This window comes from Pseudomonas inefficax, assembly GCF_032164165.1.
GTDB lineage: Bacteria > Pseudomonadota > Gammaproteobacteria > Pseudomonadales > Pseudomonadaceae > Aquipseudomonas > Aquipseudomonas inefficax.
In genome coordinates this window covers 285,629-338,650 of record NZ_CP134401.1, presented here as the reverse complement: position 1 = coordinate 338,650, position 53,022 = coordinate 285,629, and the positions used below count along the sequence as shown (strand labels likewise).

The following is a 53,022-nucleotide window of genomic DNA, read 5'->3' as shown; positions in this document are numbered from 1 at the left end:
CGGTGCTGAACACGCTGCCGTTGGCCGGCACCATCTGCTCCAGGCCCAGGCGTTGGCAGTGTTCGTCGGTCAGGGTCAGGCAGATCAGCCCGCGCGCTTCACGGGCCATGAAGTTGATGGCCTGGGCGTCGCAACGCTCGGCGGCGATCAGCAGGTCGCCTTCGTTTTCCCGGTCCTCGTCATCCACCAGCAGGACCATCTTGCCTTGCCGGTAGTCCTCGAGAAGTTCTTCGATGGTGTTGAAAGCCATGTTGCACGCTCACTGTGGCGGGGTGATTATTATGGTATACCATCATACACAATTATCGTCGTAACAGGAGAGGAGCGCATGAAGGCCTATTGGATCGCCCATGTGGACGTGACCGACCCCGAGCAATACCAGCAGTACACCCAGCGCGCCCCGGCTGCCTTCAAGGCATTCGGCGGCCGTTTCCTGGCCCGTGGCGGGCGTAGCGAGGCAGTGGAAGGGCGGCCTACCCCTCAGCGTAGCGTGGTGATCGAGTTCGATTCGTACGAGCAGGCGCTGGCGTGTTACCGGTCCGCGTTGTACCAGGAGGCTTGCAGCCATCGTCAGGGGGTGGCGAAGGCTGAGGTGATCATCGTCGAAGGGTTCGAGCCCTGAGTTGGATTTGCCGGCCTCTTCGCGGGTAAACCCGCTCCCACAGGGACGCCACAGATTCCAAAGACTGCGGTGTCCCTGTGGGAGCTGGTTTACCCGCGAAAGGGCCGGACCTGCCTTATGGCATGCCAGGTAGTTCATGCGGCCGCAGGTCAAACACCAGCACCTCGGCATCCACCCCATTGCCCAGCTCCAGCACTTGTTCCTGCCTCACCCGCACCCCATCCCCTTCATTCAACACTTGCCCATTGAGCTCGATGCTGCCCCGGGCCACATGCACATAAGCATGGCGGTTTTCCGGCAAGGTCAGGGTGGCACGCTCGTCACCGTCGAACAGACCGGCATGCACTCGCGCGTTCTGCCGCACCTGCAATGACCCCTCGGCGCCATCCGGCGAAATGATAAGGCGCAGCTTGCCGCGCTTTTCCTCGGCACTGAAATGCTGTTGCTGGTAACGCGGCGTGGCGCCTTGTACGTTCGGCACGATCCAGATCTGCAGGAAGTGCACCGGCTGCACCTGGCTGTGGTTGAACTCGCTGTGGGCCACGCCGTGGCCAGCGCTCATCAGCTGCACATCGCCCGGGCGGATCACCGAGCCGGTGCCCAGCGTGTCCTTGTGCTCCAGCGCGCCTTCCAGCACGTAGGAGAAAATTTCCATGTCGCGGTGCGGGTGTTGACCAAAGCCTTTGCCGGGGATGACGCGGTCGTCGTTGATCACCAGCAGGTCGGAAAAACCTTGCTCGTCCGGGTTGCGGTAGTGGCCGAAGGAGAAGGTGTGGAACGATTTCAGCCAGCCATGGAAGGCCAGGCCGCGGTCTTTGGCGCTACGGACGGTAAGCATGGTGATTCTCCTTGAATGCCGGGGCCGTTAGGGCTGCCGTGCTGTCTATGGAGATAACTTTATTGTCATCAGAAACCTTAAAAAACAGTGTCTTGTTGGAAATACTGTCTCTATATAGGTGACAGTAGATCGGGTATTTGTAGGGCAATTCTGAATTCTCCGCCGCTCGGTCTCTGTCCGTTTTACCGGTGATAGCGTCGAGGCTTTCATACAGGGAGTTGCTCATGACACGTATATCGATAAATGGCAAAGGACAGGCATTCGATGGAGACCTCACCACCACGGGGGCGGTTTGCATAGCTGGCAGTACGAGTTATCGGGGGAACAGTCAGCGTGCGCTGCGCCAAGGGGATGGGACGACTGAGTGCCCGGCATGCAAAAAGCCCGGCGTAATTGTTGAAGGACAGCCTTTCTTCAAAATCGAAGGCAAACCAGCCGTGGTAGATGGGGCGCTGGTCAAGTGTGGCTGTCCAGAGGGCAATAACCGGGTCGTGGCCACGGGAGGACCTGGCTTAGCGGCAAGCCCCTCGGCGACACAGCAGGCAAGCCAAGCGGCAACATCAGGTCAAGCCGGCTCGATTTCACCCATCAAAACTTCGCTAGCAGGAAATAAGCCGCAGCCTGTGATCTGCAAAGATCCTGACATGATGGAGCAGGTGGCCAGATACATCGCCGAGGAAATGAACCGCAACATCACACACCCATCCGTGCTGAAAATGCAGAAGCTGACTAGCTTTGACGCGGTAGAGGAACATGCAAAATTTAAAAAGCTCCCTTGGTATGCCCGTCTTAGGACGGGCAGGTGGCCTTTCAGAAAGTGTTCTTCTGGATGGCGCTGGGCTTGAGCAGATTGCATCAGACTCTATTCGGAAAGTTCAAAAGTGGGCTGAACGCAAGGGCCCCCATCGTTCTGCTGATATAGAAGGGCTACGGGCCTGGGATGACATAGGTGATCGTGTTGCTATCAGCATTGGCGTCAAACTGCATGAGCTGCACCCAAATGGTGGGATTACAGCCAAGATACTCATGGCCGAAGTGTTAGCATTGCCACGCTCAAGCTGGGGAGGTGCCGTAGTTGATCACGCCTGCAAATAAACCGAAACGGTATATCTGGCGCTGGGTAGTGGTGATAATGCTTACGCCTATCATCTTTTGGTATGTTGCCACACCGCAGGTGAGTTTTCATTTTTCTGACAAAGGCCAGGGGCGTCTCGGCTACATCTTGAATGTCCAGCACGATATATCAAAAGGTGAGATCTACCCGGGTGAAGCCACAGGAGGTGCAGGGCATATCTTCCCGAACGACCAGTTTTTCATGGAGTTGTATTGGAACAACCGTGGGAGATCGCACTGCATCCGGGCCAAACCCAGATGGCCAAGTATTGATATCTACATTGGGGCGGACGGTGCCATAGATAGCCGCACTGATAGCAGATTCATCGAAGCCTGCGGGCCATTTCCGCAATAGCAGCCAAAGACCCGCCTAGGCGGGTCTTGTGCTTATCGACTCACTGCAGATGCACTTTAAGTTCGGCGCTCGCCTGACGCATTGCCGCCTTGACCGCCGGCACCTGGCTCAGCGGGTTGAGCAAACCATAGTCATGAATCATCCCGTTGTACCGTACCGAGGTCACAGTCACACCGGCGGCATCAAGCTTGCGGGCATACGCCTCACCCTCATCCCGCAGCACATCGAATTCAGCGGTTTGCACCAGCGCCGGCGGCAGGCCCTTCAACTGTTCACTGCTGGCCCGCAGCGGCGAAGCGTAGATCTGCGCCCGGGCATTGGCGTCAGTGGTGTAGCTGTCCCAGAACCATTTCATCATCCCGGTGGTCAGGAAGTGCCCCTCGGCAAACTGCTTGTACGACGCGGTCTCGAAGCTGGCATCGGTCACTGGCCACAGCAGCAGCTGGAAGCGCAGGGCAGGGGTGCCGGCCTCTTTGGCCTTCAGCGCCACGACTGCCGCCATGTTGCCGCCGACGCTGTTGCCGGCCACGGCCAGGCGCTTGCCGTCCACGCCGATTTCCTTGCCGTGCTCGGCCACCCAGCGTGTGGCGGCGTAGGCCTGGTTGATCGCCGTCGGGTAGTGCGCTTCCGGCGATGGGGTGTAGTCGACGTAGACCGCCACTGCGCCAGAGCCAACCACCAGGTCGCGGATCAGCCGCTGGTGGGTCGGGAAGTCGCCGAGCACCCAGCCGCCGCCGTGGAAGAACATGAACACGGGCAACTCACCCTTCACATTGGCTGGGCGCACCACTTGCAGCTTGATTGACTCGCCGTTGGCCTTGATGGTGTGTTCCTTCACCTCGATACCGGAGAGGTCGACCTTGACCGATGCCTGGGCGCCGGTCAGCACGGCGCGGGCATCTTTCGGGCTGAGCTGTTCCAGTGGTTTGCCACCGCCTTGTTCCAGGGCTTCGAGGAAGGCCTGGGTGTGCTGTTCAATGCCCGGACTGCCAGCGGCGAAGGCGCTGGAAACGGACAGGGCCAGCAGGGAGGCGGTGAGGGCTTTGTGGACAATGTTCATGAGCGAATCCTTTTCCATGCAAGTGTTGGTAGTGGGCGTCTTGCCTGGCCTTCAGGGCCATCGCTGCGACCTGTGCGTAGATTAGGGAGATGCATCGATGGGAAAAAGCCGCTATAAAGCGTTTGACTGTCACCAAGAGCGAGACAATGAACCCGTACGAAGACATGCGCATCTTTGCCCAGGTGATGGAGGCCGGCAGTTTCACTGCTGCTGCCGACCGTCTGGGCATGTCCAAGCAATCGGTCAGCCGGCGCCTGATGCAGCTCGAAGAGCGCCTGGGTGTGCGCCTGCTCAACCGCTCCACCCGGCGCCTGGACGCCACGCCGCTGGGCCAGCACTACTACCAGTCGGCGCTGCGCCTGCTCGGCGAAGTGCAGCAGGTGGAGCACGAAATCAGCGGCCAGGCTCAGGCCTTGCGTGGCACCTTGCGCCTGAGTGCGCCGCTGTCGTTCGCCATGGCGCACCTGGGCTGCCTGCTGACCGAGTTTCTGCAGGTGCACCCGCAGGTGGATGTGGAAGTGGATTTGAGCGACCGCGCCGTGGACTTGATCGGCGAGGGCTATGACCTGGCGCTACGGATTGGCGCGCTGGAGGACTCCAGCCTGATTGCGCGGCGTATCGCCAGTGTCGAGCGCGTGTACTGCGCGAGCCCGGCGTACCTGGAAGCGCGGGGCGTGCCGGCCAGGCCGGAGCAGTTGGCCGGGCATGACTGCCTGCCGTATGGGCATTCGCGGCAGGTGCAGTGGCAGTTCAGCCAGGGAGGCAAGGCTCAGGCGATCCAGGTGGTCGGGCGGATGCGGGCGAACAATGGCGAGCTGCTCAGGGATGCCGCAATTGCCGGGATGGGGGTGACCTATCTGCCAACCTTCATCGTGGGGCAGGCGCTGGCGGATGGGCGGCTGGTGACAGTGCTGGATGAGTGGCGGCCGCCGGCGCTGCAGCTGTCGGCGGTGTACCCGCAGCACCGGCAGGTGGCTCGGCCGGTGCAGGGGTTTGTGAACTTCCTGCGTGAGCGGTTGGTGCAGCTCTGACCTTCGGTACCGAGTGGGCTTCTTCGCGGGTGAACCCGCTCCCACAGGTATTCCACAATACCCAAGCCCTGTGGTGACCCGCGAAGGGGCCGGTACAGGCTATGCTTGCACCATGAGCACACCACTCCCTTTGCGCCAACCTTGCCCTCCTGGCGCCTGCAACTGTGGCCGCGAACACCTGGCCGACCACCCGCAGGCAGCCCAACGCATCCTCCTGCTGACCCGTCAGGAAGAAAAGCGCCTGCTCGAACGCCTGGAAAACCTCAAGGACCTGGAAGACCTGCAACGCCTGCAGCAGCGGATGTACGAAAATCTCGGCATCCGCCTGCACATCGCCCCCGGTTTCAACGAGGTACGCACCATGCGCGGCATCGTCATCGAACTGGATGATCAGCCCGGGCTGTGCCGCAAGACCCGGCAGTCGATCCCGGCGGCGATCCGCCGTGGGCTGGAGCGCAACCCGCAGGTAGCCTTCCGCTTGCTCGATACCCACGACCTGCTGCGTGACACCTGAATACCTGCCCGCGTCAGGCCCACTAATTTTTTCGCCCCATGCTACGTCTACTTTGAATCCATCACTCAAGGAGACAGGCAATGACTTCCGTTTTCGACCGCGACGATATCCAGTTTCAGGTAGTGGTCAACCACGAAGAGCAATACTCGATCTGGCCCGATTACAAAGCCATCCCCAACGGCTGGCGTGCCGTAGGCAAGAGCGGCCTGAAGAAGGACTGCCTGGCCTACATCGATGAGGTCTGGACCGACATGCGCCCGCTGAGCCTGCGCCAGAAAATGGCCGAAGCCGCCGCCCAGTGACTGCATTGAACCTGCTGTGCCTGCCGTATTCCGGGGCCAGCGCCATGGTCTACAGCCGCTGGCGGCGCAAGCTGCCGACATGGCTGCAGGTACGCCCGGTGGAGCTGCCCGGGCGTGGTGCGCGCATGGCCGAACCACTGCACACCGACATGCAGGCCCTGGCCCGTCAACTGGCTGCCGAACAGCGCCTGGCGGCCAGCACCCCCTACGCGCTGCTCGGCCATAGCCTGGGCGCCTTGCTGGCGTTTGAACTTGCCCATGAGCTGCAAGCGCTGGGTTGCCCGGCGCCACTGGCCCTGTTCGCCTGCGGCACCGCAGCGCCAACCCGCCGCGAGGACTACGACGGCAAGAACTGGCGCGAGCCAAAGAGCGACGCCGAGTTGATCGGCGAGTTGCGCGAGCTTCAGGGCACGCCCGAGGAAGTGCTGGCCAACGCCGAACTGATGAGCCTGACCTTGCCCACCCTGCGTGCCGACTTCCTGCTGTGCGGTACTTACGCCTACCGCCAGCGGCAGGCCTTGCAGTGCCCGCTGCACGTGTTGGGCGGCATGCAGGACCGCGCCAGTGACGAGCAGTTGCAGGCCTGGCGCAAGGAAACCCACGGGGCGTTCTCGCTGCAGATGTTCCCCGGCGGCCACTTCTTCATCCACGAGCAGGAGGACCGGGTGCTCGCTGCGCTGACCGCGTCGCTGCAACCGCTTCGGCTGTCCGCCTGATTGACGTCACCGCTTGCCTGGGGGAGGCTAGGCCTTTTCCCAGGCAAGAGGCAGACAATGCTGATCGATCCCCACAAGGCCACGCTGCTGGTCGTCGACATCCAGGAAAAACTCATCGGCGCCATGAGCGACCCTGAAGGCACCCGCGCGCGGGCCCGCTGGTTGCTGGCGGCGACGAACGAGCTGGAACTGCCGACGGTGATTTCCGAGCAGTACCCCAAGGGCCTGGGCCATACCTTGGCCGAACTGCTGGCCGCGGCGCCGACCGCCGAGGTGGTGGAGAAAAGCCATTTTTCCTGCGTGGCCGCCGAGTGCCTGCCAGCAAGTTTGATGGCGCGTGAGCAAGTGATTGTCTGTGGCATGGAAACCCATGTCTGTGTGCTGCAGACCGTGCTCGGCCTGCTGGTACTGGGCAAGCAGGTGTTCGTGGTCGAGGATGCCTGCGACAGCCGTACACCGGCGAGCAAGGCCGCAGGGCTGGCGCGCATGCGGGCCGCGGGGGCGCAGGTGGTGACCCGCGAAATGGTCTTGTTCGAACTCATGGGCAGTGCCAGCCACCCGCTGTTCCGGCACATCAGCAAGACTTACCTGGTCGGTGAACAGCCCTGAACGGCCGGTTACTGGCTGCCGGGTTGATGGCCCTGGCGCTGCTGCAAGGCTGCGCCGGGCGCCGCGAGGAAGCACCCGAGGCGGACCCGGCCAAGGTCCGCGCCCAACTGCTGCGGCTGTTGCCCGCCCAGGCCAAGGACCGCGAGGGCTGGGCGCGGGACATTCAGGTGGCGTTCGAGGCCCAGCGTATTGCCCCCAGCAAGAGCAACCTGTGTGCGGTGCTGGCGGTGACCGAGCAGGAATCGACCTTCAATGCCGACCCGCAGGTGCCCAACCTGGGGCGTATCGCCCGGGAGGAAATCGACCGCCGCGCCGCGCGCCTGCACATCCCCAAGCTGCTGGTTGATGGTGCACTGAAGACGCCGTCGGGTAATGGCAAGAGCTACCAGCAACGTCTGCAGGCGGTGCGCAGCGAGAAGCAGTTGAGCGAACTGTATGATGAAGTCATCGCTCGCGTGCCGCTGGGCAAGACCTTGCTGGGCGGGCTGAACCCGGTGCATACCGGCGGGCCGATGCAGGTCAGTATCGACTTTGCCGAAAAGCATGCGCGGGATTACCCCTACAGCCACGACGGCAGCATTCGCCAGGAAGTGTTCACCCGGCGCGGCGGCATGTATTTCGGGATCGCCCACTTGCTAGGCTATTCGGCCAACTACGATCGCCAACTGTACCGCTTTGCCGATTTCAACGCGGGCTGGTACGCCAGCCGCAATGCGGCATTCCAGGCGGCGCTGAGCAAGGTGACGGGGGTGACGCTGGCGCTGGATGGCGACTTGGTGGCGCCGGGTTCGATCATGCCCGGGACCACTGAAAAGGCGGCACGCAAACTGGGAACGAAGCTGGGCCTGCGCAACCCGCAGATCCGCAGCCAGCTGGAGGAGGGTGACAGCCTGGCCTTCGAGGACAGCAAGCTGTACAGCGGGGTGTTCGCCCTGGCCGATGCCGCGGCCGGCAAGCCGGTGCCACGGGCGGTGCTGCCAGGGATCGAGCTGAAAAGCCCGAAAATTACCCGCAAGCTGACCACGGCGTGGTTTGCCGGGCGGGTGGACGAGCGTTATCAGCGGTGCATGAAGCGTTAATGGTGGCCTGGCCGGCAAGCACGCTCCTACACAGGGACCGTGCAGGCCTGTGGGACTGCGAGGAGAACATCAGCTTTCGCCCAGAGCGGCAACTACCTGATCCACACTGGCCTTCAATCCCGCAAACGCATCCTCAGGGTCACTCTCCAGCACCACCAGCTTTGCCCCTGCTGCCTTTATCACCTCAACAACTGCCGGCTCTGGCTGCCGATGGTCCAGCACCAGCGCCACATCCTGCGCCTTCAGGTTATCCCCCAGCGCCTTCAGCGCAGCCGCATCCCACTCGGCCGGCAGCGGTTGCTCGACCACATCCAGGTTCAACCCGCTGGCCAGGTAACCCAGCCGCTCCGACAGGCTCACCACCGTCAGGTTGTCGACCTTCGCCAATCGTGTCTGGCTGCTGGCCGAAAGCTCCAGCAGCTGGCGTTTGAGCCCGGCCAGGTTACCCTGGATCTTCGCCTTGTCGTCCGGTGCCAAGCGCTCCAGGTCATTGGCTACCACGTCGGCCATGCGCCCCAGGTTGGTCGGGTTGAGCCAGGGGTAGGCGCCATAGGCCTCGTCGCCGTTCACCGCAATACCCGGCAGCGCGCCATCCACCGGCCGTGCAGCGTCGATCTCGACGATGCGGATATTGCTGCGCCGGGCCATCGGGTACAGCGGGTCGTCACGCCAGATCGAGCGCACGCCGATTACCGCGTCGGCCCGCTGTGCCGCCTTGTGCAGGCTGGCGCCACCGCGCCCGCTGAAATAGGACGGTTGGCGGCTGGCAGGCAGGTTGGCGGGCGCTGCACGTTCGAGCTGTACCGTGGTGCCCTCGAGCAGGGCACTGGCCAGGCTGTGGGTGACGGGCAGGGTGGTCAGCACTTGCGTAGCGAAAGACAGCGACGGCAGGCCGGCCAGGGCCAGCGCCAGGGTCAGGCGTTTCAGGTTCATGCCGGGTTTCCTTGCAGGCGGGGGACGAGGGCGCGGGCCAGCGCCGCCAGGGCGAAGCAGATGCCGGCGACCAGGATGATCGCGGCGCCGGAGGGCACCGGCAGGTCGAAAACGATTGGCAGCAGGATTCCGAGCAGCGTGCTCAGCGTGGCGATCAGCACCGACAGGAAGAAAAAGCCCTTCAGCGACTGGCTGACCAAGCGTGCGGCAGCAGCGGGAATCACCAGCAACGCCCCGACCAGGATCGCCCCGATCACCTTCACCGAGGCCACCGTGACCAGGGTCACCAGCACCACGAACAGGTAGTCCAGGGTTTTCACCGCTACCCCGCGCACGGCCGCCAGTTGTGGGTTGAAACTGGCCAGCATGATGCGGTTGTACAGCGGCACGGCCAATGCCAGCACCAGCACCGCGACGATGCCCAACACCACCAGGTCCTGGCCGCTGACGGTCAGCACCGAGCCGAACAGCACGTTCTCTAGGATGTGCACGTTGATCTTGCCCGCCAGCATCAGCAGCAGGCTCGCGCCCAGCGCCAGCGACACCGACAGGAACACGCCGATCAGTGTGTCCGGCGACAGCCCGGTGCGGTTGCGCAGGAAGTTGAGCAAGATGCCGAACAGCAGGCAGTAGCCGAACAGGCTGCCGTAGGGGCCGGTGTAGGGCTCGCCCAGCAGGATGCCGATGGCCACGCCGGTCAGCGCGGCATGGCCGACCGCCTCGGAGAAGAAGGCAAAACGCTTGACCACCACCAGGGTGCCCAGGCCGCCCAGCACCGGGCCGATCATCAAACCGGCCAGTAAAGCGTTGACCACGAAGCCGTAGGCCAGCGCCTCGGGCAGGTAGCCGGCAGTGGCCCAGTCCTGGACCGTTTGCCGAAAGATTTCAAAACTCATCAGGCAAGGCTCTCGCTACGCGGGTGAACGGAGAACAGGCCGAGCAGGCGCTCCGGGGTCAGGGCCTGGGCGGGTGGGGCGTCGAACAGTACCTGGCGGCTCAGGCCGGTAACCCGGTCGGCCAGGCGCATCACGGCCTCCAGGTCGTGTTCGATCCACAGCACGGTGGTGCCGGCCTGGCGCCAGCCTCGCAGCAGTTGTTCGAACACCTGGATGCCGGCTTCGTCCAGGGCCGACATCGGTTCGTCCAGCACCAGCAGTTGCGGCTCGGGGATCAGGCCTTGGGCCAGCAGCACGCGTTGGCGTTCGCCACCGGAAAGCGCGCCCATGCGCCGTTTGCGCTTGTCGAGCATGCCGACCCGCGCCAGGGCCGCGTCGATGGCCGGCTGCACCCGGCGCGACAGGCCGAGGAAGGCGGGGCGGCGCTGGCACATGGCAGCCATGAAGTCGTCGACGGTCATCGGCAGGCCACGGTCGAACTCCAGCGCCTGCGGCACATAGCCGATCACTTCGCGTTCGCCGGGCCAGTGCAGGGTCAGCTGGCCCTGGTGCGGCATCTGCCCAAGCAGGGTCTTGATCAGCGAGCTCTTGCCGCCGCCGTTGGGGCCGACGATGGCGTGCACGCTGCCGGCGGCGACGTTGAAGCTGACCTGTTCGAGGATGCGGGTGCGGCCCAGGGTCAGGTCGATGCCGGCGAACTCGATGCGCGGCCCGCAGGCCGTCACCAGGTTGGCGGCGGCGGTCATGCGCGGTTCTCCTGGATGGCGCGGACCACGGTATCGAGGTTGCGCTTCATCTCCACTTCGTACTTGTCCTTGGTGTATTCACCGTAGGAAATGTGCGTCAGCGGGTACAGGCGCACGCCGGATTCACGCTGGATGGTTTCGACATAGGCCGACGGGAAGTCCATTTCCGAGAAGATCACCCGCACGTCCAGCGCCTTGAGCTGGTCGATGGTCTTCTTCAACTGGGCAGGGCTGGGTTCGATGCCATGGGCTGGCTCGACCACCGCAGTCACCTCCAGGCCGAAGTCACGCACCAGGTAGTCGTAGGCGGCATGGATGGTGGCGACCCGGAAGGTGGCGCTGGGCGCCTCGGTGACCTTGGCCAGCGCGTCGGCACGCAGTGTGCGCAGGCGCTTGGCATAGGCGCGAGCGTTTTGCGTGTACAGCTTGGCGTTGTCCGGGTCGAGCTTGCCCAGTTCGCGGGCGATGTTGTTGACCTGGGCGATGGTGGTGCTGATCGACAGGAAGGTGTGCGGGTTGACCACCTTGCCGGCGCCGCGGGCGGCAATGCCGGTGGCCGCCAGCAACGGCACGTTCTGGTTGGCCTCGATAGTGTTGATGCCGGGCTTTTCGCTGGCGGCGATCATGCGGTCGGCGAAATCGTCATGGCCGACGCCGTTGAGTACCACCACATCCAGCGTGCCGATGCGCTTGATGTCCTCGGCCCGTGGCTCGTAGGCATGGGGGTTGAACCCCGCCGGAATCAGCGGCACCACTTCGGCCTTGTCGCCGACGATGTTGCTCACATAGCTGTAGTAGGGGTGCAGGGTAATGCCGATACGCAGGGGCTTGCCGTTATCGGCCAGGGCCTGTGCCGGCAGGGCTAGGGCCAGGAGCAGGGCGAGGGCGGAGCGGAGCATGGGGGAGTCCTTGGGTTCAGTGACGGTGTTCGCGGGTGACCCCGGCGTCGTAATGGCTGACCACCTGCTGCCAGCCGGCGGCGATCAGGGCGGCCTGGCCGAGGTCGTCCGGGGGCACGGCGGCGCTGTCGCGGCGCAGCCAGACATCGGCCTGAGCGGTGCTGTCGGCCGGCAGGATCAGCAGCAGGCTGCCGGCCACTGCCGGGGCCTGGCTGCGGCCAAGGTAGGCGCCGGGCTCCAGCCACGACCATTGGTGGCTGCCGCGGCTCTGGCTGCCGGCATCGACCACGAACGGCGGCAGGCCTTCCTCGGCCAGAGCCTGCACGCTGGGCGCGGCGGCGGTTTCCTCACGCAGCAGCTGGATTTCGTCGAAGGCCACCCGCAGGTCGGTATACAGGCCTTGCTCGGCGGCGGTGAGGTCGCGACGGGCGTCGATCTGGTGGCTGGCGATGGCCTGTTCATCCTCGCGTTCGCCGCGCAGCAGCACCACGCTGGTGGCGAGTACCACGATCAGCAGGCTGACCAGCAGCACGTAGAGGGTTTCGTGCCCGGCACCGGCCGGGCGAATCACTTGGGCGCGGCTCATGGCTGGGCGATATCAGCGTAGTCGACTTCCACCACGTGCCCGGGGCCGGCATCGAACAGCACATAGAACTCACCATCCGGTCGCTTGAAGGTCAGGGTCGAGTCATCACCGAGCTTGCCGCCGACCAGCACCTGTTCGTCGTAGCCGATCACATCCAGGGTTACCCCGGGGGCACCGCTGCCGTCCGAGAAGCCGCCGGTGCATTTGACCTGGCCGCCAGGCAGCTCTTCGCATTCGCACATCGGGTTGTGCGCCAGGGCCGGGCCGGCGGCCAGCACCAGCAAGGGCAGGGCGAGGGTGCGCAACAGATGTTTCATTTCTTGCCTCCTTGTTTCTCGAGCCAGGCCACGGTGGCTGGCGATGCCTTGGCCAGGGGGACCGACGCCTGGTACATGCTGCCGTCCCAGCCTTCCAGCGTGATCCAGACCTGCGCGTCGGGCTTGGTGCGTGGCGGGATCGGCAACGAGGTGCCCATGTTGTACGGCGCACCGAAGAAAATCGTGCCGGCGGCGCGCAGGCTGCGCGGTTTGCCGATGCGCAGGTAGGCCGCCTTGACGCCGTTGACGCAGGCCTTGCACAGCGAAGCATTGAAGACCTTGAAGTGGCCGGCCGGGCCGTCGGCGCGGGGGTGCTCGTCACGCATCTCGGCCAGGTCCAGGGTATAGGGGCCGACCTGGATGTCATTGACCACATTGGCGCCGAGCCCCGCTTCGCCGCGGAACAGCTTGGCGTCGGCGAAGTACTTGGGCATGAAGCCCAGCGGGATGAGGATCAGCAGGATGTTCAGGTGAAAGCGCCATTTCAGCCACAGTTGCTTGCGCGGGCTGACGGGCACGGCTTGGGCCTGGCTCATGGGCGGATCTCCACGATGGGTTCATTACGCGCCAGGCGCGGCGTGCGCTCGCTGCGCTTGAGGGCGGCGGCGGTGGCCTGGGCGGTGCGTTTGGTCCAGATCAGCAAGCCGCTGAACACCATCAGGGTGAGGACCAGGCCGAAGAAGAACCACACCAGCTTGATCGGCAGGCCGCCGAAATCGCCGGTATGCAGCGGGCGCATGGACTCGGTGACGAACTCCAGGGCGGAGCGGTCGCTGATCAGGAACTGGCTGTCGACATTACGCGTGTACGGGTTTACCGAGGCGCTCTGGAACATCAGCGGATACCAGCCTGGCCCCGCCAGGGTGATGTGGCTGTAGGCGGTGGCTGGCAGCGAGATGAAGTTGATCTCCAGCCCTGGCACCGCCAGGCCGGCGATGCGTGCTGCTTCATCCAGGTCGATGCGCGCTGCCGGGCTGCCATTCGGGGTTTGCGGCACATCCTCACGGGCGATCACCGGCACGATGGGCCGGCTGGATATGGTGATGTGGTTGTCGGCCAGGATCGCCTGGATCAGGAACCAGGTGCCGGTGATGGATATGACGGCAATGAACCAGATCGACCAGACCCCGGCCAGGCGGTGCAGGTCGCCCCAGAAAATCCGCGAACCATGGCCGGTGCGCACCGGCTTGAAAAAGCCCTTCCAGAACTTCTTGTACACCACCAGGCCGGTGACCAGCGAAGCCAGCATGGGCAGGCCGAGCAGCGACACCAGGTACCAGCCCCAACTGAAACCGTTGGTGAACGGCACCAGCCACCAGCCGTGCAGGGCGCGGGTGAAGGCTTCGAAGTTGAAGTCTGGAGTCTTGCCCTGAATGGCCCCGGTGTAGGGGTTTACATACAACGTCGGGCTGGTGCCGTCAGGCAGGGTGACATTGGCTTTGACTGCGAAGTGCGAACCGTCGGGCTGGTTGAGCCGCTCCACCACCATGTCCGGCTCGGCCTTGTGCAGGGCATCCAGTACCTGCTGGAAGCTCAGGCGTTCGGCGTCGGCGTCGGGCTTGTTGGCCCGCACGGCCGGGTCGGCCAGCCAGACGATTTCCTGGCTGACCACGGCGAGCATGCCGGTGAAGCAGACGATCAGGACAAAGAACCAGATCGGCAAGGCGAGCCAGCTGTGGACCAGGAACCACAGCCTGGATTTGGATTTTTTCGGTGATTTGGCCATCTGACGGTCTTCTGCAATGGGGAGTCGAGCGTGTGCCCAGCCAAAGAGGGGCTGTATTGATAAGGACGAATGAGAATCGAAAACCTGCCGTTTTAAATGCAAGTAAATGTTTCAGGATGCAAAGGAACCTGAAATCTGGCGCGATCCTGTAGGAGCGGCCTTGTGTCGCGAAAGGGCTGCGCAGCAGCCCCAGGGTTTCAGCGCAGGTGCACAAATTGCCGGGGCTGCTTTGCAGCCCTTTCGCGACACAAGGCGGCTCCTACAGGCCCTGTACATGCCTTGAGGGCAGTGCTGGTCTTGCAGGGGATCAGGCGCGGGTCAGGGCCACTGCCGGTTGCGGCTTGCCGTGCAGATGGGCGAGGTCCTGGTACAGCGCGCGGCCAATTTCAGCAGCGCGCGCCGGTAGCACCGAAAGCAGGGTGTCACTCAGGCCGTGGCTGTTTTCGCAGAAGCCCTGCAGGTACACCGAGGCCTGCAGGTCGGGGCTGGCCAGCACGCGGTAGTTGCGGTCGACGCTGAAGTCCTCCAGGTAGCCGGCCAGGGGCGCCAGCAGGTCACGGTGCGAGCGGCGCTCGTAGCCAGTGGCGAGTATCACCGCGTCGTAGCGGTGGGTCTGCTGCTGGCCGGTGGCGAGGTCGCGCAGGGTCAGCTCCAGGCCTTCGCGAGTGGCCACCACGGCTTCGACCTGGCGCCGGCACAGCACGTTGTGGCGGTACTGGTGGGCGACCTTCTGCCGGTAGAGGATGCCGTAGATGCGTTCGATCAGGTTGAGGTCCACCACCGAATAGTTGGTGTTGTGGTATTCGCCCAGCAGCTTGCTGCGCTGGTCGGCCGGTTCGTTATAGACCAGGTCGGTGTAGTCCGGCGAGAAGATCTCGTTGACGAACGGGCTGTCATCGGCAGGCTTGAGGGCCGAACCGCGCAGGATCATGTCGACCTTGACCGATGGGTAGCTGTCATTGAGGTCGATGAACGCCTCGGCTGCGCTCTGGCCCGAACCGATCACGGCAATGCGCATCGGCTTGCCGGCGGTGCAGGGCAGCTTGTTCAGGCTGCTCAGGTACTGGGAGTGATGGAAAACCCGCGGGTCGTCCTTGAAGGCGCCGAACTTTTCCGGAATTTTCGGCGTACCGCCGCTACCGACCACCACCGAACGGGTTCGGCGGCTGTATTCGCGGCCTTGGGCGTCACGCGATACCAGGCGCAGGTGCTCGACCCGGCCTGCCTGCACATCCGGCTCGATGCGCAGCACTTCCTCGCCATATACCGCCTGGGTGGCGAAGTGTTCGGCGGCCCAGCGCAGGTAGTCGTTGTACTCGAGGCGGCAGGGGTAGAAGGTGCCGAGGTTGATGAAGTCTGCCAGGCGCTGCTTCTGGTGCAGGTAGTTGACGAAGCTGTAGGGGCTGGTGGGGTTGCGCAGCGACACCAGGTCCTTGAGGAACGAGATCTGCAGCTCGCTCTGGGTGGCCAGGGTTTCGCCGTGCCAGCGATAGTCCTGCTGTTTGTCGATGAACAGCGCGTCGAGGGCATGGCCCTGGGACTCGGCGAGTTCTTCCAGGGCGATGGCCAGGGCCAGGTTGGAAGGGCCGAAGCCCACGCCGATCAGGTCCTTGATGGTTTCCGGGTTTGCAGACTGGCTCATGGCTGCGGTTCCATAATGGTCGAATGTTGACGCTCGCCGGGAGAGGCCGGCGCCTGCGCTTGTACATTGGGTGGAACGAGCCAAACGGTGGGGAATTTACTGGCGGGTAACCGGGCAATTGCAACAGGGGGGCTAAAGGCTTGCGCCTGTCTGCCGATAGGCAGAACAACCCAAGGACCTATTTGCAACGCAGGGAGAAAGACATGACAGGTATTGCAGCAGTCAGCATCCGCACCACGCCCCAGGCGGCGAACACAATCCAGGCCACCGACAGCCAGGATGCGCAAAAGATTGAAGAGAGTGCGGCCGGCGCTCAGGCCGAAACCTCGAAAGTGACCGCTGGTGGCCAGGCTCAAGGTGCCCAGGGCAGCAGTGAGAGTTCAGAGCCTGCGCACATCAGGCAATTGCGCGAGATGATCAAGAAGTTGCAGAAGCAATTGGCAGAGGAACAGAAGCAGCTGGCCCAGTTGATGGCTCAGAAGATGGACGAGACGACCAAGCTGGCAGCCGTGACCGGCAAGCAGGCGAGCATCGCGACCATCAATGGTGAAATCATGCAGGCCACCGCGCAACTGCTCGAAGCACTGCAGAAAACGGGCGGCAGCAGTGCAGGCGGGATGGTCAGCACCACGGCCTGACAGCTGACACGGTCCCCTGTAGATACCGTCTTGACCCTCACCCCGCAAGAGCGATTTGAGGGTCAAACGGTTTGCCGGATTTCACTACGCCATACACCAGGTGCAAAAGCTTACGCATAGCAGCGCAGACTATCTGCTTGTAGGCTTTACGCCGATTGCTCAAACGCTCTGCCAGTGCCTTCACGACCGGGTTGTATCTGATCGAGACAGTGCCTGGCATCCACAAGCCGGCGCGCAATCTTGGGGCTCCTGTACGGGAAATGGTCGATTGGCCAATCTTCTCTCCCGATTGATGGATCATCGGGTTGAGGCCTGCAAACGCAACCATGGCTGACGGGCTTTCGTACTTCAGCGGATCACCCAGTTCTGCAAGGATCAGCGCGGCCGTGGTGTCTCCCAGGCCATCAATCGACGTAATCAGTTCTCGTCGCTGGCGCAGGTCTGGATCGTCATCGATCGTCTGCTCAATAGCCTTACGGGTTTTCGCTATTTCTTCGCTGATGTGCCCAATTACAGCTCTGATCGATTCCTGGACAGCGATCTGCGACACATCCAGACGGTTCTGCTCCATCTGCTGCATCTCTTTCAGGTCGTCCAGACGCCGCACCAAGGCCCGCAAGCGCCGCTGAGCTGGCGGCTCAGGCTTCCACTGACGAAGCAAATCTTTTTTCTGCTGACCGTAAGCAGCAATAACCTTGGCATCAGCCTTATCAGTTTTGACGCGTCGAAGGTCCGCTCCGGCAAACTTGGCAATCACGGCGGGATTCAGAATACACACCCGGTAACCCTTGGCATGAAAGCACTCAGCAAGCGCTTCGTGATAAGTGCCAGTGGCCTCCATGATAACCCAGGCACGTGGTTCGGCATGTTGCTCAAGCCAGGTTGCGAATTGCTCAAAACCACTCGGATTATTGGCCAGCTTGGCTTTGGTACGGACTTTCCCATTGGGAAGTGGAGTTGCAATATCGAAAGATCGCTTGGCTACATCGACGCCAACAACAACAGACATGATCTTCTCCCTCAGACAACGAAGTTTCGATCACCCAGCACTCGGTTCAACCTTGCGAATGCGTGCTCACGCCGGGGGGCGGCACTAGATACCGTTCGAACTGTTCGAGTGGGGTTGGAGGGCCAGAGCGTTATCTACAATACGGGCTCGATGCCCTTGGAGCGGCTCCGCTTCATGACCCTCCCTCGATGATCAGTCGAGAACTTTCGCCTCTTGTGAGGCGAAAGTCGAGATACAAGGAGCGGCCTTGTGTCGCGATGGGCCGCGAAGCGGCCCCGGGATGTTGGCATAAATGCAAAAATCGTCAGGGCTGCGTTGCAGCCCATCGCGACACAAGGCCGCTCCTACAGGGGCCTGGTAGCATCAGGCTGCGGTCATTCGGCCGCCAGGCGCCCCTTGTTCTGCCGCTCTGCCTTGTACTGCATGGCCACCGCCGGCGCCGGCTTGGCGGCACCGGTTTCCAGCCACTGACGCATGCGGCTGGCATCGGCGAAGTGGGTGTACTTGCCAAAGGCATCGAGGATCACCATGGCCACCGGGCGGTTGTCCATGCGGGTCAGCAGCACCAGGCAGTGCCCGGCTTCATTGGTGAAGCCGGTCTTGGTCAGCTTGATGTCCCAGTTGCTCTTGTTCACCAGGTGGTCGGTGTTGCGAAAGCCCAGGGTGTAGTTGGGCTTGCGGAAGGCCACGGTCTTCTCGCGGGTGGTCGACAGCTCGCTCAGCATCGGGTACTTGCGCGATGCCATCAGCAGCTTGGCCAGGTCACGGGCCGTGGACACGTTCTGCGTCGACAGGCCGGTCGGCTCGACGTAGCGGGTGTGCGCCATGCCCAGGCTGCGGGCCTTGGCGTTCATCGCCTTGATGAACGCCGGGTAGCCGCCGGGGTAATGGTTGGCCAGGCTGTTGGCTGCACGGTTTTCCGATGACATCAGGGTAATCAGCAAGGTTTCGCGGCGGTCGAGCTGGCTGCCCAGCCGCACGCGCGAATACACGCCTTTCATTTCCGGGTTGTTGGCAATGGTCATGGTGAGCATCTCATCCATGGACTGCTTGGCATCCAGCACTACCATCGCCGTCATCAATTTGGTCACCGAGGCGATCGGTACCACGCGGTCGGGGTGGCTCGAATACAGCTCCTGGTTGGTGTTCAGGTCGATCAGCAGGGCGCTGCCCGAGGCGAGATGCAGCTTGGACGGGTCCCGTTGAACCTGGGCCGGGGGTTGTGCAGCAGCGGTCGACGGAAGGGTCGCAGTACCTGTGAGCAACAGCAGCAGGCCGAGGATGGACAGGGATGTTTTCACGTTGAGGCTCACTAAAAATTGGTATGTCGTTGGCTGTGCAAGGGTTTTCCCCCAAAAACCGCTGCATTCTGGAGTATGGCTGAATTGCTGTCGAATGCCTTATGACTAAAGGGCGCAACGTGAACGAAATTTAATCCTGTACCTGTCCTGTACCAATCGTCACTCTACCGAAGACAGCAGAACAACCTCGAAGGTCGTCCCTTGCTCTTCGGTCGATTCCACCTCAATTCTGCCGCCGTGGTTCGCAACGATCTCCGATGCGATGAACAGGCCAAGGCCGAGCCCCGCTGCAGAGCCCCGCTCTCCGGCTGAGTAGCTCGAGTATCTTCCTTCCGGCTTGAAGATGTAGGGCATCACCTCGGGTGGGATAGGTGCTCCGGAATTCTGAACGCTGACCCGTGGAACACCCTCCACCCTGGCCACCGTGACTTTGATCGGGGCCGTTGCATCGCCATGGCGCAGAGCATTGCTTATCAGGTTGGAGAACACCTGAGCAATGCGGTCAGGGTCGAATTGGCCCGTGATGTGCGCCTGCTCATCCAGGATGATCCGCGCGTGCGGGAACGCCGTGCGCAGCTCGTCGATGACAGCCTGGCAGATTGCATTCAAATCCATTTTCCGCAAATCCACTGGAATACCAGTCCCCAGGTTGCAGCGGGCCAGGTCCAGCAGGTCGTTGATCATGACATTTGCTCGATGTGCACTGGTACAAACCTGGGTAGCAAGTCGCTTTCCCTTTTCATCCAGCCCCGGCTGCCGCTGGATCAGCCCGCCAGCCATGAGTATCGCGCCCAAGGGTGAACGCAAATCATGACCGAGCACGGCGAGCACCATCTTGCGGGTCGCCTCGACTGCTGTTCCGTACGCAGCGATCGACTCTACGAGCGCCTGGTCAATCGCTTCATTGAACCGGATCATGTCCTGGACATGGTGCGCCTCTGCGAACGACTCCTGGGTAAGCCACAGTGACAGAACGCTTGCGCGCAATGCCCGGTATTCACACCATCTGGTCCATCGAGAACCCGGCTATCAGTCGAGCTACCGCGTGGGTCTGCGCTGCGGTTTCGCTGGAACTCCTGGGGCCTTTCCCTTGTGCCTTCTCGGCCTGTTGTTGCCTGCTCTGGGGCAGTCTCATGTCTGCGGCCACGGTGCGCAGCATCTTCTCGGCATGATTGCGCAGGCCGACCGAGTCCTGCTTCGGCAGGTCTGTTTCAACCGAGCGGGCGTAGTTTTCCCAAGCCTGAAGAATCGCTTCCATACCGTTTTCAATAAAATCGAACAGTCTCATGGGGGCCTGACCCTGCTCTGAAAAAAGACATCCGAATAGCTTAGTTCATCCGAAAAGCAGGAAGTTTGAGCGCCAGTTCAAGCTTAACGGTCGATCCAGGGCGATCCCGATGCAACCTGCGCTGAGTTGCAGGGCATCGGGATGCGTGCCGGGTGCCTGGGTTCAGGCATGAATCAGCGCGAGGTCGCTGATGATGCAGATCGAGCCGTCATTGGCGGGCGTTGTATCGGTGTAGTCCACCTGGTTGTAGACCCCGCCGTGGAACTCGAATAGCCGCGCGGCCCAGGTGCTGTCGAACTGCAGGTCGCCGGACGAACCGGTCACTCCATTGCACGTGGCCGTAACGTTGATAACGCCTGCCGAGGTGGCGTGGATGCTCACCTGGAACTTCGCCCCCAGCGGTACCCCCTTGAGCACCGTCGAATTCACAGGATCTGCCTGGTTGTAGGTCTGCCGAAACCCCAGGGTGATGTCGCCCTTCTTCCAGAACACCTTCACGGGCGGGCTGTCGTCAGCGTAAACGTGCATCTGCGCGATGACCACCTTCTGCGCCCAGTTGACCTTGGTCAGCGTCATTTCCTGGCGATTCCAGTGATCCTGAGCGCTGGCCAGCGTCCAGTATTTCGGCTCCGACCACTCGCAGCGGGTCCTGCGGGTGCTTTTGCTCGAAGCGCCTTTGGTGGGGGCGAACAACTGGACCGAACCGTCGCTGAGCACTGTCACGTAGTCCGGGTATTGGGCAATCGCTTCGCTGCCGGTGAGTTCTGTCGCTACGGTGGTGATCGACGATTCGGCTACCGGAACGGCGATGGTGAGGTTGCGAATATCTACGCTCATGGGACAACTCCTGAATGGAAATGGTGGTTGGTACCGCAGCAGCAGGGTGGCGGCTGCTGGATTGAAATTTAGCGACAGGCTAAATACAAGTCAATAGCTCAAAGCTAAAAATATTTCGCCGGGCGGCAAATTACCTGTCGGCGAAAATTTTCCTCAGGTGGGCTTTACGCTTGATTTGGCAGTGAGATAAGCTTTCCATGAACACTGTACGAATATACAGCTTCAAGGATAAGAATATGTCTGATCACATGAAATCTCCGCCCAATCAGCGCCAGGAAATGACTGGAATAGAGCGCCTGAGCTTGCGCGTGTCGGCGATGATCAACCACCCGCTGGCGCAGACGCAGCGGTGGGTGACGGTGCATCGCCTGGATACCGACGGCGATGCCGAGTGGGAGGAGGTGATGGGCGTGCTGGCCGAGACGCCCGAGTTGGAACTGACCTTCAACGACGACGAGAGCGTGACGGTGCGCTGGGAGCGTGGCAGCGTGGAGGAGCGTGACGACTTTGTCGTCGAGCGGGACAGCGAGCAGCAGGTCGAGGAGGCGGCACCTTTCTGAAAGTCAGAAAAAGCCCGCCGGGGTGGCGGGCTTCGCTTCACACAAGGTGCGCATTCCACACCAGCAGCACCCTGGCCTGGATGTAGGTCTCGTCCCGGCGAATCATGCGGTCCTTGTGCCGCGAGTTGTCGGAAATCATCTCGAAATGGTCTTCGTCGGCAATCTGCAGGCGCTTGATGTAGATGTGGTCACCCCAAGAGAAGAAGTAGATTCCATCGCCGACGAACTCGCGGATGCTGACGTCCACGATCAGCGGGTCGCGGTGCTTGATGGTCGGTTCCATCGACTGGCCCCAACCGGTCACCATCTTCAGGTGGTGGTGCTCGCTGAACTCCACGCCCAGCTCGCGCAGGTGGCTTGGGCTGACGCGAACATCCTTGAACATCTCGGGGTAGTCGTGGGGGATCTGCCCGCCGCCCATGGCCGCGCGGACGTCGTAGTGGGCAATCCACACTTCGTCACCCACCAGGCCTGGCCGAACAAGCTCAGAAGCCACCAGCGTCGAGTCTGCCGGCTCCTCGGCAGCGGCCAGTAGCCTTTGCCGGGTTTCTTCAGGGATGCCTCTGCCGCTTCTGGCAAGCATCTGCTTGACCAGGTCGGCTGCGGACAGCTTGCTGTCGCCGGCCTCGGCTGGCGACAGCGCCTGGTCGCCCACTGCCATTGCGTCGAACCACCCCCGCGGCAAGCCCTCGATACCTTCGATTCTGCGCGCCACATCATCGCCCAGGTTCTTCGCTGTCTTGTCCGAAAGGATCTGGCTCAGGTGCGCAGGTGCCATCCCCCAGCGTTCTGCGCAGGATCCCTTTCTCTGGGTGCCGATCAGCTTGACCAGGTTGTGCTTGCGAATTTCGTAGATGTCCATGGGGCGAAGCATGCCAGTGTTTAGCTTGCTGCTAAATATGCTCAAAGCTAAATTTCTCTTGTCATGATATTAGCTGTAGGCTAAATTAAATCTGCAAGCAAGGAAAGCCACCGAGACACCGTTCTCCCGGCTTACGACATCACCATTCGAAATGAGGTTTTCATGGACCCGACTGACCTCGGCCCAGGCACCATCACCTGGCTGGGCGGAACTGGCACCGTGTTGCTGGGCGCCTTCCTCTGGCTGCGCAAGTGGCTGTCCAGGGATGCGGCTGACCGTGCCATGGACACCGCTGACATTGGCGTGGTCCGGCGCCTGAACGAGCTGCTCGATATCGAGCGTGACGCCCGAAGAGAAGCGCAGGCCAGGGCCGATCAGTTTGCCAAGGAGCGCAATGAACTGGTGGTAACCGTAGGGCGCCTTGAAGGCAAGATCGAAGCGCTCACCAGTCGCGGCGGCCATCCCCCCCGGCAGGTCATCGTCCAGGGCGAGGGGGTAGCCCGCCTGCGCGGGAAGCAGGGTGAGTGAGGCGTCCCGCAAGTCAATTCTGTTCACGCCCATGCGTATGGGCTTTTCTGTATGGAGACAACATGGCTCGATTGCATTCTGCCGCTGCCGGCGGCGCGAACGTGCTCGCATTCCTGGACACGCTGGCCTGGTCCGAAGGTACCTCGACCATCGCTGCCAGTGACGACGGTTACAACGTCCTGGTCGGCGGCCAACTGTTCAACGACTACAGCAGGCACCCGAAGCAGAAAGTGTGGTTGCCGAGGTACGGCATTCACAGTTCTGCGGCGGGGCGGTACCAGATTCTGGCCGGTACCTGGGAGGCCATCGTCAGCGCTTATGGCTTCAATGGCCGGTTTACCCCTGAGGCCCAGGACCTGGCGGCAATCAAGTTGTTGAGCGAATGCGGCGCGCTGGCACTGATAAAGGCCGGCCGCATTGCCCAGGCGATCGCCAAGGCCGCGCCGATCTGGGCCAGCCTGCCTGGCGCGGGCTATGGCCAGCGCGAACATGAGTTGGCCGCGTTGTTGGCATTGTTCACTACCTGCGGCGGGGAGGTGCAGGCGTAACGCCCAGGCAAAAAAAGACCCGCCAGGTAGGCGGGCCAGAAGGGCGTAGGGAGCAACGCACAACAAATACGGGTCAGGCGACAAAGGTGCCTGGTTGCAACTGTTCGACCAGGGCCTGGGCCGAGGCGAGGGTCGGCATCGGGCCGCTTACGGCTTCGCCGTTGCGCACCAGGTACCAGCATGCCAGCAGGCCCTGCTCACGCAGCGAAGCGGGGACGGCACTGCCGACGACGGACATGATGTGGATAGTGGCCATGTGGACCTCCTGTAAAACATGGCTCTACCTTACGCAGCTGGCTGGGCGGTTTGAAATCAACTTCCTCAATAGTGGTCATTGGTTCCATCAACATTTGCTAGCGCGGCGGGCCGTAATACCTCCACTCTTCGTCAGCTGAGCACGGGGAACGGTAATGGTTGTGCAAGGGACGACCAGCGGTTACCTCTGTTACGCTGAACAAACGTTTCAGTTATGACAAAGGAGCAGGTTATGTCGGCAACTCCGAGCAGAGACACCGTGCTGTGCATCTCCCTGGCCGGTCGCCCTGGCACCTTCGGTGTACGGTTTCACAACCACCTGTACCAGCAGCTGGGCCTGGATTTCTATTACAAGGCCATGCGCACCGATGACCTGCCGGCGGCAGTCGCGGGCATCCGCGCTCTGGGTATCCGCGGTTGCGGGGTATCGATGCCGTACAAGGAGGCTTGCATGGCCCTGGTCGACGAGATCGACCCGTCGGCGGCGGCCATCGAGTCGGTCAATACCCTGGTCAATACCGATGGCCACCTCAAAGCCTACAACACCGATTACCTGGCCGTGCGCCAGTTGCTGGCACAACACCAGGTGGACCCGAGCACTGCCTTTGCCTTGCGCGGCAGTGGCGGCATGGCCAAGGCCGTGGCCAGTGCCTTGCGCGATGCCGGGTTCGCCGAAGGCATCATCGTTGCGCGCAACGAGCAGGCCGGGCGGCAGCTGGCGGATGTGTGTGGTTATCGCTGGGTGCCGGAGCTGGGCGACCTGTGCCCACCCATGCTGGTGAACGTGACGCCGATCGGCATGGCGGGAGGCCCCGAGGCCGAGGAGCTGGCGTTTTCCGAGAATGCCATCGCCGCGGCGGCGCGGGTGTTCGATGTGGTTGCGATGCCCGAGAGCACACCGTTGATCAGGCGAGCGCGGGCCTTGGGCAAGCCGGTGATCACCGGGCTGGAGGTGATTGCACTGCAGGCGCTGGAGCAGTTCGTGCTGTACACCGGGGTGCGACCGACTCGGGCGCAGGTAGAGGCGGCGGTGGCGTACGCCCGGGATATCTGATTATTCCTGTGCCGGCCCTTTCGCGGGCTTGCCCGCTCCCACAGGTACTGCACAGATTTCAGAGTCTGTGAGGTCCCTGTGGGAGCGGGCAAGCCCGCGAAGAGGCCGGCACAGGCATCGACAAGGTCAGAACACCTTGTGCCCTTCATCCAGCTGCTGATCCACCAGCGCCCGGCCATGAGCCAGCGACACGTGCTGTGCATTCTCCAGGTCGGAGAAGAACTTCATCGGCATCGACATGCGTCTGCTGGTGTGCCCGTCGGGGTCGGTGATCAGGCACCCGGCGGCATAGGGGAGGGGGGAATCGGGGTGGGGCATCACGCTGGCGGTGATGGTGTGCTTGCGATATTCACAGTGAAGAGATTGCATCGTCCTTACCTCGCTGTGGCATGTGAAGCAGTTACCTTCATATACCACAGCAAGGGGCCGGGAGTTCCCGGCCCGACGAGCGAGCCGCGATGACGCTCAGCCTTTGAGCTCGGTCGGCTGGATGACTTCGACCCAGTAGCCGTCCGGGTCCTTGACGAAGGCCAGGTGGTTCATGCGCCCGTCCTGCAGGCGCTTCTGGAACGGCACATCCAGGGCCTCGAAGCGCGCGCAGGCGGCGCGTACGTCCGGTACCGAGATGCAGATGTGGCCAAAGCCGCGCGGGTTGGTGTTGCCGTTGTGGTAGGTGAAGTCGGCATCGTTCTCGGTGCCGTGGTTGTGGGTCAGCTCCAGCACACCGGGGATCGACTTCATCCACTGGTGGCGTTCGCTGTCATCGGCCGGGATCTGCGCCGGGTCGACCAGGGCCAGGAAGTACAGGCTGAAGGCAGCTTCGGGGAAGTCGCGCTTGTCCACCAGGCGGAAGCCCAGCACGCGGGTGTAGAAGTCCAGGGACTTCTCGATGTTCTTGACCCGCAGCATGGTGTGGTTGAAAACGAACTGGGCGGTGGCGGTGTCCGGTTGGGCGGTGACGCCAGGCAGGGTTTGCAGATCGTGCAGGCTCATGGGAACTCCTGAGACGGGGCCGGGCGCAGGGCACCGGCAAAACAGACAGGCTGGCCATGATACGGCAGTGTGCCGATTGCGCAAATGAAAGCGCCCTGCACGAGGCAGGGCGCTGGAATTAGAGGCCCGCATGTGCGGGCGCGTGATGGGGTCGCTAGTCCTTTAGCTGTCTCGATACTGAGCCAGCCCTTGTGAAAAAAGTGTGAAGTACGTGTGGACGTTTCATCAGCGTACCCAGCTTTCTACCGTGGCGGCTCCGTATTGTTCTTTCCAGGCCTTGAGCCCACGGTGGTTGCCGCCTTTGGTCTCGATCCGCTCGCCGGTGTGCGGGTTGGTGTAAACCTTCACCACGCGCGCGCGGCGCTGTTGCTTGGGTGCTGCGCTGGAAACCCGGGTCACTGCCTTCGGGTCGAGGATGGCGATGATATCGCGCAGGCTCTTGTCGTAGCTTTTCATCAGGCCGACTAGTTTCTGCTCGAATTCGATTTCGCGTTTGAGGCCGGCATCCTTTTTCAACGCTTCCAGTTGCGCCATCTGTTCCTGGAGCGCTTTTTCGGCAGCACGAAACTCTGCAAGTCTGGACACTGTAATCACTCCTGTACGTCGGTCGTGGCAGGGCGTGACGAACATTGAAGAAGAATAAAAACGCCGGCCACGCGGGTGGGTTCCGCTGTTCGCTGATATCGAGTGTAGTCATTCGCGGGTATTGGGTAAACTGCAAACTTTTTGTAAGTAAGCCGGGAACTTTCCTAGTTTTGCGTGCGGTATTGTCCGGTTTTTCCGAGGTTGCCTTGCGGCGCGCTTAGACCATGGTCCAATGGCCCGTGCCAGAGCCATCGCGCGATAATTTCAGATGATGGCCGGCTATTGTTCGGCCCCCTCGCAGTACCGTGGCCAACCCGTGCCACAGGTTGTTTACTCGCCTTATTCTGGATGTTTTCTCCCATGTTTGCCCCTTTCCCCCTCGCCCCCGGGCGTCGTGTTGCCGGCCTGTTCCTGTTGTGTGCCGGCGTCAATGCCCAGGCCGCCGGTTTTCTTGAAGACAGCAGTGCAAAGGTCGAAGCACGCAATGTCTATTTCAACCGGGATTTTCGTGACGGCCACAGCAGTTCCAGCCAGGGTGCGTCCAAGCGCGAAGAATGGGCACAAGGTTTCATCCTCAATGTGCAGTCGGGTTATACCCAGGGACCGGTAGGTTTTGGCGTGGATGCGCTGGGCATGTTCGGTTTCAAACTTGACTCCAGCCCGGCGGACAGTAACAGCGGCCTGTTGCCGTCTTCCGGCCACGACCCGCGCCACTCGGCGGACCAGTACGCGAAGATGGGCCTGGCGGCCAAGGCCAAGGTTTCCAATACCGTGCTCAAGTACGGTTCGATGATGCCGGATGTGCCGCTGCTCAAGTACAACGATGGCCGCCTGCTGCCGACCATGTTCCATGGCGCCATGCTCACTTCCGAAGAAGTGCGCGACCTGAAGTTCACCCTGGCCCGCCTGGACAAGTACACCGCACGGGATTCCACTGACCGCCAGGACATTCGCGTGCATTGCAAGAACAAGCGCTATGCCTGCGATATCGAGGCTGACCACTTTGACCTGGCCGGTGTCGATTACCGTTTCAACGAGCGCTTCAGCGCCCAGTACCAGGTGGCCAAGCTGGAGAACATCTACCGCCAGCACTTCCTCGGCATGGTGGCCAGCCAGCCATTGGCGTTGGGCACCCTGTCGGCAGACCTGCGCTTGATCAAGAGTGATGACATCGGCAATGCCCGAGCTGGCGAAATCGACCATCGCGCCTTCAGCGGCATGCTCGGCTACAGCCTGGGTGGCCACAAGCTCAGTGCCGGCTGGCAGCGCATGTATGGCGACAGTGCCATGCCGTACCTGGATGGCAGCAACCCGTACCTGGTCAACTATGCCCAGGTCAACGACTTTGCCGCTGCCCAGGAGCGCTCCTGGCAGGTGCGTTATGACTACGACTTCAAGGCCCTGGGTGTGCCCGGGCTGACCTTCTTCACCCGATACATCAACGGTGACAATATCAAGGTGCCGGGCAGCACGGCCGAAGGTAAGGAGTGGGAACGCGACACCGAGTTCAAGTACCAGGTGCAAAGTGGCACGTTCAAGGACGTCAGCGTGCGCCTGCGTAATTCCACTTACCGCAGCAACTATGAAAAGTGGGCGCGTGACATGGATGAGACGCGGGTCATTGTCAGCTACAACTTCTCCATCTTCTGACGGGTTGCTTTACCAAATATCGGCAGCCACCTGACAATGGCTGCTGGTTCCCGCACAGGGCAGGGCAATGAAAGACCTGTTGTTGATCGGCATCGGCCCGGGTGACCCGCGCCAGGTCACCTACGAGGCGGTCGATGCGCTGCGCCAGGCCAGCGTGTTCTTCGTGCTCGACAAAGGCGGCGACAAGGACGAACTGGTGCGCCTGCGCAAGGCCATTGTGCAACGCTACCGGCCCGAGGGCGGCTACCGCCTGGTGCAGGTGGCCGACCCTGCTCGCGATGGCCAGGCGGATGATTACCTGGGCGCGTTGCAGGACTGGCACCGGCAGCGTGCTGCGCTGTATGCCCAACTGATCGAGCAGGAGGTCGGCGACGGTGAAACCGGCGCCTTTCTGCTGTGGGGCGAGCCGACGCTGTACGACAGCACGCTGCGCATCCTTGGCCTGGTCCGTGAGCGTGGTGTAGCGCTGCGCCTGCAGGTAATTCCGGGCATCAGCAGCGTGCAGGCGTTGGCAGCGCGTCATCAGGTGCCGCTCAATCGTGTCGGTGAGCCGCTGACCGTCTTGCCAGGGCGGCGCCTGGCCGGGCAGGGGCAAATCGACAATGTGCTGGTGATGCTCGACGGACAGTGCGCGTTTGCGCGGCTTGATGACCCGGCGCTGATGATCTACTGGGGTGCTTACCTGGGCACCGCGGATGAGGTGCTGATTGCCGGGCCGTTGCAGGCGGTGAAGGCACAGATACTCGAAGTGCGTGAGCGGGAGCGGGCGCGCAAGGGGTGGATCATGGATAGCTACCTGTTGCGCCGGGAGCTGTGAGGTGTACAGCCTGTTCCGGCCCCTTCGCGGGTAAACCCGCTCCCACAGGTACAGCGCCAGCTTCAGGGCTGCGCGTTCCCTGTGGGAGCGGGTTTACCCGCGAAGCAGGCGTCACCGATTTCATGGGCTACCCAGAATGGCCTGCACCTTCTCCCGCAACTGGTCGATACTGAACGGCTTGCCGATCAGGTGCATGCCCTCCGGCACATCGAAACTCTCGGCATAGCCACTGGCGAACAGCACCGGCAACAGCGGCCGCAGTTCGCGCGCCTTGCCCGCCAGCTCTTCGCCGCGCATGTCCGGCAGCCCCACGTCGGTCACCATCAGCGCCAGCTGCTGGCCCGGGTCCTCGAGAATGCGCAGCGCCGCACTGGCATGCTCTGCCTCGATGACCTTGTAGCCCAGTTCGTCGAGCACTTCGACCATCAGCATACGTACGATGTCGTCGTCTTCGACTACCAGAAGGTGCATGGTTCGGATCCTGTACGAATGAATGTCTTTAATCTGTGCTCCGGATGGCAGCAGAAGTTCCCGAGGATACCGGGCCCTGCAATCAGATGGAACGATTGGCGCACGCTACCTTCAAATACTGGCTAAATGCCCTGCCAGACCCGGCAAAGCTGGTTAGACTCGCTTAACAGGACGGCGCAGTGGCAGATAATGACAAAGACTGATCCGCCACACTTTTCAATGGACTTTTTAGCTCGGGCGTTTTCACATGATTCAAGCAGCCTCGATGGACCAGCGAAGCTTCCGCAAGCTGTTGAGCCGCAACGTTGGCCTGCCACTGGGGGTAGGCCTGCTGGGGGCCGTGGCCTTCGTCGCGGTGATCAACTACCTGCTTTCCGCCTTGCAATGGGTCGAGCACACCGACCGGGTGATCGGCAATGCCAACGAAACGGTCAAACTGTCGATCGACATGGAAACCGGCATGCGCGGCTTCCTGATCACCGGCGACGAGCGTTTCCTCGACCCTTACGAGGTGGCCAAACCGCGCATTATCGACAGCCTGCAGAGCCTGCGCGGCATGGTTGGCGACAATCCGCAACAGGTCGAACGTATCGACCGCCTGATCGCCTTGCAGCAGGCCTGGAATGCCTTTGGCAGCCAGATGATCGAGCTGCGCCGCAACGAGGGTGATTACCGCGCCCTGGTCGGCAACGGCCGCGGCAAGCGCCTGACCGACGAGATCCGCAAGGAGTTCGACAACCTGATCAGCAGCGAACAACAGTTGCGCATGACGCGCAACGAGAGGGTCAACAGTGTGACCGTCACGGTCATGTCGGCCTTCGTGCTGTTCATTGTTGGCCTCAGCGCTTTGCTGGCCTACCTCGGGCGGCGCGACCTGGTGGCGCTGTCGACTACCTATGATGAAAATTTCCAGGCCCAGCAGCGCGCGGCCGAGGTCCTCGAGCACCAGGCCTGGCTGCGCAACGGCCAGACCCAGCTGGCCGAACAGGTGCTGGGGCAGCTGACCCTGCCCATGCTCGGTGACAATATCCTGCGCTTCTTCGGCGCTTACCTGGGCAGCGTGGTGGGCGCGGTGTATGTGCGTGACGAGCACGGCCGCCTGGTGCGCGTGGCCAGCTATGGCCTGGATGCCGAGGAGCAGGCTCGCCAGCAGGTGCTGGGCGACCACGAGGGCCTGTTGGCCCAGGCCGTGCGCGAAGGGCGGCTGCTGCGCCTGGACGACTTGCCGGAAGGCTACTTCCACTTCAGTTCTGGCCTGGGCCGCGGCCAGCCGCGCAGTGCCTTGCTGATGCCAGCCCGCGACGACGGGCAGATAAACGGCATCGTCGAGCTGGGCTTCCTGCGGCCGTTGCAGCAGCGTGACGAGGAACTGTTGCTGCAGGTCGGTGGCAACCTCGGCATTTCCATCGAAAGCGCCCGCTACCGGCAGCGCCTGCAGGAAGTGCTGGCCGAGACCCAGCAACTGAACGAAGAGCTGCAAGTGCAGCAGGAAGAGCTGAAAACCGCCAACGAAGAGCTCGAAGAACAATCCCGCGTGCTCAAGGAGTCCCAGGCCCACCTGGAAACCCAGCAGGCGGAACTGGAGCAGACCAACGAGCAGCTGTCCGAGCGCACCGAAGCGCTGGACCGCAAGAACGACGAGCTGCTGCATGCCCAGGACGAACTGCAGGCGCGCGCCGATGAGCTGCAGCGTTCGAGCAAGTACAAGTCCGAATTCCTCGCCAACATGTCCCACGAGCTACGCACGCCGCTGAACAGTTCGCTGATCCTGGCCAAGCTGCTGGCGGAGAACGGCGAGGGCAACCTCAGCGACGAGCAGGTCAAGTTCGCCGAATCCATCTACTCGGCCGGCAACGACCTGCTCAACCTGATCAACGACATTCTCGACATCGCCAAGGTAGAAGCCGGCAAGCTCGAAGTGCGCCCCGAAAACACCCAGGTGGAACGCCTGGTCGAAGGCCTGCGCGGCATGTTCGAGCCGCTGGCCGGGCACAAGGGCCTGGCCTTCGAGGTGACCACCGAGGCGCAGGTGCCGGCCACGCTGTTCACCGACCGCCAGCGCCTGGAGCAGATTCTCAAGAACCTGCTGTCCAACGCCATCAAGTTCACCGAGCGCGGCCAGGTCAGCCTGAACATCGGCTACCAGCCCGACCACGGCATCGTCTTTGCCGTGCGCGATACCGGTATCGGCATTGCTGTCGACCAGCAGGAGGCGATCTTCGGCGCCTTCCACCAGGTCGATGGCACCAGCAACCGCCGCTATGGCGGCACCGGCCTGGGGCTGTCCATTTCCCGCGACCTGGCGCACCTGCTGGGCGGACAGATCAGCGTCGACAGCAGCCCCGGCCAGGGCAGCGTATTCAGCCTGATCCTGCCGGAGCGCTATGAGCGCGTGGGGCAGGACATCGAACCGCTCAGCCTGCGCCCGGCCGTCGATACCTTGCCACCCGCGCCGCAGGTGCCGGTGGCCGCAGCGCCGAAACGGCCGCAGCCGGCGTTTGCCGACGACCGCGAGCAAGCGCCGTTCGGCAACCGCTGCATCCTGGTGATCGAGGACGAACCGAACTTCGCCCGCATCCTCTTCGACCTGGCTCACGAACTGGGTTACAGCTGCCTGGTGGCGCAGGGCGCCGACGAAGGCTTCGAGCTGGCCGTCCAGTACATCCCCGATGCGATCCTGCTGGACATGCGCCTGCCTGACCATTCCGGCCTGACCGTGCTGCAGCGCCTGAAGGAACAGGCCAATACCCGGCACATCCCGGTGCACATCATTTCCGTGGAAGACCGGGTCGAGGCGGCCATGCACATGGGCGCCGTCGGCTACGCGGTCAAGCCCACCAGCCGCGAAGAACTCAAGGAAGTGTTCGCCCGCCTGGAAGCCAAGTTGACTCAGAAGCTCAAGCACATCCTGCTGGTGGAGGACGACGACCTGCAGCGCGAAAGCATCGCCCGCCTGATCGGTGACGACGATGTCGAGATCACCGCCGTGGCCATGGCCCAGGATGCCCTGGCGTTACTGCGCGAGAATATCTACGACTGCATGATCATCGACCTCAAGCTGCCGGACATGCTCGGCAACGAGCTGCTCAAGCGCATGACTGCCGAAGACATCCGGGCTTTCCCGCCGGTGATCGTGTATACCGGGCGCAACCTGACCCGCGAAGAAGAAGCCGACCTGCTCAAGTACTCGCGCTCGATCATCATCAAGGGCGCCCGCTCGCCGGAGCGCTTGCTCGACGAAGTGACGCTGTTCCTGCACAAGGTCGAGTCGCAGCTGTCCAACGAACGCCAGCGCATGCTCAAGACCGCGCGCAGCCGCGACAAGGTATTCGAAGGCCGCAAGGTGTTGCTGGTGGACGACGATGTACGCAACATCTTCGCCCTGACCAGCGCGCTGGAGCACAAGGGCGCGATCGTCGAAATCGGCCGCAATGGGCGCGAGGCCATCGAGCGCCTGGAGCAGCATGACGACATCGACCTGGTGCTGATGGACGTGATGATGCCGGAAATGGACGGCTTCGAGGCCACCCGGCTGATCCGCCAGCAAGCCCGCTGGCGCAAGCTGCCGATCATCGCCGTGACCGCCAAGGCGATGAAGGATGACCAGCAGCGTTGCCTGCAGGCCGGCGCCAACGACTACCTGGCCAAACCGATCGACCTGGACCGCTTGTTCTCGCTGATCCGAGTGTGGCTGCCGCAACTGGAGCGAATTTGACTAGCGAACGTAACACCGATATCGAAATCCGCCTGCTGATCGAGGCCATCTACCTCAAGTACAGCTACGATTTCCGCAATTATTCCGGAGCGTCGATCAAGCGCCGGATCCTGCATGCGCTGCGTCAGTTCGACTGCCTCACGGTGTCGGCGCTGCAGGAGCGCGTGCTGCACGACCCTGGCATGTTCATGCAGTTGCTGCAGTACCTGACGATCCCGGTCAGCGAGATGTTCCGCGACCCGGGGCACTACCTGGCGCTGCGCAACGAAGTGGTGCCGCTGCTGCGTACCTGGCCGTCGATCAAGGTGTGGATTGCCGGCTGCAGCACGGGCGAGGAGGTGTATTCGATGGCCATCCTGCTGCGCGAGGAGGGCCTGCTGGAGCGCACCATCATCTACGCCACCGACATCAACCCGCATTCGCTGGACAAGGCCAAGCAGGGCATCTACTCGATGCAGAGCATGCGCGAATACGCCGAAAACTATCGCATTGCCGGTGGCCGGCGGGACTTTGCCGAGTACTACACGGCGGCCTACGGCAACGCCATCATGGACAGCACCTTGCGTGACAACGTGACCTTCGCCGACCACAGCCTGGCCACCGACAGCGTGTTTTCCGAAACCCAGCTGGTGTCGTGCCGCAACGTGCTCATCTACTTCAACAAGGAACTGCAGGACCGTGCCCTGGGCCTGTTTCACGAATCCCTTTGCCACCGCGGCTTCCTGGTGCTGGGCAGCAAGGAGTCGGTGGACTTTTCCGCTTACAGCGAGCGCTTCGAGCCGCTGGTCAAGCCCGAACGGATCTACCGAAAGTCATGAAAGGCGTGCACGCGGTGGTGATCGGCGCCTCGGCGGGCGGCGTGACAGCGCTGTTCAGCGTGCTGGGCGCGTTGCCGGCCGGCCTCGGCATTCCGGTGATATGCGTGCTGCACCTGCCGGATGACCGCCACAGCCAGCTGGCCGAGGTGCTGCAGCGCCGCCTGCGGCGGCCAGTGTGCGAGGCCCGTGACAAGCAGCCGCTGCGCGCCGGGCAGATCTACGTGGCCGGGCCGGGTTATCACTTGTCGGTGGAGCGTGACCTGACCCTGTCGTTGAGCCAGGAGCCGCCGGTGCACTTTTCCCGGCCGGCGATTGACTACCTGTTCATGTCGGCCGCCGATGCCTATGGTGCCGGCCTGTTGGGCATGCTGCTCACCGGGGCCAATGAGGATGGCGCCGAAGGCCTGGCCTATATCAAGCACAATGGGGGCCGGACCGTGGTCCAGGACCCTCGCGACGCACAGGTGGCGCTGATGCCGGAGGCCGCCCTGGCCCTGCACCAGCCCGACCATATTCTTTCTCTGAGTGGCATCGAGCAATTGCTCGCGGCCCTGGAACACAGCGCATGCTAAGCCACACCATCGCCAAACTGCTGATCGTCGACGACCTGCCAGAAAACCTGCTGGCCCTCGACGCACTGATCCAGGGCCAAGACCGCGAGGTGCATCAGGCCCAGTCGGCCGAGGCAGCGTTGTCGCTGTTGCTCGAGCACGAGTTCGCCCTGGCCATCCTCGATGTGCAGATGCCGGGCATGAACGGTTTCGAACTGGCCGAGCTGATGCGCGGCACGGAAAAGACCCGCAACATCCCCATCGTGTTCGTCACTGCCGCCGGACGCGAGATGAACTACGCGTTCAAGGGTTATGAAAGCGGCGCGGTGGACTTTCTGCACAAGCCGCTCGACACCTTGGCGGTGAAGAGCAAGGTGTCGGTGTTCGTCGACCTGTACCGCCAGCGCAAAGTGCTCGACCGCCAGTTGCAGGCCCTGGAGCGCAGCCGCCAGGAGCAGGAACAGCTACTGGCCCAGCTGCAAGCGGCGCGCAGTGAACTGGAGCATGCCGTGCGCATGCGCGACGACTTCATGTCGATCGTGTCCCACGAAGTGCGCACTCCGCTCAATGGCCTGATCCTGGAAACCCAGCTGCGCAAGCTGCACCTGGCACGCGGCAACCTTGCCGCCTTCAGCGGCGACAAGCTGCAGGCCATGGTCGAGCGCGACGAGCGGCAGATCAACAGCCTGATCCGCCTGGTCGAAGACATGCTCGATGTATCGCGCATCCGCACCGGCAAACTGTCGCTGCGGCCCAAGGCGTTCGACCTTGGCCTGCTGGTACGTGGCCTGGTGGAGAACTTTGCCGCCCAGGCCAGTGCACTGGACACCCAGATCGAGTTGCAACGCTGCGAGCCGCTGCAGGGCGAGTGGGACGAGTTTCGCATCGAGCAAGTGCTGGCCAACCTGTTGTCCAATGCCTTGCGTTATGGGGAGCGCAAACCGGTGCAGGTGCGGGTGTTCGAGCAGGACGGCCTGGCCTGCGTGCAGGTGCAGGACCATGGCATCGGTATCTGCGCGGCCAACCAGCAGCGCATCTTCCAGCAATTCGAGCGGGTCGCCACCCAGCAGGCCAGTGGTGGGTTGGGCCTGGGGCTGTACATATCGGAGCAGATCGTCCAGGCCCATGGCGGGCGCATATTGGTGGAAAGTGAAGAGGGCAAAGGCGCCACCTTTACCTTGCAATTGCCACTGGCAACCTGCGAACAACAAAACGACCAGGCGCGGGCAACCTCTGCATGAACCTGGGGTCTGATGGCCAGCTGTAAATATTTCAAGGCGTTGACATGAGTGAAGATGCACAAGATGTAGTGCTGGTGGTCGAGGACGAACCGGCGATTCGCATGATCCTTCGTGATTACCTGGCAGGCGAGGGCTACCACGTGCTGGTGGCCGAGGATGGCGAGCAGGCGTTCGCGATCCTGGCAAGCAAGCCGCACCTCGACCTGATGGTCACTGACTTCCGCTTGCCGGGCGGGATTTCCGGGGTGGACATTGCCGAGCCGGCGGTGAAGTTGCGGCCGGACCTGAAGGTGATCTTCATCAGCGGCTACCCGGCGGAGATCCTCGAGTCCGGCAGCCCGATCACCCGCCGGGCGCCGATCCTGGCCAAGCCGTTCGATCTGGATACCTTGCACGAGCAGATCCAGGCACTTCTGCGCTAGCCTGCACCGGCCCTTTCGCGGGTAAACCCGCTCCCACAAGAGCTGTGCAAACCTTGAGACTTGCACTGTTCCTGTGGGAGCGGGTTTACCCGCGAAAGGGCCGGAACAGGCTAGCGCAGGGTCCGCTCCAGCCCACCCACCAGCATGCTTTCCATCAACCCCAGCCCTTGTTCCTCGGGCAAGGCCTTCAGCAACCCCGGCAACTGGTTCAGCAGCGTCGCTACCACATGCGCCGTGGCCACCAGGGCTTCCCCCTGCAACTTCGCCTGCGGTGCGATCAACCTCAGCAACCCCGCCTCATAGCGCTTGCGCAACAAGGCCAGGCGCGCCTGCTGGTCGTCGTTCAGGCAACAGAAGTCACGCTCCGCCAGGCGAAACTGCATGGGCCGCTCGGCATGCAGCTGCCAGTGCGCGGCAATCAGGCAGCTCAACGCCGACGCGCCGCGAGCCATGGCTCGGCGCCCCTGGTCCAGGGTGGCCTGCAACTCCTCGTACAACTCTTCGATCAGGTCGTACAGCAAGTCCTGCTTGCTGGGAAAGTGGTGGTACAGCGAGCCCGCGGTAAGCCCCACATGGGCCGCCAGCTCGCGCATGCTGACCTGACCGAAGCCCTTTTCGGCAAACAGCGCCATGGCCCGGTCACGTCGCTCTTCAAAGTTGGCACAGCGCATCGCGGCATTGACCGGGGGCATGGCATTCGCTCCTCAGTAGGTGAAGAAACCGCGGCCGCTCTTGCGCCCCAGCCAACCGGCCGCGACCATTTCCTTGAGCAGCGGGGCAGGGCGGTACTTGCTGTCGTTGAAGCCTTCATGGAAGGCCTCCATGATCGCCAGCAGGGTGTCCAGGCCGATCAGGTCGGCCAGGGCCAGCGGGCCGATCGGCTGGTTGCAGCCCAGGCGCATGCCGGTGTCGATGTCCTCGGCACTGGCCAGGCCTTCCTGGCGCACGAAGATCGCTTCGTTGATCATCGGCACCAGGATGCGATTGACCACGAAGCCCGGGCGGTTGCCGGCGGTGATCGGGGTCTTGCCGACCTTTTCGGTCACCAGCAGCGCCTGGGCGTAGGTGCTGTCGCTGGTCTGCAGGCCACGGATGATCTCGACCAGCGCCATCATCGGCACCGGGTTGAAGAAGTGCACGCCAATGAAACGCTCGGGGTGCTCGATGCTGGCCGCCAGCTGAGTGACCGACAGTGACGAGGTGTTGGTGGCGATCAGGCAGTCGGCGGCGACGTTGGCGGCTACCTGCTGCAGGATGCGCTGCTTGAGCTGCAGGTTTTCGGTCGCGGCCTCGATCACCAGCTGCGCGCCGCTGAGCTGGGTGTAGTCGGTGCTGGTGCGGATACGCGTTTTCGCGGCCGCAGCCTTGTCCGCATCGAGGGTGCCTTTGCTGACCTGGCGCTCGAGGTTCTTGCTCAAGGTGGCCACGCCGCGCTCCAGCGCCGCGTCGGAAACGTCCACCAGCAGCACCTGGTAGCCGGCCACCGCGCATACCTGGGCAATGCCGTTGCCCATGGTGCCGGCGCCGATCACGGCAATCTGTTCAATGCTCATGTGTCAGGTTTCCTCAGACGCGCTCGAAGACTACGGCGATGCCTTGGCCGCCGCCGATGCACATGGTGGCCAGGGCGTAGCGGCCCTGGATGCGCTGCAGCTCATGGATGGCCTTGGTGGCGATGATCGCGCCGGTGGCGCCCACCGGGTGACCCAGGGAAATGCCCGAGCCGTTGGGGTTGACCTTTTCCGGGTCGAAGCCCAGTTCGCGGGCCACTGCGCAGGCCTGGGCGGCGAACGCTTCGTTGGACTCGATCACATCCAGGTCCTGCACCTTCAGGCCGGTCTTCTCCAGCACCTTGCGGGTGGCCGGGATCGGGCCCAGGCCCATCAGTCCAGGCTCGACGCCGGCGTGGGCATAGCCCACCAGGCGTGCCAGCGGCTTCAGGCCCAGGCGGCGCACCGCATCACCACTGGCCAGTACCAGGCCGCCAGCGCCGTCATTGATGCCACTGGCGTTGCCGGCGGTAACGGTGCCGTCTTTCTTGAACACCGCCTTCATCCCTGCCAGCTGTTCGGCGGTCACCTCGCCACGTACATGCTCGTCAGTGCTGAACTGCACGCTGCCCTTGCGGGTTTTCAGTTCCAGCGGAACGATCTGGCTGGCGAAGCGGCCTTCGGCAATGGCGCGGGCAGCGCGGCGCTGGCTGGTCAGGGCCAGTTCGTCCTGCATTTCGCGAGTAATGCCGTGCTTGGCCGCAACATTCTCGGCAGTGATGCCCATATGGAAATGTTCGAACGGGTCCTGCAGCACACCGACGGTGTAGTCGATGCCTTGCAGGTCACCCATGCGGGCGCCCCACCGGGCCTGCGGCAGCAGGTACGGGCCACGGCTCATGGATTCGGCGCCCGCCGCCACGGCTACATCTGTGTCGCCCAGCAGCAGGCATTGGGCCGCCGAGACAATGGCCTGCAGGCCCGAGCCGCACAGGCGGTTGACGTTGAATGCCGGGGTTTCCTTGGGAATGCCGGCGTTCATTGCCGCTACGCGGGCCAGGTAGGCGTCACGCGGTTCGGTGGGGATCACCGTGCCCATCACCAAGTGGCCGATTTGCTCGGCGGCCACGCCCGAGCGCTCAATGGCGGCACGGGTGATGGCGCTGGCCAGGTCGGCCAGCGGCAGGTCCTTGAGGGAACCGCCAAAGCCACCAATGGCTGAACGGACGGCACTGACGACGTAGATTTCTGCGCTGCTCATAGGGGCTCCGATTGCGAAGGCATGGCGGGACCGGGCCAGGCTCTGCGAGAATGGCCGGCGATCCCGGAGTGGGACCGAGTCTAGGCAAAGGCACTGTTGCAGCCTATGCCGGAACTGTTCAGACAACCTGGCACTTTTTGCCACTCAGCATAGACAGCGAAAACCGCCATGCGCGATAGCGATTCGGTCGCCGTGTACTTCCTCAATGCCATGCTCCACGCCCTGCGCGACTGCCCCGCCGAACGCGATGCGCAGCTGCGTGCGGTGGGCATCGACCCGCAACTGCTCCAGCAGCCCCAGGCCCGTGTGCCGGCCAAGGCCTTCGCCCAGCTGTGGCTGGCGCTGATCCAGCGCCTGGACGACGAGTTCTTCCGCCTCGACAGCCACGGCATGCCGCTGGGCAGTTTCGCGCTGATCTGCCGGGGCCTGATCCTGGAGCCGAACCTGGAGAAGGCCTTGCGCCAGTGCATGGGCGGTTTTGGCTTGTTCCTGCGCGATTTGCGCGGCAGCCTGACGGTGCGTGGCGGGCGGGCGCTGATCAGCGTGCAGTCGAGCATCGCCGACCCGCTGACCCGGGTGTATGCCGAGGAAACCTACCTGGTGCTGATGATCGGCATGCTGTGCTGGCTGGCCGGGCGGCGGATTGCCATCGACCGCACCGAGCTGGCGGTATCGCGCCCGGCCCAGGAGGACGACCTGCTGCTGTGGGGGCCGGACCTGCGCCTGGGCAGCGGGCGCACCGAGGTGGAGTTCGACAGCGCCTACCTGCGCCTGCCGGTGGTGCAGGACCTGGCGGCCCTGAAGGTCTTCCTGCGCAGCGCGCCGCAGGGGCTGGTGATTCGCTTTCGCAACCAGAACGGGCTGGTGGCCGAGGTGTACCGACACCTGCGGGCGCGGCGCTATGGGCAGTGGCCGACGCTGGCGGCGTTGGCGCAGCAGCAGGGGGTCAGTGCCAGTACTTTCCGTCGGCAGCTGGAGCGGGAGGGGCGTTCTTACCAGCAGATCAAGGATGAGGTGCGCCGGGCAATGGCCTTCGAGCGGCTGCGCGAAGGTGAGCTGAGCATTGCCGAGATTGCCGAGCAGACGGGGTTTCAGGAGCCCAGTGCGTTTCACCGGGCGTTCAAGAAGTGGACCGGGCAGAGCCCCGGCAGCTACCGGGCGCGGTTGGCCGGGCGTTGAGCTGTTGCCTGTACCGGCCTCTTCGCGGGTAAACCCGCTCCCACAGGGGACTCACAGAATCTGAAAAATGTGCTGTACCTGTGGGAGCGGGTTTACCCGCGAAGAGGCCGGGACTGGCAACCAGGAATAATCAGGCCGGCACCATGGCAAACCCGACCCCAAAGCGGTTCCAGGCATTGATGGTGGCAATTGCAAGGGTCAGGTTGGCCACCTCGGCCGGCTCGAAGTGTGCCTGCAAGGCTTCATATTCCCCCTGCGGCGCACCGTGCTCGGGCAGCCGAGTCAGGCTTTCCACCCAGGCTAGCGCAGCACGCTCGCGCGGGGTGAAGTAGGCGGTGTCCTGCCAGACGCACAGTGTCTGCAGGCGTGCCTCGGTCTCACCGGCCTTGCGCGCATCGTTGGCGTGCAGGTTGACGCAATAGGCGCAGCCGTTGATCTGCGAAGCTCGCAGGCGCACCAGTTCCAGCAGGGAATTCTCCAGGCCGCTCTTGGCCAGGGCCTGCTCCAGGCCGACCATGGCTTTGTAGGCCTCGGGGGCGTGCTTGGCCCATTCGATACGGTTGTGCATGGCTGTCTCCAAAGGGTGTGGGGTGGGGATGGCGCTACTGTAGCGCCGCCCGTTGGCCTGCCCGATAGCCAATCGCGCGCATAAGCGGGAGGCCAATCGACCATTCTGGAGGCCACTGACAGGCATCCAATCTCTTCATTTCTGCCAGGCCGCCCAAGGCCGGATAATGACCAGGTCTTGCAACAGGAGAACCGATTCATGTCCGAAGAACGCTACATGCGCGAAGCGCTCGACCTGGCCCGCGCCAACATCAAGGCCGGTGGCCGGCCCTTCGGCGCTGTGCTGGTGTACCAGGGGCAGGTGCTGGCGCGTGCGGTCAACGAGATTCACAGCACCCAGGACCCCACCGCCCACGCCGAGATGCAGGCCATCCGCAAGGCCAGCCACGCCCTGGGCCAGGCGCGCCTGGATGGCGCCGAGATCTACGCCACCGGCCACCCGTGCCCGATGTGCCTGGCGGCCATGCACCTGTGCGGCATCGAGCGGGCCTGGTTTGCCTACGACAACGCCGAGGGCGAACCCTACGGCTTGTCCACTGCGGCGGTATATGCACAGATGGCTCGCCCGCCTCAGCAGCAGAGCCTGCCGTTGCGCGCCTTGAAGCCCAGCGGCGAGGCCGGTCTGTACCTTGAATGGAAACAGGCCAACGCACAATGAGAGCGGCATTGAACCTGTTGCTGGTCATGCTGCTGGCACTGAACCTGCGGCCGATACTGACCAGCATCGGCCCGTTGCTCGAACCCATGCGCGCCAGCACTGGCCTGGGTTACCAGCAGGCGGCGTTGCTGACGGCGTTGCCGGTGCTGTGCATGGGCCTGGTGCCCTTGCTGCAACCCTGGTTGCGGCGCTGGATCAGTGAGCATGGCGGCATGCTCGCTGGCCTGTCAGCCATTGCCCTGGCTTGCCTGTGGCGCCTGCAACTGGACAGCGCCTGGGCGCTGATTGCCAGTGCGGTGGTCGCCGGCCTGGGGGTGGCGGTAGTGCAGGGCATGATGCCGGGGCTGGTCAACCGCTGGTTCCCCGGCCGCCTGGCGGGGGCGATGGGCCTGTATTCGGCAGCGCTGATGAGCGGCGGCGGCCTGGCCGCCGTGCTCGGGCCACACATCAGTGGCTACTTCGGCCACTGGCAGGTCGGCCTGGGCCTGTGGGCGATCCCGGCAGTGCTGGCGGTGCTGGCCTGGGCCGTGCTGCGGCCACGCCAGGAGGCGCCGAAGCTGGCCGGTGCCACCGGCGGGCACTGGTTCGGTACGCGCAGGGCTTGGTTGCTGGCGCTGTACTTCGGCTTGATCAATGGAGGTTACACCAGCATGGTGGCCTGGTTGCCGGCCTATCACATCGAGCATGGCGGCAGCGCCCAGGGCGGCGCCGACCTGGTTGGCCTGATGACCATCTTCCAGGTGGCCGGCGCACTGGGCTTGCCGCTATTGCTGCGGCGCTGGGCAGACCGGCGCCCGGGCCTGTGGCTGGCCCTGGCGATCCAGCTGGCGGGTTTCCTCGGCCTGCTGCTGGCACCCACGCTGGCCGCAGGGCTGTGGGTGGCGATGATCGGTTTCGGCCTGGGTGCCTGCTTCAGCCAGAGCCTGACGCTGACCCTGGAGCACCTGAAAACGCCTGCCGAGGCTGGCAGCCTGGCGGCGTTCGTACAGGGCATCGGCTTCATCATCACCGGCATCGTGCCGTACATTACTGGCTGGTTGCGCGATGCGAGCGGTGATTTCCAGGCCTCCTGGACGCTGCTGACCGTGACCGTGGTGGCGATGCTGGTGGTTACCGCGTGCTTCAACCCACGCGGTTATGCTGCGGCGATTGCCCGCCCGGTAACGGCGGGCAAGGCCGCGCCGGTCAACTGAGGCGCTGCAGGGTGTCGCGCACCCGGTCCAGCGCCGGGTCGATGTCCAGCAGCTCGATGGCGCCGAAGCCCAGCAACAGCCCAGGGCGCACTGGCGCTTCGCTGAAGAACGGCGCCAGCGAGTACAGGCCGACCTCCACCTTGCGTGCGAGGTTGGCCAGCAGCTCGACATCGACCCCAGGTTTGGCCAGGGCGCTGAGGTGGAAGCCGGCGCTGGCGGGGATGGCGCTGAACCACGGTGCCAGGTCGCCACCCAATCGCGCGAGGATGCGTTCGCGACGGGCGCTGTAGACCTCGTGGCAACGGCGGATGTGCTTGTTCAGGTGGCCTTCGCCGAGAAAGCGCGCCAGTGCCCACTGCAACAGGGTCGGGCTGTGCCAGTCGCTGAGGTGCTTGGCCACGCAGGCGGCCTTCAGCACGGCGGGCGGCAGTATGGCGTAGCCCAGGCGCAGCTCGGGCAGCAAGGTCTTGGAAAAGGTCCCCACATAGGCCACCAGGCCATGGCGGTCGAGGCGCTGCAACGCGTCTGCGGCTGGCCCGTGGTAGCGGAACTCGCAGTCGTAGTCGTCTTCGATGATCAAAGCACCCAGCTCGGCGGCCCGTGCCAGCAGGGCGTGCCGGCGTGGCTCGCTCATCGGCATGCCCAGCGGGAACTGGTGCGAGGGCGTCACGTAGATCAGCCGGGTGCCGTCGGCGATCTGTTCCACGCACAGCCCTTCATCGTCTACCGGTACCGATTGCAGTCGCGCGCCCAGGGCCAGGAACAGTTGCCGAGCCGGCGGGTAGCCGGGGTCTTCCATGGCCACCTGGCAACCTGGCTCGACCAGTACCCGGGCGATCAGGTCCAGAGCCTGCTGGGCACCGTTGCACACCAGCAGGTCGGCGGCGCTGCAGTGCACGCCGCGGGCGTAGGCGATGTGATGGGCGATGGCCTCGCGCAGCTCTGGCAGGCCCTGGGCCGGGAACTGCCGCTCGGGGTGGCGCTGGCTGCAGCGCAGGGCATGGTTCAGGCAACTGCGCCACTGGTCGAACGGGAACTGCGCCTTGCTCGAGGCCCCGCCGATGAAGTCGTAACGCGAGGGAGCCTCCAGCTGGCGTTGGCTCAGCACGGTGGCGCGCTGCTGCCAGCGCTCGAGCGACGCGGCACCGGCCAGGGGAGTGGTGGTCGATTCGCTGCTGCGCAGCGGCTGGCGCGGGGTGATGAAGGTGCCCCGGCCGACCACGCCGCTCAGCAGGTTGTCGTAGGTCAGCCGGGAATAGGCCTCGGCGACGGTCTTGCGCGACACGCCCAACTGCTCTGCCAGCAGGCGGCTGGGCGGCAGTTGGGTGCCGGCGGCCAGGTGGCCGCTGTCGATACCGGCGCGCAGTTGCTGGTAAAGCTGGTCGGCCAGGCCTTTGCGGCCTTCCAGGCGAATGTGCAGTTCCATGGAGCGGTCCGGAGCGGGGAAGTGCTCAGGATAGCGGATTGGCTTTGTAGGAGCGGCCTTGTGTCGCGAAAGGGCTGCGTAGCAGCCCCGGCGATATCTGCGTTCAGGCTGAATTCCCGGGGCTGCTGCGCAGCCCTTTCGCGACACAAGGCCGCTCCTACAAGAGCTAGACCGCAAGCTGATGCTCAGATCCGGGCAGTACTCACCGTGATGTAGCCCTTGTCCGCCAGCGCGATACGTATCACCGTCTCGTCCGCCGGCGCCTTGCGGTTGCGCTTGATGCGCACGCCTTCCACTGCAGCCGCTTTCATATGCTCGCTAATGGCTCGCCCTTTCGGGTCGAAGAACACCTCGCTGGCCAGCAACTCGATACGCTCGATCAGTTGCCGGGAGCGTTCATCGGTGGCGCAGAAGAACATCACCCCCGACAAGTGGGGGTCTTGTTCCGGGTTGCTGATGTCATGGGCCAGCAGTTCGCGCAGGGTACTGCGCAATTCGGCGGTGGGGCGGGAGTACAGGTGCATGCGGAGCCTCCTCTGGATCGCGACCTTGCGTCATCCAGTGCCGATCATGTTTTCAGTAGGCAGGGGCAACAAGTAGGACGCATCCGAGCGGTGCGTAGGGCTTTTCTGAAGATACCGGAATGACACCCAAGCTGGCGGGAGGACGGCGCCTGCGGCACAATCTGCCGCCCGCTATCCGCCTTGCCGAGGATTGTCATGAACAGCCATTTCCAAGCCGTCGACCTGCAAAAGGCCTATCGCCTGCTGAACCACGGGCCGACGGTGCTGGTGTCGGCCAGCCACAAAGGGGTGGACAATGTGATGGCAGCTGCCTGGGCCTGTGCGCTGGATTTCGACCCACCCAAGGTGACCATGGTGCTCGACAAGACCGCCCGCACCCGGCAGTTGGTGGAGGGCAGTGGCTGGTTCGTGATCCAGGTGCCAACCGCGGCGCAGGCGCAGCTGACCCATCAGGTGGGTACCCGCAGCCTGTTCGACCAGCCCGACAAGCTCGCCAACATTGGTGTGCAGCTGGCGCGGGTCGAGGGGCATGCAGCGCCATTGGTGGAGGGCTGCTCGGCCTGGTTGATGTGCCGGGTGATCGACGAGCCGCACAATCAGAACACTTACGACCTGTTCATTGGCGAGGTGGTAGCGGCCTGGGCCGATGACCGGGTGTTCCGTGATGGCCACTGGGCCTACGAGCATGCCGACCCGCAGTGGCGCAGCCTGCACTATGTGGCGGGCGGGCATTTTTATGCGATAGGCGAGCCGGTGGTGGTCGATCCGCAAAGTTGATTACACCTGCCCCGGCCTCATCGCCGGCAAGCCGGCTCCCACAGGTATCACACCAGGCCTGAAGCCTGTGCAGTACGAATGGGATCTGGCTTGCCGGCGATCGGGCCGCATAGCGGCCCCTGTCGGCATCAGCGGCCGACTTCCTGCTTGAAGCGCAAACGCCAGCCATGCAGCAACGGTTCGGTGTAGCCACTGGGCTGCTGACGCCCCTTGAACACCAGCTCCCGCGCCGCGCGGAAAGCATGCGATGCCTCGAAACCGGCGGCCATCGGCCGGTACGCCGGGTCCCCGGCATTCTGCTGGTCGACCACGCGGGCCATGCGCTGCAAGGTCGCCTCGACCTGGTCGGCATCGACCACACCGTGGTGCAGCCAGTTGGCAATGTGCTGCGCCGAAATCCGCAGGGTCGCGCGGTCTTCCATCAGGCCCACGTCATGGATATCCGGCACCTTGGAACAGCCGACCCCTTGCTCGACCCAGCGCACCACGTAACCGAGGATACCCTGGCAGTTGTTGTCCAGTTCGGCCTGGATGTCGGCTGCGCTCCAGGCCCGCTCGGGGCTGACCGGGACACTGAGCAGGCCATGCAGCAACTCGGCGCGCTGGGCATTCAGGTCTATCTGTTCCAGCGTTTGCTGCACGGCCGCCACATCCACCTGGTGGTAGTGCAGCGCATGCAGCGTCGCGGCGGTGGGCGAGGGCACCCAGGCCGTGTTGGCACCGGCCCTGGGCTGGGCGATTTTCTGTTCGAGCATGGCCGCCATCAGGTCGGGCATGGCCCACATGCCCTTGCCGATCTGCGCCCTGCCGCGCAGGCCACAGGCCAGCCCCACCAGTACGTTGCTGCGCTCGTAGGCCTGGATCCAGGCACTGCCTTTCATGTCGCCCTTGCGCAGCATGGCACCGGCTTGCATGGCTGTGTGCATCTCGTCGCCGGTGCGGTCGAGGAAGCCGGTGTTGATGAACACCACCCGTGACGCGGCGCTGGCGATGCAGGCCTTGAGGTTGACGCTGGTACGCCGTTCCTCGTCCATGATGCCCATCTTCAGCGTGTGTGCGGGCAGGCCCAACAGGGCTTCGACGCGGCCGAACAGCTGGTCGGCAAAGGCCACCTCGGCCGGCCCGTGCATCTTCGGCTTGACGATGTACAGGCTGCCCTCGCGGGAGTTGCCACGGCGCTTGAGGTCATGCAGGCCGATCAGGCTGGTGACCACAGCATCGAGGATGCCTTCCGGGATTTCCCGGCCATCGCGGTCGTGGATGGCCGGGTTGGTCATCAGGTGGCCGACGTTGCGGATGAACAGCAGCGAGCGGCCTGGCAGGGTCAGTGGTTGGCCGTCTGCGCCGTGGTAGTGACGGTCTTCGGCCAGGGTGCGGTCGAAGGTTTTGCCGCCCTTGCTGACCTGTTCGCTGAGGTTGCCTTTCATCAGGCCGAGCCAGTTGCGGTAGACGTTGACCTTGTCGTCGGCATCCACGGCGGCTACCGAGTCTTCGCAGTCGATGATGGTGGTGAGCGCAGCCTCCAGCAGGATGTCCTTGACCCCGGCCGGGTCCTGCTGGCCGATGGCGTTGGCCGGGTCGACCTGGATTTCGAAATGCAGCTGGTGATGCTGCAGCAGGATTGCTGTTGGCGTGTTCGGCTCACCCTGGTAACCACGCAGTTGCGCGGGGTGCCTGAGCCCTGCCTGGCGGCCGTCGGCCAGGGTTACCTGCAGCGTGCCCTGGTTGATCGCGTAGGCCTTGGCATCGTTGTGCGACGCACCGTCGAGCGGGGCAGCGGTGTCGAGAAACTGCCGGCCATACGCGATCACCCTGGCGCCGCGTCGCGGGTTGTAGCCCTGGCCACGTTCGGCGCCATCGGTCTCGGCGATGGCATCGGTGCCGTACAGGGCGTCGTACAGCGAGCCCCAGCGGGCGTTGGCGGCGTTGAGGGCGTAACGGGCATTGCTCAGTGGCACCACCAGTTGCGGGCCGGCCTGCACGGCGATCTCGCGGTCGACGTTGCGGGTGCTGACCTGCACGCTGGCCGGGGGCTCTACCAGGTAGCCGATGTGTTGCAGGAACTGCTGGTACGCGGCCATGTCACGGATCGGGCCGGGGTGCTGGCGGTGCCAGTTGTCCAGCTCCGCCTGCAGGCGCTCGCGTTCGGCGAGCAGGGCGCGGTTCTGCGGCGCGAGGTCGTGGACCAGCGCGCTGAAGCCTTGCCAGAAGGTGCGGGCTTCGATGCCGGTGCCGGGGAGGACTTCGTCTTCGATGAAACGCTGCAGGGTGGGGGCGATCTGGAGTGGATGGTTTGGCATTGTCTGTTCGCTCGATGTTCAGTCTTCTGGATAACTGTTGCTTTTGCCGGCCTCTTCGCGGGTGAACCCGCTCCCACAGGGCTTCTACAGGGCCTGAGACCTGCGCAGTACTGTGGGACCACCTGCTCCCACAGGGCTTTCACAAAGCCCGAGGCCTGTGCAGCACCTGTGGGAGCGGGTTTACCCGCGAAGAGGCCGGTACAGGATTCAGAGGGCAGCCGCCCCGGCCTTGGCCACCTGGGCATCCTGCTCGGACTTGACCCCGGACACGCCGATCGCCCCCACCACCTGCCCATCCACCCGCAGTGGCACGCCACCTTCAAGGCTGGTCAGCAGCGGCGCGGTGACGAAAGCGGTACGGCCACCATTGACCATTTCCTCGTAATCCCGCGTCTCCTTGCGCCCCAGCGCGGCGGTGCGGGCCTTTTCCATCGCGATGTAGGCACTGGCCGGCGCGCAGCCGTCCAGGCGCTCCAGGGCCAGCGGGTGGCCGCCGTCGTCGACCACGGCGATGGTCACGTTCCATTGTTGCGCCTGGGCTTGCTGGCGGGCGGCGGTCAGCACGCGGGCGACTTCGGCCTGGCCGATAACGGGCTTGCTATGCATGGTGGTTCTCCGGGTTCAAGGCTGCTTCGACGATTTCGATCCAGTGCCGCACCGGTGTGCGCCCGGCCCCGTCGAGGTGGGCCTGGCAGCCGATGTTGGCGGTGGCGATGACTTGCGGTTTGCCGCTTTCCAGGGCGTTGAGGCGGTTGTCGCGCAGTTGTAGCGACAGCTCAGGCTGGGTCAGCGAATAGGTGCCGGCCGAGCCGCAGCACAGGTGGCCGTCCGGCACCGGGGTCAAGGTAAAGCCCAGGCGTGTCAGCAACGCCTCCACCGCACCCCCCAGCTTCAGCGCGTGCTGCAGGGTGCATGGGCAATGGAAGGCCAGGCGCTGTTCGGCGCACAGGCCCAGTTGCTCGACCGGCTCGTCGCGCAGCACCTCCACCAGGTCGCGGGACAGGGCGCTGACCCGTGCGGCCTTGGCGGCGTAGCGCGGGTCCTTTTCCAGCAGATGGCCGTAGTCACGCACGAACGCGCCGCAGCCGCTGGCGGTTTGCACGATGGCCTCGGCGCCGGCTTCGATGGCAGGCCACCAGGCATCGATATTGCGCCGCGCCCGTTGCAGGCCTTGCTCCTGGGCATTGAGGTGGTAATCCACCGCGCCACAGCAGCCGGCCTGCTGAACCGGCACCACGCTGATGCCCAGGCGGTCCAGCAGGCGTGCGGCGGCGGCATTGGTGTTGGGCGACAGGGCCGGTTGCACGCAGCCTTCCAGCATCAACACCCGACGCGCATGGCGCGGTGCGGGGCGTTGGCCGGGGGCGGTGACCCGCGCCGGCAGCTTGCGCTTGAGCGTGGCCGGCAACAGCGGGCGCAGGGCCTGGCCGCTTCGGGTCAGGGCCTTGAACAGCGCGGGGCGTGGCACCACTGCTCGCAGGCCCTGGCGCAGCAGGCGCTGGCCGAGCGGCCGTGGCACCTGCTGTTCGACAAAGCCACGGCCGATGTCCAGCAGGTCATGGTACTTCACCCCGGAAGGGCAGGTGGTTTCACAGTTGCGGCAGGTCAGGCAGCGATCCAGGTGCAACTGGGTGCTGGCGGTGATCGGCGCGCCTTCGAGCATCTGCTTGATCAGGTAGATGCGTCCGCGTGGGCCGTCCAGTTCATCGCCCAGCAGCTGGTAGGTGGGGCATGTGGCAGTGCAGAAACCACAGTGCACGCAGGAGCGCAGGATGCTTTCGGCCTCGTCGGCGCGGGCCAGTTGCCGGGCGGTTTCGCTCAGGTTGGTTTGCATGGTCTGGCCTCACAGGTCCGGGTACAGGCGGCCAGGGTTGAATACCCCCTGGGGGTCGAGTTGCTGCTTGAGCGCACGGTGGTAGCGCATCAGCGCGGCGGACAGCGGTGGGCTGCTGGCAGCGCCAGGCGCATGGCAGGTGGCGTGGCCGCCGACCTTGGCGACCTGCTCGCGGATCTCCTGTGCCGGTGCCGTGGACTTGAGCCAGCGCTGCGCGCCACCCCAGTCGATCAGCTGCTGGCCGGGCAGCTCCAGCTCGCCGGTGGCGTTGGGCACCGACAAGCGCCACAGCGGCGCGGGGCCGGCAAAGAACGCCAGGCGCTGCTCGCGCAGGTCGCTCCAGAAGCGGCTGTCCAGCGCTTCGCCACCCAGGCGCTGGCGTGCCGACTGCACCGAGCCTTCGCCGCCTTCCAGGCGCAGGTACAGCGCATCGCCGTCATGGCAGGCCGCGCTGATCGGCAGCGGCTGCTGGCCCCATTCGGCCAGCTCCGCCAACGCCTGGTGGCGGCCCATCGGCAGGCGCAGGCTGAGACACTGGCGCGGGCGTGGCAGCACTTTCAGCGATACCTCGGTCAGCAACCCGAGGCAGCCGAAGCTGCCAGCCATCAGCCGCGACACGTCATAGCCGGCAACGTTCTTCATCACTTCGCCACCAAAGCGCAACAGTTTGCCGTGGCCGGTGATCACCCGCGTGCCCAGCACATAGTCGCGCACCGACCCGGCCCACGGCCGCCTTGGGCCCGACAGCCCCGCCGCGACCATGCCACCCAGCGTAGCGTCGGGGCCCAGGTGCGGTGGTTCGCAGGGCAGCATCTGGCCAGCTTCGTGCAGCGCCGCCTCGATCTCGCGCAGCGGCGTACCGGCGCGGGCAGTCAGCACCAGTTCGGTCGGGTCGTAGCTGACGATGCCACGGTGGCTGCGGGTGTCGAGCACCTCGCCGGCCACCGGGCAGCCGAGCATGGCCTTGCTGTTGCCGCCCTGGATACGCAGTGGCGTGGCCTGGTTCAGCGCCTGGTTTACCTGCTCCAGCAGGGCCTGGCTGATGTCGCGGTCCATGCTCATCAGAAACGCTCCAGTTCGGGGAAGGGCAATTGCCCATGGTGCACGTGCATGGCGCCGAATTCGGCGCAGCGGTGCAGGGTAGGGATGTTCTTGCCGGGGTTGAGCAGGCCCTGTGGGTCGAAGGCGGCCTTCACCGCATGAAACAGGGTGATTTCGTCGCTGTTGAACTGTGCGCACATCTGGTTGATCTTCTCGCGCCCCACGCCGTGCTCGCCGGTGATGCTGCCGCCCACGGCCACGCACAGTTCGAGGATCTTGCCGCCGATGGCTTCGGCACGTTCCAGCTCGCCTGGCAGGTTGGCATCGAACAGGATCAGCGGGTGCATGTTGCCGTCGCCGGCATGGAACACGTTGGCCACGCGCAGGCCGTATTCGTCGGACAGTTCGCTGATGCCCTTGAGCACCCGCGGCAGTTCGCGGCGCGGGATGGTGCCGTCCATGCAGTAGTAGTCTGGCGAGATGCGCCCCACCGCAGGGAAGGCGTTCTTGCGCCCAGCCCAGAAGCGCACGCGCTCGGCCTCGTCGCAGGCCAGCCGCACATCACGCGCACCGGCCTGGCCCAGCACGGCGGCGACCCGTTCGCAGTCGTCGTGTACATCGGCCTCGACGCCATCCAGCTCGCACAGCAGGATGGCCGCCGCGTCCACCGGGTAGCCGGCATGGATGAAGTCCTCGGCGGCGCGGATCGCCAGGTTGTCCATCATCTCCAGGCCGCCGGGGATGATCCCGGCAGCGATGATTTCGGCCACTGCCCGGCCGGCGTCCTCGACGCTGTCGAAGCTGGCCAGCAGCACCCGCGCCACCTGGGGCTTGGGCAGCAGCTTGACGGTGACTTCGGTGACGATGCCGAGCATGCCTTCGGAGCCGGTGAACAGTGCCAGCAGGTCGAAACCGGGGCTGTCCAAGGCATCGCTGCCGAGGGTCAGGCGTTCGCCCTCGACCGTGAGGATTTCCACCTTGAGCAGGTTGTGCACGGTCAGGCCGTACTTCAGGCAGTGCACGCCGCCGGCGTTCTCGGCGACATTGCCGCCGATGGAGCAGGCAATCTGCGAGGACGGGTCCGGCGCGTAGTACAGGCCGTGGGGCGCGGCCGCCTGGGAGATGGCCAGGTTGCGCACGCCGGGCTGCACACGGGCGAAGCGGCCTTGCGGGTTGACCTCGAGAATGCGATTGAAGCGCGCCATCACCAGCAGGATACCTTTGGCCAGTGGCAGGGCGCCGCCCGACAGGCCGGTACCGGCGCCGCGTGCCACCACCGGCACGCCACGCTGGTGGCAGAGCCTGAGCAGCGTCTGCACCTGCTCCAGGCGCTCGGGCAGCACCACCAGCAGCGGCACCGTGCGGTAGGCCGAGAGGCCGTCGCACTCATAAGGCTTGAGGTCTTCCTCGCGGTGCAGGATCTCGAGGTCCGGCAGGTCAGCGCGCAGCGCTTGCAGCAGGGCGCCCCGGTCCACATCGGGCAGCGCGCCATCGACACGTTCGTCGTACAGGATATTCATCGGCTCACTCGGCAACGGTATTTGTTGTTGTTGGCAAAGCGCTCACCCCTGCAGCCTGCGCGTGGTCGCGACCGGGGTCGAGTGGGGGGTTGACTGGTCCTACCAGTTTTTGCGGCGGGCACTGGTTATTGACGCCTTTGCCCGGCTAGATTGAGGCAGGTGGTTTAGGTGGTCCTACCAGCAGGAGGGTGCGAAGTGGGTACTGAAGGGAAGGCCAAGGTCGCCGATCAGGTGGCCGAACGGGTCGAGCGGCTGATCGTCGACGGCGTGCTCAAGGTGGGCCAGGCCCTGCCGTCGGAGCGACGCCTGGTGGAAAAGCTGGGCTGCTCGCGCTCGGCGCTGCGTGAGGGCCTGCGTATCCTGCGTGGGCGCGGCATCATCGACACCGAGCAGGGGCGGGGCTCGTTCGTGGCCGACCTGACGGGCCAGGCGGGCGCCACGCCGTTGATGCACCTGTTCAGCTCGCAGCCGCGCACGCTGTTCGACCTGCTGGAAGTGCGGGCGTTACTGGAGGCCGAATCGGCGCGTCTGGCGGCGTTGCGGGCCACCGAGGTCGACCGTTTGCTGATTCGTCGGCGCTATGAGGAAATGCTGGCTGCGCACGAAGCCCCTGAATTGGCAGATGCCCGTGAACATGCCCGTCGCGACCATGCCTTTCACCGGGCCATCAGCGAGGCGTCGCACAACCCGGTGCTGGTGCATACCCTGCAATCGCTCAGTGACCTGACCTTGAGCACGGTGTTCGCCTCGGTCAACAACCTCTACTGCCGGCCGGCGCAGAAGCGCCAGATCGACCGCCAGCATGCGCGGTTGTATCAGGCGGTGATGGAGCAGCTGCCCGAGCAGGCGCAGCGCGCGGCGCGCGAACATATCAACGGGATCCGCGACAGTTTGCGGGAGATAGAGCAGGAAGAGCAGCGGCTGGTAAGGGCTACCATGCGCATGGATGGCTGGGGTTGAGGTTTTATCTGTGCCGGCCCTTTCGCGGGTAAACCCGCTCCCACAGGAACCGCACCGACTTCAAGCCCGGTGCGGTCCCCTGTGGGAGCGGGTTTACCCGCGAAGAGGCCGGTGCAGGCTTACCTCAATCAATGATCGGCTATGCGGTCATCCTGCGAGAGGAGG

The 53,022-nt window shown here is 63.8% G+C and carries 60 protein-coding genes and 1 pseudogene (2 of these 61 only partly in view); 27 read left to right on the top strand and 34 right to left on the bottom strand.

The features are described 5' to 3' along the window. Window positions 1-250: the 5' end (the start) of a bifunctional 3,4-dihydroxy-2-butanone-4-phosphate synthase/GTP cyclohydrolase II gene (ribBA, locus tag RIN61_RS01555; RefSeq protein WP_112252749.1), read on the bottom strand. It extends 872 nt beyond the left edge of the window; the window shows 250 of its 1,122 coding nt (coding positions 1-250); the start codon lies at window positions 248-250; its stop codon lies off the left edge, out of view. Between the two features lie 78 nt (window positions 251-328). Here ribBA and RIN61_RS01550 point away from each other — a divergent pair, with 78 nt between their 5' ends. Then, window positions 329-622, top strand: coding sequence for a DUF1330 domain-containing protein (locus tag RIN61_RS01550; RefSeq protein WP_112252748.1), 294 nt, complete (start codon window positions 329-331; stop codon window positions 620-622). Between the two features lie 115 nt (window positions 623-737). On the opposite strand, the gene RIN61_RS01545 is transcribed toward RIN61_RS01550, so the two are convergent. After that, a complete protein-coding gene (locus RIN61_RS01545) occupies window positions 738-1,460 on the bottom strand; it encodes a pirin family protein (protein ID WP_313855407.1) in 723 nt (240 codons plus the stop codon). A gap of 224 nt (window positions 1,461-1,684) precedes the next feature. Here RIN61_RS01545 and RIN61_RS01540 point away from each other — a divergent pair, with 224 nt between their 5' ends. From RIN61_RS01540 to RIN61_RS01535, 3 genes are read left to right on the top strand one after another with little or no spacing between them, the layout of a single operon-like run. Continuing rightward, on the top strand, window positions 1,685-2,305 hold the full coding sequence (locus RIN61_RS01540; protein ID WP_390899118.1) for a PAAR domain-containing protein: 621 nt from the start codon (window positions 1,685-1,687) through the stop codon (window positions 2,303-2,305). After that, window positions 2,214-2,555, top strand: a complete 342-nt coding sequence (locus RIN61_RS26680) for a polymorphic toxin type 44 domain-containing protein (RefSeq protein WP_390899117.1) — start codon at window positions 2,214-2,216, stop codon at window positions 2,553-2,555. Before RIN61_RS01540 ends, RIN61_RS26680 begins: the two co-directional genes overlap by 92 nt. Beyond that, window positions 2,536-2,928, top strand: a complete 393-nt coding sequence (locus RIN61_RS01535) for a hypothetical protein (protein WP_313855405.1) — start codon at window positions 2,536-2,538, stop codon at window positions 2,926-2,928. Before RIN61_RS26680 ends, RIN61_RS01535 begins: the two co-directional genes overlap by 20 nt. A gap of 40 nt (window positions 2,929-2,968) precedes the next feature. Here RIN61_RS01535 and RIN61_RS01530 read toward each other — a convergent pair whose 3' ends face one another. Continuing rightward, window positions 2,969-3,988: an alpha/beta hydrolase gene (locus RIN61_RS01530; RefSeq protein WP_112252746.1), complete on the bottom strand. Its 1,020-nt coding sequence runs from the start codon at window positions 3,986-3,988 to the stop codon at window positions 2,969-2,971. 146 nt (window positions 3,989-4,134) lie between these two features. On the opposite strand from RIN61_RS01530, the gene RIN61_RS01525 reads away from it, so the two are divergent. The 6 genes from RIN61_RS01525 (at window position 4,135) to RIN61_RS01500 (ending at window position 8,239) form a co-directional block, all read left to right on the top strand. Beyond that, window positions 4,135-5,019, top strand: coding sequence for a LysR family transcriptional regulator (locus tag RIN61_RS01525; RefSeq protein ID WP_215520656.1), 885 nt, complete (start codon window positions 4,135-4,137; stop codon window positions 5,017-5,019). A gap of 112 nt (window positions 5,020-5,131) precedes the next feature. After that, window positions 5,132-5,533 carry a hypothetical protein gene (locus RIN61_RS01520; RefSeq protein ID WP_313855402.1) on the top strand — a complete coding sequence of 134 codons (402 nt, stop codon included), beginning with the start codon at window positions 5,132-5,134 and terminating at the stop codon, window positions 5,531-5,533. An 80-nt stretch (window positions 5,534-5,613) separates the two neighbouring features. Continuing rightward, window positions 5,614-5,835, top strand: coding sequence for an MbtH family protein (locus RIN61_RS01515; protein WP_003256222.1), 222 nt, complete (start codon window positions 5,614-5,616; stop codon window positions 5,833-5,835). Further along, window positions 5,832-6,551 (top strand): thioesterase II family protein, encoded by a 720-nt coding sequence (locus tag RIN61_RS01510; protein ID WP_112252743.1) that lies wholly within the window; start codon window positions 5,832-5,834, stop codon window positions 6,549-6,551. The genes RIN61_RS01515 and RIN61_RS01510 overlap by 4 nt, the downstream gene beginning before the upstream one ends. 57 nt (window positions 6,552-6,608) lie before the next feature. Continuing rightward, window positions 6,609-7,160, top strand: coding sequence for a hydrolase (locus RIN61_RS01505; protein ID WP_112252742.1), 552 nt, complete (start codon window positions 6,609-6,611; stop codon window positions 7,158-7,160). 26 nt (window positions 7,161-7,186) lie between these two features. Next, window positions 7,187-8,239 (top strand): DUF1615 domain-containing protein, encoded by a 1,053-nt coding sequence (locus RIN61_RS01500; protein ID WP_207879596.1) that lies wholly within the window; start codon window positions 7,187-7,189, stop codon window positions 8,237-8,239. Between the two features lie 69 nt (window positions 8,240-8,308). On the opposite strand, the gene RIN61_RS01495 is transcribed toward RIN61_RS01500, so the two are convergent. The 9 genes from RIN61_RS01495 to RIN61_RS01455 all read right to left on the bottom strand — a co-directional run bounded on the left by RIN61_RS01495 (window position 8,309) and on the right by RIN61_RS01455 (window position 15,984). Next, entirely contained in the window at window positions 8,309-9,172 is an 864-nt protein-coding gene (locus RIN61_RS01495) for a metal ABC transporter substrate-binding protein (RefSeq protein ID WP_313855399.1), read from the bottom strand. Next, window positions 9,169-10,068 carry a metal ABC transporter permease gene (locus RIN61_RS01490; RefSeq protein WP_013973136.1) on the bottom strand — a complete coding sequence of 300 codons (900 nt, stop codon included), beginning with the start codon at window positions 10,066-10,068 and terminating at the stop codon, window positions 9,169-9,171. Before RIN61_RS01490 ends, RIN61_RS01495 begins: the two co-directional genes overlap by 4 nt. Next, the gene (locus RIN61_RS01485; RefSeq protein WP_112252738.1) at window positions 10,068-10,814 is read right to left on the bottom strand and encodes a metal ABC transporter ATP-binding protein; all 747 of its coding nucleotides are present in this window, start codon (window positions 10,812-10,814) and stop codon (window positions 10,068-10,070) included. The genes RIN61_RS01490 and RIN61_RS01485 overlap by 1 nt, the downstream gene beginning before the upstream one ends. Further along, a complete protein-coding gene (locus RIN61_RS01480) occupies window positions 10,811-11,713 on the bottom strand; it encodes a metal ABC transporter substrate-binding protein (RefSeq protein ID WP_025338673.1) in 903 nt (300 codons plus the stop codon). The genes RIN61_RS01485 and RIN61_RS01480 overlap by 4 nt, the downstream gene beginning before the upstream one ends. Before the next feature lie 16 nt (window positions 11,714-11,729). Next, the gene (locus RIN61_RS01475; protein ID WP_207879589.1) at window positions 11,730-12,299 is read right to left on the bottom strand and encodes a DUF6162 family protein; all 570 of its coding nucleotides are present in this window, start codon (window positions 12,297-12,299) and stop codon (window positions 11,730-11,732) included. Then, window positions 12,296-12,616 (bottom strand): hypothetical protein, encoded by a 321-nt coding sequence (locus RIN61_RS01470; protein ID WP_112252736.1) that lies wholly within the window; start codon window positions 12,614-12,616, stop codon window positions 12,296-12,298. Before RIN61_RS01470 ends, RIN61_RS01475 begins: the two co-directional genes overlap by 4 nt. Then, the gene (locus RIN61_RS01465) at window positions 12,613-13,152 is read right to left on the bottom strand and encodes a thiamine pyrophosphate-binding protein (protein WP_207879586.1); all 540 of its coding nucleotides are present in this window, start codon (window positions 13,150-13,152) and stop codon (window positions 12,613-12,615) included. Before RIN61_RS01465 ends, RIN61_RS01470 begins: the two co-directional genes overlap by 4 nt. Continuing rightward, window positions 13,149-14,342 (bottom strand): PepSY-associated TM helix domain-containing protein, encoded by a 1,194-nt coding sequence (locus tag RIN61_RS01460; protein ID WP_112252734.1) that lies wholly within the window; start codon window positions 14,340-14,342, stop codon window positions 13,149-13,151. The genes RIN61_RS01465 and RIN61_RS01460 overlap by 4 nt, the downstream gene beginning before the upstream one ends. A 307-nt stretch (window positions 14,343-14,649) precedes the next feature. Further along, the gene (locus RIN61_RS01455) at window positions 14,650-15,984 is read right to left on the bottom strand and encodes a lysine N(6)-hydroxylase/L-ornithine N(5)-oxygenase family protein (RefSeq protein WP_215520659.1); all 1,335 of its coding nucleotides are present in this window, start codon (window positions 15,982-15,984) and stop codon (window positions 14,650-14,652) included. A 203-nt stretch (window positions 15,985-16,187) separates the two neighbouring features. On the opposite strand from RIN61_RS01455, the gene RIN61_RS01450 reads away from it, so the two are divergent. Then, window positions 16,188-16,622 carry a kinetochore Spc7 family protein gene (locus RIN61_RS01450; RefSeq protein WP_112252732.1) on the top strand — a complete coding sequence of 145 codons (435 nt, stop codon included), beginning with the start codon at window positions 16,188-16,190 and terminating at the stop codon, window positions 16,620-16,622. Between the two features lie 37 nt (window positions 16,623-16,659). Here the strand turns inward: RIN61_RS01450 and RIN61_RS01445 are convergent, their stop codons facing one another. From RIN61_RS01445 to RIN61_RS01430, 4 genes and pseudogenes are all read right to left on the bottom strand, one after another. Then, on the bottom strand, window positions 16,660-17,631 hold the full coding sequence (locus RIN61_RS01445) for an IS110 family RNA-guided transposase (protein WP_207880112.1): 972 nt from the start codon (window positions 17,629-17,631) through the stop codon (window positions 16,660-16,662). A 374-nt stretch (window positions 17,632-18,005) separates the two neighbouring features. Continuing rightward, the gene (gene pbpG / locus RIN61_RS01440) at window positions 18,006-18,932 is read right to left on the bottom strand and encodes a D-alanyl-D-alanine endopeptidase (RefSeq protein WP_207879583.1); all 927 of its coding nucleotides are present in this window, start codon (window positions 18,930-18,932) and stop codon (window positions 18,006-18,008) included. Window positions 18,933-19,091: 159 nt separating this feature from the next. Beyond that, a pseudogene (locus tag RIN61_RS01435) lies at window positions 19,092-20,220 on the bottom strand (sensor histidine kinase). Between the two features lie 162 nt (window positions 20,221-20,382). Further along, entirely contained in the window at window positions 20,383-21,057 is a 675-nt protein-coding gene (locus tag RIN61_RS01430; protein WP_112252730.1) for a polysaccharide lyase family 7 protein, read from the bottom strand. A gap of 236 nt (window positions 21,058-21,293) precedes the next feature. On the opposite strand from RIN61_RS01430, the gene RIN61_RS01425 reads away from it, so the two are divergent. Continuing rightward, on the top strand, window positions 21,294-21,617 hold the full coding sequence (locus RIN61_RS01425) for a DUF1654 domain-containing protein (RefSeq protein WP_112252729.1): 324 nt from the start codon (window positions 21,294-21,296) through the stop codon (window positions 21,615-21,617). A 37-nt stretch (window positions 21,618-21,654) separates the two neighbouring features. Here the strand turns inward: RIN61_RS01425 and RIN61_RS01420 are convergent, their stop codons facing one another. After that, window positions 21,655-22,479 (bottom strand): S24 family peptidase, encoded by an 825-nt coding sequence (locus tag RIN61_RS01420; RefSeq protein WP_112252728.1) that lies wholly within the window; start codon window positions 22,477-22,479, stop codon window positions 21,655-21,657. A gap of 162 nt (window positions 22,480-22,641) precedes the next feature. On the opposite strand from RIN61_RS01420, the gene RIN61_RS01415 reads away from it, so the two are divergent. Then, window positions 22,642-23,007, top strand: coding sequence for a chemotaxis protein (locus RIN61_RS01415; protein ID WP_252378716.1), 366 nt, complete (start codon window positions 22,642-22,644; stop codon window positions 23,005-23,007). A 62-nt stretch (window positions 23,008-23,069) separates the two neighbouring features. Next, on the top strand, window positions 23,070-23,555 hold the full coding sequence (locus RIN61_RS01410; RefSeq protein ID WP_252378717.1) for a glycoside hydrolase family 24 protein: 486 nt from the start codon (window positions 23,070-23,072) through the stop codon (window positions 23,553-23,555). Between the two features lie 73 nt (window positions 23,556-23,628). On the opposite strand, the gene RIN61_RS01405 is transcribed toward RIN61_RS01410, so the two are convergent. Beyond that, window positions 23,629-23,811: a hypothetical protein gene (locus tag RIN61_RS01405; protein WP_313855385.1), complete on the bottom strand. Its 183-nt coding sequence runs from the start codon at window positions 23,809-23,811 to the stop codon at window positions 23,629-23,631. Window positions 23,812-24,042: 231 nt separating this feature from the next. Between RIN61_RS01405 and RIN61_RS01400 the strand changes: the two genes are divergently transcribed. Then, window positions 24,043-24,864: a shikimate 5-dehydrogenase gene (locus RIN61_RS01400; protein ID WP_313855383.1), complete on the top strand. Its 822-nt coding sequence runs from the start codon at window positions 24,043-24,045 to the stop codon at window positions 24,862-24,864. Between the two features lie 126 nt (window positions 24,865-24,990). Here RIN61_RS01400 and RIN61_RS01395 read toward each other — a convergent pair whose 3' ends face one another. The 3 genes from RIN61_RS01395 to RIN61_RS01385 all read right to left on the bottom strand — a co-directional run bounded on the left by RIN61_RS01395 (window position 24,991) and on the right by RIN61_RS01385 (window position 26,442). Next, window positions 24,991-25,233, bottom strand: a complete 243-nt coding sequence (locus RIN61_RS01395; RefSeq protein ID WP_013973119.1) for a hypothetical protein — start codon at window positions 25,231-25,233, stop codon at window positions 24,991-24,993. Between the two features lie 96 nt (window positions 25,234-25,329). Continuing rightward, on the bottom strand, window positions 25,330-25,857 hold the full coding sequence (gene gloA / locus RIN61_RS01390) for a lactoylglutathione lyase (RefSeq protein ID WP_313855381.1): 528 nt from the start codon (window positions 25,855-25,857) through the stop codon (window positions 25,330-25,332). Between the two features lie 225 nt (window positions 25,858-26,082). Next, entirely contained in the window at window positions 26,083-26,442 is a 360-nt protein-coding gene (locus tag RIN61_RS01385) for a histone-like nucleoid-structuring protein, MvaT/MvaU family (protein ID WP_112252723.1), read from the bottom strand. Between the two features lie 360 nt (window positions 26,443-26,802). Here RIN61_RS01385 and RIN61_RS01380 point away from each other — a divergent pair, with 360 nt between their 5' ends. Both RIN61_RS01380 and cobF read left to right on the top strand, forming a co-directional pair. Next, complete coding sequence (locus RIN61_RS01380) at window positions 26,803-28,092, top strand: OprD family porin (RefSeq protein WP_112252722.1); 1,290 nt, start codon at window positions 26,803-26,805, stop codon at window positions 28,090-28,092. A gap of 67 nt (window positions 28,093-28,159) precedes the next feature. Continuing rightward, on the top strand, window positions 28,160-28,909 hold the full coding sequence (cobF, locus tag RIN61_RS01375) for a precorrin-6A synthase (deacetylating) (protein ID WP_112252721.1): 750 nt from the start codon (window positions 28,160-28,162) through the stop codon (window positions 28,907-28,909). A gap of 120 nt (window positions 28,910-29,029) precedes the next feature. On the opposite strand, the gene RIN61_RS01370 is transcribed toward cobF, so the two are convergent. Continuing rightward, window positions 29,030-29,380, bottom strand: a complete 351-nt coding sequence (locus RIN61_RS01370; RefSeq protein ID WP_112252720.1) for a response regulator — start codon at window positions 29,378-29,380, stop codon at window positions 29,030-29,032. 247 nt (window positions 29,381-29,627) lie between these two features. On the opposite strand from RIN61_RS01370, the gene RIN61_RS01365 reads away from it, so the two are divergent. Genes RIN61_RS01365 through RIN61_RS01345 form a run of 5 tightly spaced genes read left to right on the top strand, consistent with a single transcriptional unit; the run spans window position 29,628 to window position 36,127 of the window. Continuing rightward, complete coding sequence (locus tag RIN61_RS01365) at window positions 29,628-33,095, top strand: response regulator (protein WP_313855378.1); 3,468 nt, start codon at window positions 29,628-29,630, stop codon at window positions 33,093-33,095. Further along, complete coding sequence (locus tag RIN61_RS01360) at window positions 33,092-33,913, top strand: CheR family methyltransferase (protein WP_003259474.1); 822 nt, start codon at window positions 33,092-33,094, stop codon at window positions 33,911-33,913. Before RIN61_RS01365 ends, RIN61_RS01360 begins: the two co-directional genes overlap by 4 nt. Further along, complete coding sequence (locus RIN61_RS01355) at window positions 33,910-34,485, top strand: chemotaxis protein CheB (protein WP_112252718.1); 576 nt, start codon at window positions 33,910-33,912, stop codon at window positions 34,483-34,485. Before RIN61_RS01360 ends, RIN61_RS01355 begins: the two co-directional genes overlap by 4 nt. After that, the gene (locus RIN61_RS01350) at window positions 34,479-35,705 is read left to right on the top strand and encodes a hybrid sensor histidine kinase/response regulator (RefSeq protein WP_207879855.1); all 1,227 of its coding nucleotides are present in this window, start codon (window positions 34,479-34,481) and stop codon (window positions 35,703-35,705) included. Before RIN61_RS01355 ends, RIN61_RS01350 begins: the two co-directional genes overlap by 7 nt. A gap of 44 nt (window positions 35,706-35,749) precedes the next feature. Beyond that, window positions 35,750-36,127, top strand: a complete 378-nt coding sequence (locus tag RIN61_RS01345; protein ID WP_112252716.1) for a response regulator — start codon at window positions 35,750-35,752, stop codon at window positions 36,125-36,127. Between the two features lie 110 nt (window positions 36,128-36,237). Here the strand turns inward: RIN61_RS01345 and RIN61_RS01340 are convergent, their stop codons facing one another. From RIN61_RS01340 to RIN61_RS01330, 3 genes are read right to left on the bottom strand one after another with little or no spacing between them, the layout of a single operon-like run. Beyond that, a complete protein-coding gene (locus RIN61_RS01340) occupies window positions 36,238-36,819 on the bottom strand; it encodes a TetR/AcrR family transcriptional regulator (RefSeq protein WP_207879857.1) in 582 nt (193 codons plus the stop codon). 12 nt (window positions 36,820-36,831) lie between these two features. Beyond that, window positions 36,832-37,680, bottom strand: a complete 849-nt coding sequence (locus RIN61_RS01335; protein WP_112252715.1) for a 3-hydroxybutyryl-CoA dehydrogenase — start codon at window positions 37,678-37,680, stop codon at window positions 36,832-36,834. 13 nt (window positions 37,681-37,693) lie between these two features. Beyond that, on the bottom strand, window positions 37,694-38,878 hold the full coding sequence (locus RIN61_RS01330) for an acetyl-CoA C-acyltransferase family protein (RefSeq protein WP_112252714.1): 1,185 nt from the start codon (window positions 38,876-38,878) through the stop codon (window positions 37,694-37,696). 168 nt (window positions 38,879-39,046) lie between these two features. Between RIN61_RS01330 and RIN61_RS01325 the strand changes: the two genes are divergently transcribed. Further along, window positions 39,047-40,057, top strand: a complete 1,011-nt coding sequence (locus RIN61_RS01325) for an AraC family transcriptional regulator (protein ID WP_215520664.1) — start codon at window positions 39,047-39,049, stop codon at window positions 40,055-40,057. Between the two features lie 130 nt (window positions 40,058-40,187). Here RIN61_RS01325 and RIN61_RS01320 read toward each other — a convergent pair whose 3' ends face one another. After that, window positions 40,188-40,625 (bottom strand): carboxymuconolactone decarboxylase family protein, encoded by a 438-nt coding sequence (locus tag RIN61_RS01320; RefSeq protein WP_112252712.1) that lies wholly within the window; start codon window positions 40,623-40,625, stop codon window positions 40,188-40,190. A 198-nt stretch (window positions 40,626-40,823) separates the two neighbouring features. On the opposite strand from RIN61_RS01320, the gene RIN61_RS01315 reads away from it, so the two are divergent. Continuing rightward, a complete protein-coding gene (locus tag RIN61_RS01315) occupies window positions 40,824-41,282 on the top strand; it encodes a nucleoside deaminase (protein ID WP_112252711.1) in 459 nt (152 codons plus the stop codon). After that, on the top strand, window positions 41,279-42,475 hold the full coding sequence (locus RIN61_RS01310; RefSeq protein ID WP_112252710.1) for a cyanate transporter: 1,197 nt from the start codon (window positions 41,279-41,281) through the stop codon (window positions 42,473-42,475). Before RIN61_RS01315 ends, RIN61_RS01310 begins: the two co-directional genes overlap by 4 nt. Here the strand turns inward: RIN61_RS01310 and pdxR are convergent. Beyond that, the gene (gene pdxR, locus RIN61_RS01305) at window positions 42,468-43,901 is read right to left on the bottom strand and encodes a MocR-like pyridoxine biosynthesis transcription factor PdxR (RefSeq protein ID WP_112252709.1); all 1,434 of its coding nucleotides are present in this window, start codon (window positions 43,899-43,901) and stop codon (window positions 42,468-42,470) included. The genes RIN61_RS01310 and pdxR overlap by 8 nt on opposite strands. A 185-nt stretch (window positions 43,902-44,086) precedes the next feature. Next, the gene (locus tag RIN61_RS01300; protein WP_112252707.1) at window positions 44,087-44,425 is read right to left on the bottom strand and encodes a hypothetical protein; all 339 of its coding nucleotides are present in this window, start codon (window positions 44,423-44,425) and stop codon (window positions 44,087-44,089) included. Between the two features lie 195 nt (window positions 44,426-44,620). Here RIN61_RS01300 and RIN61_RS01295 point away from each other — a divergent pair, with 195 nt between their 5' ends. Continuing rightward, window positions 44,621-45,202, top strand: a complete 582-nt coding sequence (locus RIN61_RS01295) for a flavin reductase family protein (protein WP_313855367.1) — start codon at window positions 44,621-44,623, stop codon at window positions 45,200-45,202. A 128-nt stretch (window positions 45,203-45,330) separates the two neighbouring features. Here the strand turns inward: RIN61_RS01295 and RIN61_RS01290 are convergent, their stop codons facing one another. The 5 genes from RIN61_RS01290 to glcD all read right to left on the bottom strand — a co-directional run bounded on the left by RIN61_RS01290 (window position 45,331) and on the right by glcD (window position 51,897). Further along, on the bottom strand, window positions 45,331-47,502 hold the full coding sequence (locus RIN61_RS01290; protein ID WP_215521233.1) for a malate synthase G: 2,172 nt from the start codon (window positions 47,500-47,502) through the stop codon (window positions 45,331-45,333). Between the two features lie 207 nt (window positions 47,503-47,709). Further along, the gene (locus tag RIN61_RS01285; protein WP_112252704.1) at window positions 47,710-48,108 is read right to left on the bottom strand and encodes a heme-binding protein; all 399 of its coding nucleotides are present in this window, start codon (window positions 48,106-48,108) and stop codon (window positions 47,710-47,712) included. Next, a complete protein-coding gene (gene glcF, locus RIN61_RS01280; RefSeq protein ID WP_112252703.1) occupies window positions 48,101-49,336 on the bottom strand; it encodes a glycolate oxidase subunit GlcF in 1,236 nt (411 codons plus the stop codon). Before glcF ends, RIN61_RS01285 begins: the two co-directional genes overlap by 8 nt. Window positions 49,337-49,345: 9 nt before the next feature. Further along, window positions 49,346-50,398 (bottom strand): glycolate oxidase subunit GlcE, encoded by a 1,053-nt coding sequence (glcE, locus tag RIN61_RS01275; RefSeq protein WP_112252702.1) that lies wholly within the window; start codon window positions 50,396-50,398, stop codon window positions 49,346-49,348. Continuing rightward, complete coding sequence (gene glcD / locus RIN61_RS01270) at window positions 50,398-51,897, bottom strand: glycolate oxidase subunit GlcD (RefSeq protein WP_112252701.1); 1,500 nt, start codon at window positions 51,895-51,897, stop codon at window positions 50,398-50,400. Before glcD ends, glcE begins: the two co-directional genes overlap by 1 nt. 195 nt (window positions 51,898-52,092) lie before the next feature. Between glcD and glcC the strand changes: the two genes are divergently transcribed. Then, window positions 52,093-52,857, top strand: a complete 765-nt coding sequence (gene glcC, locus RIN61_RS01265; RefSeq protein ID WP_112252700.1) for a transcriptional regulator GlcC — start codon at window positions 52,093-52,095, stop codon at window positions 52,855-52,857. A gap of 128 nt (window positions 52,858-52,985) precedes the next feature. Here the strand turns inward: glcC and RIN61_RS01260 are convergent, their stop codons facing one another. Further along, window positions 52,986-53,022, bottom strand: the end of a protein-coding gene (locus RIN61_RS01260; RefSeq protein ID WP_003260922.1) for a DUF2388 domain-containing protein. It continues 281 nt past the right edge of the window; 37 of the gene's 318 nt are visible here — the last part of the coding sequence; the start codon falls outside the window, past its right edge — the gene reads right to left on this strand; the stop codon is at window positions 52,986-52,988.

What these genes read in the sequence shown, in the direction of transcription:
- RIN61_RS01550 (WP_112252748.1), top strand. Translation starts at nt 329, where the DNA reads ATGAAGGCCTATTGGATCGCCCATGTGGACGTGACCGACCCCGAGCAA.
- RIN61_RS01545 (WP_313855407.1), bottom strand. Translation starts at nt 1,460, where the DNA reads ATGCTTACCGTCCGTAGCGCCAAAGACCGCGGCCTGGCCTTCCATGGC.
- RIN61_RS01540 (WP_390899118.1), top strand. Translation starts at nt 1,685, where the DNA reads ATGACACGTATATCGATAAATGGCAAAGGACAGGCATTCGATGGAGAC.
- RIN61_RS26680 (WP_390899117.1), top strand. Translation starts at nt 2,214, where the DNA reads ATGCAAAATTTAAAAAGCTCCCTTGGTATGCCCGTCTTAGGACGGGCA.
- RIN61_RS01530 (WP_112252746.1), bottom strand. Translation starts at nt 3,988, where the DNA reads ATGAACATTGTCCACAAAGCCCTCACCGCCTCCCTGCTGGCCCTGTCC.
- RIN61_RS01525 (WP_215520656.1), top strand. Translation starts at nt 4,135, where the DNA reads ATGAACCCGTACGAAGACATGCGCATCTTTGCCCAGGTGATGGAGGCC.
- RIN61_RS01520 (WP_313855402.1), top strand. Translation starts at nt 5,132, where the DNA reads ATGAGCACACCACTCCCTTTGCGCCAACCTTGCCCTCCTGGCGCCTGC.
- RIN61_RS01515 (WP_003256222.1), top strand. Translation starts at nt 5,614, where the DNA reads ATGACTTCCGTTTTCGACCGCGACGATATCCAGTTTCAGGTAGTGGTC.
- RIN61_RS01505 (WP_112252742.1), top strand. Translation starts at nt 6,609, where the DNA reads ATGCTGATCGATCCCCACAAGGCCACGCTGCTGGTCGTCGACATCCAG.
- RIN61_RS01500 (WP_207879596.1), top strand. Translation starts at nt 7,187, where the DNA reads ATGGCCCTGGCGCTGCTGCAAGGCTGCGCCGGGCGCCGCGAGGAAGCA.
- RIN61_RS01495 (WP_313855399.1), bottom strand. Translation starts at nt 9,172, where the DNA reads ATGAACCTGAAACGCCTGACCCTGGCGCTGGCCCTGGCCGGCCTGCCG.
- RIN61_RS01490 (WP_013973136.1), bottom strand. Translation starts at nt 10,068, where the DNA reads ATGAGTTTTGAAATCTTTCGGCAAACGGTCCAGGACTGGGCCACTGCC.
- RIN61_RS01485 (WP_112252738.1), bottom strand. Translation starts at nt 10,814, where the DNA reads ATGACCGCCGCCGCCAACCTGGTGACGGCCTGCGGGCCGCGCATCGAG.
- RIN61_RS01480 (WP_025338673.1), bottom strand. Translation starts at nt 11,713, where the DNA reads ATGCTCCGCTCCGCCCTCGCCCTGCTCCTGGCCCTAGCCCTGCCGGCA.
- RIN61_RS01475 (WP_207879589.1), bottom strand. Translation starts at nt 12,299, where the DNA reads ATGAGCCGCGCCCAAGTGATTCGCCCGGCCGGTGCCGGGCACGAAACC.
- RIN61_RS01470 (WP_112252736.1), bottom strand. Translation starts at nt 12,616, where the DNA reads ATGAAACATCTGTTGCGCACCCTCGCCCTGCCCTTGCTGGTGCTGGCC.
- RIN61_RS01465 (WP_207879586.1), bottom strand. Translation starts at nt 13,152, where the DNA reads ATGAGCCAGGCCCAAGCCGTGCCCGTCAGCCCGCGCAAGCAACTGTGG.
- RIN61_RS01460 (WP_112252734.1), bottom strand. Translation starts at nt 14,342, where the DNA reads ATGGCCAAATCACCGAAAAAATCCAAATCCAGGCTGTGGTTCCTGGTC.
- RIN61_RS01455 (WP_215520659.1), bottom strand. Translation starts at nt 15,984, where the DNA reads ATGAGCCAGTCTGCAAACCCGGAAACCATCAAGGACCTGATCGGCGTG.
- RIN61_RS01450 (WP_112252732.1), top strand. Translation starts at nt 16,188, where the DNA reads ATGACAGGTATTGCAGCAGTCAGCATCCGCACCACGCCCCAGGCGGCG.
- RIN61_RS01445 (WP_207880112.1), bottom strand. Translation starts at nt 17,631, where the DNA reads ATGTCTGTTGTTGTTGGCGTCGATGTAGCCAAGCGATCTTTCGATATT.
- RIN61_RS01430 (WP_112252730.1), bottom strand. Translation starts at nt 21,057, where the DNA reads ATGAGCGTAGATATTCGCAACCTCACCATCGCCGTTCCGGTAGCCGAA.
- RIN61_RS01425 (WP_112252729.1), top strand. Translation starts at nt 21,294, where the DNA reads ATGTCTGATCACATGAAATCTCCGCCCAATCAGCGCCAGGAAATGACT.
- RIN61_RS01420 (WP_112252728.1), bottom strand. Translation starts at nt 22,479, where the DNA reads ATGGACATCTACGAAATTCGCAAGCACAACCTGGTCAAGCTGATCGGC.
- RIN61_RS01415 (WP_252378716.1), top strand. Translation starts at nt 22,642, where the DNA reads ATGGACCCGACTGACCTCGGCCCAGGCACCATCACCTGGCTGGGCGGA.
- RIN61_RS01410 (WP_252378717.1), top strand. Translation starts at nt 23,070, where the DNA reads ATGGCTCGATTGCATTCTGCCGCTGCCGGCGGCGCGAACGTGCTCGCA.
- RIN61_RS01405 (WP_313855385.1), bottom strand. Translation starts at nt 23,811, where the DNA reads ATGGCCACTATCCACATCATGTCCGTCGTCGGCAGTGCCGTCCCCGCT.
- RIN61_RS01400 (WP_313855383.1), top strand. Translation starts at nt 24,043, where the DNA reads ATGTCGGCAACTCCGAGCAGAGACACCGTGCTGTGCATCTCCCTGGCC.
- RIN61_RS01395 (WP_013973119.1), bottom strand. Translation starts at nt 25,233, where the DNA reads ATGCAATCTCTTCACTGTGAATATCGCAAGCACACCATCACCGCCAGC.
- gloA (WP_313855381.1), bottom strand. Translation starts at nt 25,857, where the DNA reads ATGAGCCTGCACGATCTGCAAACCCTGCCTGGCGTCACCGCCCAACCG.
- RIN61_RS01380 (WP_112252722.1), top strand. Translation starts at nt 26,803, where the DNA reads ATGTTTGCCCCTTTCCCCCTCGCCCCCGGGCGTCGTGTTGCCGGCCTG.
- cobF (WP_112252721.1), top strand. Translation starts at nt 28,160, where the DNA reads ATGAAAGACCTGTTGTTGATCGGCATCGGCCCGGGTGACCCGCGCCAG.
- RIN61_RS01370 (WP_112252720.1), bottom strand. Translation starts at nt 29,380, where the DNA reads ATGCACCTTCTGGTAGTCGAAGACGACGACATCGTACGTATGCTGATG.
- RIN61_RS01365 (WP_313855378.1), top strand. Translation starts at nt 29,628, where the DNA reads ATGATTCAAGCAGCCTCGATGGACCAGCGAAGCTTCCGCAAGCTGTTG.
- RIN61_RS01355 (WP_112252718.1), top strand. Translation starts at nt 33,910, where the DNA reads ATGAAAGGCGTGCACGCGGTGGTGATCGGCGCCTCGGCGGGCGGCGTG.
- RIN61_RS01350 (WP_207879855.1), top strand. Translation starts at nt 34,479, where the DNA reads ATGCTAAGCCACACCATCGCCAAACTGCTGATCGTCGACGACCTGCCA.
- RIN61_RS01345 (WP_112252716.1), top strand. Translation starts at nt 35,750, where the DNA reads ATGAGTGAAGATGCACAAGATGTAGTGCTGGTGGTCGAGGACGAACCG.
- RIN61_RS01340 (WP_207879857.1), bottom strand. Translation starts at nt 36,819, where the DNA reads ATGCCCCCGGTCAATGCCGCGATGCGCTGTGCCAACTTTGAAGAGCGA.
- RIN61_RS01335 (WP_112252715.1), bottom strand. Translation starts at nt 37,680, where the DNA reads ATGAGCATTGAACAGATTGCCGTGATCGGCGCCGGCACCATGGGCAAC.
- RIN61_RS01330 (WP_112252714.1), bottom strand. Translation starts at nt 38,878, where the DNA reads ATGAGCAGCGCAGAAATCTACGTCGTCAGTGCCGTCCGTTCAGCCATT.
- RIN61_RS01325 (WP_215520664.1), top strand. Translation starts at nt 39,047, where the DNA reads ATGCGCGATAGCGATTCGGTCGCCGTGTACTTCCTCAATGCCATGCTC.
- RIN61_RS01320 (WP_112252712.1), bottom strand. Translation starts at nt 40,625, where the DNA reads ATGCACAACCGTATCGAATGGGCCAAGCACGCCCCCGAGGCCTACAAA.
- RIN61_RS01315 (WP_112252711.1), top strand. Translation starts at nt 40,824, where the DNA reads ATGTCCGAAGAACGCTACATGCGCGAAGCGCTCGACCTGGCCCGCGCC.
- RIN61_RS01310 (WP_112252710.1), top strand. Translation starts at nt 41,279, where the DNA reads ATGAGAGCGGCATTGAACCTGTTGCTGGTCATGCTGCTGGCACTGAAC.
- pdxR (WP_112252709.1), bottom strand. Translation starts at nt 43,901, where the DNA reads ATGGAACTGCACATTCGCCTGGAAGGCCGCAAAGGCCTGGCCGACCAG.
- RIN61_RS01300 (WP_112252707.1), bottom strand. Translation starts at nt 44,425, where the DNA reads ATGCACCTGTACTCCCGCCCCACCGCCGAATTGCGCAGTACCCTGCGC.
- RIN61_RS01295 (WP_313855367.1), top strand. Translation starts at nt 44,621, where the DNA reads ATGAACAGCCATTTCCAAGCCGTCGACCTGCAAAAGGCCTATCGCCTG.
- RIN61_RS01290 (WP_215521233.1), bottom strand. Translation starts at nt 47,502, where the DNA reads ATGCCAAACCATCCACTCCAGATCGCCCCCACCCTGCAGCGTTTCATC.
- RIN61_RS01285 (WP_112252704.1), bottom strand. Translation starts at nt 48,108, where the DNA reads ATGCATAGCAAGCCCGTTATCGGCCAGGCCGAAGTCGCCCGCGTGCTG.
- glcF (WP_112252703.1), bottom strand. Translation starts at nt 49,336, where the DNA reads ATGCAAACCAACCTGAGCGAAACCGCCCGGCAACTGGCCCGCGCCGAC.
- glcE (WP_112252702.1), bottom strand. Translation starts at nt 50,398, where the DNA reads ATGAGCATGGACCGCGACATCAGCCAGGCCCTGCTGGAGCAGGTAAAC.
- glcD (WP_112252701.1), bottom strand. Translation starts at nt 51,897, where the DNA reads ATGAATATCCTGTACGACGAACGTGTCGATGGCGCGCTGCCCGATGTG.